The organism is Okeania sp. SIO3I5 (assembly GCF_010672085.1).
In the GTDB taxonomy this organism is placed as follows: Bacteria; Cyanobacteriota; Cyanobacteriia; order Cyanobacteriales; family Microcoleaceae; genus Trichodesmium.
Genome location: NZ_JAAHHT010000008.1, coordinates 23,488 through 81,158 on the forward strand (window position 1 = coordinate 23,488; position 57,671 = coordinate 81,158).

Below are 57,671 nucleotides of genomic sequence, written 5' to 3' on the forward strand. Positions count from 1 at the left end.
GAAAAACTACTGCTGAGTTTTTAGTTCTGAAGTTCTGACTTCATTAAGCTTGTTTCAACCACATCATAAAGCATCAAAAACTTCCGAGTCTAGTTGACTAAATAATTCTTAGACCTGAAAAACTACTGCTGAGTTTTTAGTTCTGAAGTTCTGACTTCATTAAGCTTGTTTCAACCACATCATAAAGCATCAAAAACTTCCGAGTCTAGTTGACTAAATAATTCTTAGACCTGAAAAACTACTTGTGAGTTCTGAGTTCTGAAGTTCTGACTTCATTAAGCTTGTTTCAACCACATCATAAAGAACCAAAAACTTCCGAGTTAAGTTGACTCAATAATTGTTAAAGCTGAAAAAAACACTTCTGAGTTCTGAGTTATGATTTCGTCAAGCTTGTTTAAACCACATCAAAATCATCAAAAACGTCTGAGACAAGTATACTCAATCATCATTTTCACTCAAATAATTAATAGAGCTGAAAAAAACAATTCTGACTTCTGAATTCCTTAAAAAGGAGGATCTACTAATTAGTAACTACTGACTGTTTATCTTCCAGTAAATAGTTGGAATTAATTCTTTCGATCACTCTATTTTCAACAGCTTCTTTTGCTGAACGAACTGCATTAGATATAGCTACTGCTTTAGAGGAACCATGACTAATAATACAAATTCCTCCCACTCCTAATAATAATGCCCCTCCATGTTCTACATGATCTATTCTTTGTTTCATCCTTTTTAAATTAGGTCGTAATATTGCAGTACCTATTTTCCCACTCAGACCAGGTGTCAATTCTTCCCTCATCATTTGCAGTACAGCATCACCCACTGCCTCCGCAAACTTTAATAATACATTACCTGCAAAACCATCACAAACTATCACATCAAATTCACCAGATAAAACATCACGCCCTTCTGCATTACCAATAAACTTGATTTGATTATTTTCTTGCAATATTTCGTGAGTTCTTACTGCTAAATCATTTCCTTTTGATGGCTCTTCCCCAATATTCAGTAGTCCCACTTTTGGCTCGGAAGTCCTCAAAACATATTCACTATAAATTGTCCCCATGACTGCAAATTGTTCTAAATATTTGGGGCGACAGTCCACATTTGCTCCCACATCAAGGATTAGGACTGGTTTTTTCGGAATAATAGTGGGTAAAATGGCCCCAATTGCCGGGCGATCAATTCCTGGGATTCGTCCCAAACGCAACAAAGCAGAGGCCATTGCAGCTCCTGAATGACCTGCGGAAACTACAGCATCTGCTTCTTTCTCCTTGACTAATTTCATAGCTACATTAATAGATGCCTTGGACTTGCGCCTAATGGCAGTCAAAGGTTCTTCGTGCATTTCTACCATGTCCTCGGCAGGAACTATTTCTGGCAAAGGTTGGCTTGATTTGTGATTTATACAGGCTTTAATTTTCTGAGGATCGCCAACTAGCAATACTTTGACACCATAAGCTTCTTGAGCTTTGAGTGCTCCTTCAACAATTTCAGATGGGGCATGGTCCCCACCCATAGCGTCTATTGCGATTCGTGTAGGTATTATTCCCATTTTTCAAAGTTAGAGAAATCTTTAAGATTTTATCAGTTAATTGATTATTTAGGGAATAGGGAAAAATTAGGCAGTAGGAAGAATAATTGATAATTTATTGATTATTTAGGGATTAGGAGTGAGGAAGAATAATTGATATTTATATAGATGAAGTTTGCTATAATAGAAAAATTTTGAAAATAGGGAATAGAGAATCGGGAGTAGGGAATCGGGAATCGGGCAAAATTAGGCAGTAGGAAGAATAATTGATATTTATACAGATGAAGTTTGCTATAATAGAAAAATTTTGAAAATAGGGAATAGGGAATCGGGAGTAGGGAATCGGGAATCGGGAATCGGGCAAAATTAGGCAGTAGGGAACAGGGAGATTGATTATTTAGGGAATAGGGAAAAATTAGGCAGTAGGAAGAATAATTGATAATTTATTGATTATTTAGGGATTCGGGGTTAGGAAGAATAATTGATATTTATACAGATGAAGTTTGCTATAATAGAAAAATTTTGAAAATAGGGAATAGGGAATCGGGAGTAGGGAATAGGGAATCGGGAAAAATTAGGGAGCAGGGAACAGGGAGATTGATTATTTAGGGATTAGGGGTTAGGAAGAATAATTGATATTTATAGAGATGAAGCTTGCTATAATAGAAAAATTTTGAAAATAGGGAATCGGGAAAAATTAGGGAGTAGGGAATAGGGAATCGGGAAAAATTAGGGAGTAGGGAACAGAGAGATTGATTATTTAGGGATTAGGGGTTAGGAAGAATAATTGATATTTATACAGATGAAGTTTGCTACAATAGAAAAATTTTGAAAATATTGAATTGATTTATGTGGGAATTATTCAGCTACGGAGTTATACATCTGTGGTTAGAAATGGCAGGGATAGAAAGTATTGGGCAGAATACTGTAGCGATACTTAAATGGCAAGCAGGTCTACCTGAATTAATTTCGCCGGAAAATTCAGATGAAATATTGACCTTAGAAGTAGATGAATATTTAGAGGGTTTGAAAACAAAAGGATTACTGACTGCTGATGTTCAGGGTATCTGGATACAGTCAGAATTAAGACCTCTTCATAGTCACGAAGGTACAATTCCTATTCCTAGTGCTTCTTTAACTAAAGTCGCTACATCTTTAGCTGCACTGGAAACTTGGGGACCAGAACATCAATTTGAAACTTTGATTAGTACCACAGGTCCCATTACTAATGGCATCTTGCGAGGAGATTTGGTTGTTAATGGTGGTAGTGACCCTTATTTTGTCTGGGAAGAGGCGATCGCTCTGGGCAATGCTATAGAAAAATTGGGCATTAATCAGGTGAGGGGTAATTTGGTTATAGTAGGTAATTTTTGGATGAACGAGAGGTATAACCCTGTAGTGGCTGGTCGATTCTTGCGAGAAGGTATAAATTCTGCAACTTGGTCTAGAAATGTGAGAAGTATCTACAACCGAATGCCCCCAGGAACGTCGATGCCGAAGGTAGCGATCGCTGGTTCTGTTATATCTAAAAAATCTGTATCTGGGAAAATTCCGATTATTAGACATAAGTCGTTACCCCTGGTGTATATTCTCAAAACGATGAATGCGGAAAGTAAGAATAATTTAGCTGAGAGATTGGCGGAAATTTTGGGAGGAGCAAAGGTTGTGCAACGAAAAGCTGCTTGGAGTGCTGGGGTGTCGGAGGCAGAAATACAATTAGTTAATGGTTCTGGGTTGGGGGTAGAAAATCAGATTTCTCCAAGAGCGGTAACTGCAATGTTGGTAGCTATTCAAAGGTATCTGCAAAATTCTGAGTGGGTTATTGCGGATCTGTTTCCGGTATCTGGGTACGACACGGGAACTTTAAGGGATCAATCACGGAATATTCCCCAGGGAGCGGCGGTTAAGACTGGTACTTTGAATGATGTTATTGCTTTAGCAGGGGTTTTTCCAACGCGGGAAGAGGGTTTGGTTTGGTTTACGATGGTTAACCGGAGTCCTTATTGGGAGGAAACACGAGTAGAGCAAGATAAATTTTTACAGGAATTAGTTAAGAGGTGGGGAGTAGTTACGTCACCTAGAGGTGTTAGTCCTAAGATAAATGGCGATCGTTTGGGTTTGGGAGATAGTCGAAGAAATTATATTATTTCGGGGGATTAATTTTGAGGAAAGTTTTGAGTGAAGAATGGCAAACAGATGATGATTATTTTTTCTGTTTGCTAATGATAAATATAAGATAAGTAATTACCTAAGATTGTGGGTATTTTGAATTATACCGCTACGGGTTAGGCAACAGGCAAATGTTAACTGCAATAGCTTTTCAGCTTGTATTAATGTCTTAACCTATTTGCCTGGTGCAATACTAAATAATTGCCTTGCTTTTCATGGAAAAATCTAATTTTTATTCTTTCACATTTGGTTTGTTATTCAAAAAAAATTCAGCTACTTCGGCATTTTTATCTTTGTAATTATCCATATATAACTGATAACAGGATGAAGTTTCTTTTAATTCTTTAGGTGGATGTGTTTCCAAGTTTTGCTGCCCAAAAATAAATGGTAAAAACATCAAAGTTTTCATTACAGTATCAGCTATTGATGATGTTATTTGATTAGCAAATATGAACGTACAAGAAAATTGACTGGATTGGATATTGAAGAATAAAAGTTGTCTTTTCATAGGATAAATTATCTTTTTTGATGTGTCTTTGTATTTATTATGAATACTGGTTGTTGTTAGTGTCTAGCAACAATGGTTGTGAAAACGCAATTTTATTTTTACAACAATAGTTGCTAGACTTTTTTATAAGTACCTTGTAGACTATACCTATAGAAACTCTATTTCAGTATTTGCTCAAGTTTTATTTAGCTGATTTAGTTTTCTATTATTAAAGTCAATCGTTAAAGTTATGACCTCATCATTAGAAAATTTTTGCCCTGTCTTGAGCAATAAAAAAAAATTGGAAAATCAAGAAAAATGCCTTGAATGTCTGGAGGTAGAAAAAGAGTGGGATGTAGATAGACTGTTACAAGATTTGAATACTTTAAAAGAATATGTTGAAGGTAAAAAGCTTACTGATAGAGAAATTTGTTGGTTACGTCTTTTGCTTAAAGAACAGGATACTGACGAAATATCCAATAAATTTTATCTATCTAAAAACACAGTGAAAAGTGACTTATCAAGAACTTTATATAAATATGTTAATGAACTTACTGGTAAAAAAATTAATCACCCCTTAACAGTTAGTAAACACCTTAAAGAAGTAGGGTATAGAAAAAATCCTAATAATCAAGATATTTACAATCAAGAAGAAAATTCCGTGTCCGTATTCCAGTCATTTTCTATGTATTTAGAGAAAGTTTTATGTTTCTTTGAATCGGGCGAACTGCAAAAACAAATTGTTGAATCAAGGGAACTAAAAGAAGAGTTTCTTAAATTTGCTGAAGCATATAAACAACTTGAGATTTATATTTTAAAGTTGCAGTCTATTTATCAATATAAACCCATATCTTTAGTCGAGCCATCCATAAATTTAACTCAATGGTTACAAAATAGATTTACTGAAGCAGAGCAAGCTTTATGGTTAACAGTTGAAGAAATTTTTCCCAAGAAATCTTTAGCTTTTAGGGAGGCTAGTGTTCAAAGAGCTAAACAAATTCAATTAGAAGATTTAAAAATTGCAATAACCCTAGATTTAGAGTTAACAGATGATAAAGAGATGAGAATATTATTAGGTTTATATCCTCTAGAAAGCCAAACAAAACTACCGAAAAATATCACTGCAATTGTAATTGATTTTAACCAAGAAACTCTAGTTGAAGTTTCTACAGAAAATTATCCAGATGGTTTTATTCAAGAATTATTCTTCGATCCAGAAGAAAGTTTTACGGTAGAAATTAATTACGATGATTTAAGTTACAGAGAAAATTTTGTTGCCTAAATTTACTAAAAGTTATAAATATGAAAAAATTACTCTTTATCAAAGTTATAACAGGAGATTTTTACCAAGGATTTGAGACAAATTTACGGATTAGTTATTCTGAAAAAGATTCTATTTTAGAAGTAGACGTTGATGGCTATTTACCTCCATATCCTGACATTCCCAAGCTCTATAAAAATTGGAATGAAAAATATAAATTACTAGGGCTAAATTTTAGAGGTAGGGTAGGAAGAATTGGTGACTTCAAAAAAACGCTTGATGACTGTCAAAATTCAGCCAAAGAATTAAGGTTAGGTATGCAAAAATGGCTGAATAATTCTCAAGATATTAAGTTCCAAAAACTGAGAGATAAAATAAATCAGAGATTAGAACCTTCAGATGAAATTATGGTCTTTCTGCAAACAGAAAATGAAATCTTAAAAAAACTTCCTTGGGATGAGTGGGATTTATTTGCTGATACTTTTACTAAAGCTGAAATTGCCCTCAGTCCACCAGAAATTGATGTTGTTACTCAAACAAATTTTCGCATTGGAAAAAATAAAGTTAGAATTTTATCTATATTGGGAGATAGTCAAGGAATAGATATTCAATTCGACCAACAATTAATTGCTAATTTACCTAATGCAGAACCCGAATTTTTAGTAGAACCAAATCGTCAAGAATTTAGCGATAAACTTTGGGAAAAAGATTGGGATATTCTTTTCTTTGCAGGTCATAGTTATAGCGATCGTGAAACAGGAATTATTTATATCAACCCCCAGGAACAACTACCAATTAGTGAATTAAAAAATAGTCTTAGAAAAGTTATTCAAAAAGGATTACAATTAGCTATTTTTAACTCTTGTGATGGTTTGAAATTAGCTGAATATTTGGCAGATTTACAAATTCCCCAGGTAATTGTGATGCGAGAACCTGTAGCAGACAAAGCAGCTCAAAAATTTCTGGATTATTTTCTCACTGCTTATGCTGATGGTGAATCCTTATATTTAGCAGTTAGAAATGCTCGGCAAAGATTAGAAGTTTTAGAATCTGAAATTCCTGGTACTACTTGGTTGCCAATAATTTATCAGAAGTCTTTAGAAATTCCTCCAACTTGGCAAGAAATAATTGATGGAAATAAACCTGAACCTTGGCAACTTTCAGCTACTCTTTCAAACAAATATTATTCTGAATTTCCTATAGAATTTATTCGCCCTACTGCTAGTTTTATGACAAATTTTTTGGAAAAATCTATTACAAAATACGGACTTAAAATAGCCTGTAGTCCGAATCCAAATCGCCAATATTTTGTCAGTGGTGGAAATGAAGTAATTAATGTTTGGGAAATCGGTACTTGGGAAAACAAACAAAGAATTTCTATGCCTGGGGTGTTTGATTTATGGTTTACTTCGGTTTCTATTAGTCCAGATGGTAAAACGATAGCAGCTTGCAAAAACGATCGAATTAATATTTGGCGTTTAGGTGAAGAAAAACCTATTTATAGTTACTCCAAAACTTTATCTTTGAATGGCTTTTTCGATGCGTTTGGTTTTGACTCTGTTACTTTCAGTCCGGACGGTAAAATTCTCGCAGCTAATGACAACCAAGAAATTAAATTATGGGATGTAGAAACAGGTGAAGAAATTGGTAAACTTATCGGACATTCAGATAAAGTAACTTGTGTTGCTTTTCTACCACAAAATAAGAAAATTCTCGCTAGTTGTAGTTATGACAAAACCATCAAACTATGGAATATAGAAACAGGTGCAGAAATTGGTAAACTTTCTGGTCACGATGATAGAGTTTATACCATTACTTTCAGTCCAGATGGAAAAACCTTGGCTAGCGGTGGCGAAGATCGTACGATTAAACTTTGGCCTCTTGAGACTGGTGAACCTCGTACTCTCCGAAAACATTCAGAAGCAGTAACTTGTCTTGCTTTTAACCCTAATGGCACAACATTGGTAAGTGGCAGTAGTGATGGGACAATTCAGGAATGGACTGTGACAGGAAAGCCATTATCAACCTTTCCTGAAAATTCCGAGCAACATTCTAGAGGCGTAACTTCTGTCGCTTTTAGTCCAGACGGAAAAACATTAATTAGTGGTGGAAGAGATCAAGCCATAAAAATTTGGCAGCGAAATTTTTGAGTATTGTAAAGTTTTGTTGATTTTATAGAAAAACATAAAAAAACAACTAAAAATCTCTTAGACTGGAATTAGTTAAATTCCCTTAATCTTGTTTATGAATGAAATTATCTGCAACACGCATGCATCTTGAAGATGAACTTGGAAAACAGAAGAGAGCGTTAAATGTTTACAAGGAGGGATAATGCAGTTAGTAGAACGTACTATTATTAAAAAAAACCATCCCAATTATAAATCACTCGATGCTCTAGCTTTCTTGTCGAAAAATCTCTACAACATGGCTAACTACATAGTTAGACAAGAGTTTATTAATAAAGGAAATTATCTAGACTATAACAAGGTTCAAAAGTTGTTACAGTCGGGAGCAGATTATAAAGCAATACCGGCGAAAGTTTCTCAGCAGGTTTTGATTCTTTTAGATCAAAATTGGCAAAGTTTTTTTCAAGCTATAAGAGCTTATAATCAATGTCCAAGTAAGTTCAAAAGCCCTCCTAAACTGCCAAAATATAAACATAAACAGAAAGGAAGGAATATTTTAGTTTATACGAAACAGGCTATTAGTAAACTTCAATTAGTAAAAAATAAAAAGATATTACTATCAAAAAGTCAGCTATTTTTTGACAGTAAAATAAATTATGATTCTCTGCAACAAGTGAGAATTATTCCCAAGCTTAATTACTATGTGATAGAAGTGGTTTACGAATCCGTTGAAGTTAAATTAGATTTGTCAGAATCTGATGTGGCTTCTGTAGATTTGGGAGTGAATAATTTGGCAACTGTAACATCAAATAAAAAAGGTTTTCAACCCTTTATTATTAACGGCAGACCAGTCAAATCAATTAATCAATTCTATAATTATAAGAAGGGTAAACTACAGTCAGAATTAAATCAGACTAAAAGTAGTAATAGAATCAAAAGATTATCGACAAAAAGAAATTTCAAGATTGACGATTATCTACATAAGACTAGCAGGTATATTATTAATCATCTGATCAGCTGGGAGATAGGAGTTTTAGTAATAGGAAATAATCCTAACTGGAAACAAAGCCTAAATCTTGGCAAAAAAAACAATCAAAATTTTGTTCAAATTCCTTTTTTTAAGTTAATTGAACAACTAAAATACAAAGCCAAATTAGTGGGAATCAAAGTAATAATTAATGAAGAAAGTTATACATCAAAAGCTAGTTTTTTAGACTGGGACGACTTACCAGTTTACCAAAAGGGTGTCAAACATAGATTTAGTGGTAAACGAGTGAAAAGAGGACTTTATAAAGCTTCAAATGGAGTCAAATACAATGCTGATGTCAATGGAAGTTTAAACATACTACGAAAAGCAGTCCCAAACGCTTTTAGCAATGGGATAGAGGGTGTTGTAGTTCACCCCGTTAAGGTAACACTTAATTAAAACACTTGTCTAGGAATATTTTTCTATAGATTTAGTAACTATAGCCATCAAAATAATGGATGCGGATATTTCTAAATTCTCAAACTCACTCAAAAATTCCTTCCGACTTCTAAAAAGCAATGCTTTTTTCGTCAAAAATAAACTAGGATTAAACCACCATTAACATCAAAAAAAATCTTACCTCAGTGAAACCTATCCAAATATCAATGGAAATACCTGCATCAGTTCTGGAAGCAACCAACGCAGATGCAACAACATTTGCAGGAGAATTACGGATATTAGCAGCAGTTAAATTCTATGAAATGGCTCGTTTATCCTCTAGTAAAGCAGCCGAACTAGCAGGAATGTCAAGGGTAGAATTTCTACTCAATTTAGGGAAATATCAAGTATTTCCCTTAGCTCAAGAATTGCAAGAATTGGAAGTAGAAAATGTCAGTAGCTATAAAAATTAAATTATTGGTTTTTTTCATTATGCCTCCCAAGCAAGAAATAAATATTAGGACTTGCGCACTACAAAGTCTTTTCCTCATTGCAACCGACAAGTAGCAATCTCAAATCCTAGTTTTCCTTACCTCATGCGTAAGTCCTGATTATATTAATAACCTGAGAAAAGTTTTAATTAATTACTTCTGAAAAATTCTTGGATCTTTAACCATTACTCTAATAAGCGTTTGTTGCAATAAATTTAAAAAGTTAACAGTAAAAGCTGCATTTTTCATTGTTTCTTTCAAAGCTTTTACTTCTTCTGATTGGGGATTTGGATGATTTGCTATCCAATACAAATAAGGAGATATTTATGAATACATAGCAGGCAGTTTTTCTAGGTTATTTCCTTCTCTTGTTTCTATCATTTGTACCATTGAGTTCAAATTTGAAATACACTTTTGATAACCTTCCCACAATTTTTCTTTTTCCCAAGTCTTGGCATCTTTAGTTAATTGGTAGCTATTGTTTAAGACAGTGACAAATATCGCGATGCCTCCACCAACTAACGAGCTAACAACATATTTCCAACCATCAGGAATATCTGGAATAATCATTGGTTTTATTTTCCTCAATTCATACACGCAGCAATTAAATTATCAAAAATGTATTTGTTTATAGAAGCAATTTGGAATATTACCAAAGGTGTAGGTTTTTGGTAAAGAAGTTAGAAGGTTGAGAAATGAAATACAGGAAAAAGGTAGAAAAATGCCCCCATATTCGCAATTTACACATTTCCGCCTCTATTTTTTAAGAAATCCAAAATGGCTTCTATAACATCATTTAACCCAAGGTTGCTCCCAAGACTCTCCACCAACTTCTAACCCACATAAATCGCTTCGCGCCTCCAAAATCAACTTTGAATAACCATCCCTAACTTCCCTTAACTTCAAAGTTAAATTTCCCCGCATAGTATCTTGACACAAAAATATTAATCCCTGTTCTGACGGCGCCCGTAAAGGTGTACCGGAACAGTTAGTAGTCGCAGTTAACTCTACCTCAAATAAATCATTTTTGGCCTGCATTTGCCATTCTCCCCAAGGCTGAATTTGCCAATGTACCTCCGAATTCCACGGTACAAACTCATAAAATTTGCCTTGGTAATGAATACCTACCAATGCCACCTCTTCCATCCACCACAATACTCCTCGCTTACCACCACCAGCAGTTAAAGCTAAATCTGATTTGTCATAGAAACTATTACAGTTCAACCAAAACCATTTTTTCGGAAAAGCACCACCCCAATTTTTCTCACTGTAAGCTGGCGCATCAGTAAACTTGTAGATATTCCCATTCCATTCTATCCAACCAGTAGCCAAACCATGAGCCATTAATATTTGCCATCCAGGCTCAAAAATTGGTAAAAATGACAGCCAACCAGCAGTTGACTGTTGTTCTACATCTGGATTTCCCCAACCATATATAGGTTGTGTTTCATATTGCCAACAACAATAATTATTTGTTCCTGGGTCGGAAAGAACTCCTTGATGCCAAGTAGCAGTAGCTTGATACCCTTGTTCGATTCGCTCCTCAAATACTTGTGGCTCTAAATACCCAACTGAACCTGTTAAATTTGTTCGTCCCCAATGGCCTAATTCTAGAACCTCCGGAGTTGCCCAAAATTTTTTCACATCTGGGAAAGTCCGACAGAGATATTCATCATTTGGGCCAAGAATTTGTGCCCCACCACCACTATAAGGTTTACCGCCAATAGGATCTTCTATAGAATACATAAAGGCGAAAGTTTGTTTTTCTTCTGGTAGGGTGACTCGATAATACCAACCTTCAAAAAAACGGCGATCGCTACCATCCCAGTGATAGCCACTATGGGGAGTTTGTAGGGGATATGTTCTCACAACTTGTTTCCTATATCACAATAACTACAAAAAATTAACATCTACTGAAAATGCCCTTGGGTTATTTTATTTATCAGTTATTAGTTATCAGTATCTCCAGTAATAGGGAGGGGAAGAAAATCCGAAATTTTCTTTCTCTTTATTGATTGGATATGGCTAGTTCAATAATTAATAATTAATAATTAACAATTAATAATTAGCTCTTCTTAAAAATAAGAGGATTGGTTAAAAGGAAATTTTTTCTTCTCTTGGTTGATTGGATATGGCGAGGAAACCTCGCCATCCCTCGACCGCTTTTTTCTCCTTTCAAGGAGAGGTTTTAAACCTTTTTTTTCCGTAAATCATCCATCTCTCGCCCCCTTTTCATCCACTTTACTGGGGAATTTATTAATCTTATTTCTTGGTAAATAAGGAAGTTATAATATCAAATCCGGTAGTATCGGTATAAAAAAGCAGATAAATCAGGTTTATTAAATACTCCACCATACTAACATCTACCTCCTATAAACTCGGTTTCTTACAATACTCTTAAAAAGCAGAGAAACCCGGTTTATTAAATACTCCACCATACCAACATCTACCTCCTATAAACTCGGTTTCTTACAATACTCTTAAAAAGCAGAGAAACCCGGTTTATTAAATACTCCACCATACCAACATCTACCTCCTATAAACCCGGTTTCTTATAACACTCCAAACCAAGCAGGTTTGACATAACTTACCTATAATTTATGTAGATTTATCTAAAAGAACAATTTTTTAGAGATTTCATTCTGCTTGTAGTTTATTCCCACACTTCCCACACCTCCCACACCTCCCACACTTCCCACACTCCCCACACTTCCCACACTCCTCAAACTTCCCACACTTCCCACACTTCCCACACCCCCTACTCAATACTCTGAGGAATAATTTCTGTTACAACATTACTATTACCACCTTGAATAATAACTGTCTCATTTTTGAGTTGCCCCACTGCCCTAGGACCTCTTACATTAAATGGTGGATCGACTTGACGATAAAATACATTACCTTCCGCTTCAAAAGTTTGATTTTGTAAATACCAAGTTAGGCGATCGCTATTTAATTGAGCTTGATTTTCTTGCCCAACACCAACGACATCTCCTGATAGAACAAAAGTATTTTTCTGAAAATTTCCTTGACCTTTATTTGCTTGTAAAATTACTTTTTCTCCTTGCTCTAATACTGTTATAGCTCCTGGTGAATCTATCAAATTTTGTGGTATATTCCAAATCATCAAATCGCTACTTATTTGTAATTTTGGATTAGTTCGGATCACCTGTACATTTTTCTTTAGAGTAGCGATTTGACTTTCTAAATTAAATTCTGACTCGTCACCATAAGCACTACCAATAACTTTTTTATCTTGTAACTCTTCTATTTTTATTGGTTGATTAGCAGTCAATTTTTTTTGATCTATCTGCCAAAATAATTGCTCTGTTTGGATTTTCATTACAGGTTCTTTGAACATAGCAACTACTTGACCATAAAACTCTATTCTTTTTTCTAGACTAATAACTTTTGCCGTTTGAGCTGATGCTTGTATTTGTTCATTACTACCTGTTATATTGTTGCGAACAATAATAATTCCTGGTTCAGTTAACCATTCTAATTGTTCTCCTCTAATAGTTATTTGATTTTGGATGTCATATACTTCTATTTCTTCTATAAGTAAAATTTTGTTTCCGTCTTGATATACTTCTCCTTGCAATGCAGTAATTTTATAAGCTAATTTTCCATCTCTAAATAATTCACCTTCAGGTTTAGTAACTCTAATTAATTCTTGATTTTTTACATACGAAGCTTGTTTAGATTTTACCCGCCACAACATTTCACCTACTTCAGATGCTTCTTCAAGAGTAACGTCATTTAAAGTTAAATCACTTTCTGGATTTTGATTAAGAATAGGTTGTTCTGAGATATTTTCTTGACTTTGATTTTGTTGATTACAAGCGGTTATTCCTAGCAGTAAAGTTACTAAGATTAATAGAGGCATTGATGAATTTTGGAAATCATAAAAATAATTATTTAGTGTTTTCATAAAAAGCCTAATTATAATCAGATAATTTTTATTAAAAAATTTCTTACATAATACCAAGCTCGATAAATTTTTACTACAAATACTTCGATTATTTATATTAATCACCAGTCAACTATTAGCTATTAATTCATTGCCTAATCGGCAGGAATTAGTATTGATAGATTTAAGGAGAATTAAAAGTATTAGAAAAAAAATTTACCTTGACCACTATAATTGTATATTTATTATTGTATTTATCAAAATTAATTGTTTCAGGCATAAGACTCTTGGTTTGCCTAGTTAACTGTTGATCCGAATATCATTACTGGTACATCAATACCTCATTGTTTTACCCTGAAACAATTTTATTTGAGGAAATATACATCTGACTTTAACTATTTTAGTTGACTAAATCATTCGTAACATTCTTTTTTTACGCTTGGTATTATGCTATTTTAATAAAAAAAATGCTACAAAAAGGAAAACTATAGCAATCCTACATAGGTTTTGACAAATCTAAAATTTAGATAAAAAACTGAAATTACAACCTGTTCCCAGTTAAGTGTTCCTTGTTCCCTAAAAGCCGTAAGATTTTTATACACAAATAAAATAGGATTACTATATCAATCTCTGGCTAGCTAAAAACAAAGAACAATTTTTTCTTTTAGTGAATCCTCTTCTTTTTCAGAAAAGTTAATTGTTAATTTAAAAACTTTTTTGCTTCAATAATTTACCAAATAATGATGTCTAAAGCCTCCCCTTTTTAAGGGAAAAAAAATATTGAATTCATTATTTCAAGCCTCTAATTTTAGTCGTAGGTTCACTAATAACTGATAAATTAAATGACAGGAATTACCTAGTTGATGAAGTCTGTATGTTGATGGTTTGAGGGAATAGGAAGTAGGGAGTTGGGATAGGGAACAAGCAAAAAATATTTACCCCATCAATTGTACCATATTAATGTACCATATTAATCATCAAATCTGTTGTATTTCTTCTCCCAACTTCAGTCTTCCTTCTTCAGACCTGATACTATTTTGAACAATCTTTTTTCCACATGATATTACTAAACTTCTAGAAGTTTAGTATATTCAAACAATACTCAAGGAAAGTTTTTCACTATAAGCACAAATTTTTCCATATTTTTAGATAGATGATGCTCAGTTTTTTAAACTTTCCTTTGAGTAAGTAATATTTAATTTTTGCTCTAACATACCTCTCAAATTTATAGAACAATATATTATAGGTATTAATCCACTAATTTCTAGAAAAATTAACACCATTTTTACCGAATAATTAATAATTAAATAATTCAGGTTTATTAGCCTCCCTTTATTAAGGGGAAAAAAATAAATTTTTTCCTTCTTGGTCTTACCTCTCCCTTTTAAGGGAGAGGTAATTATCCATTATCCATTATCCATTATCCATTATCCATTATCCATTAATGAAATTGATTCTTATTCTAAAACTTGTCAATTTTCCTCAGTTAAATTATAACTAAAATCATCCTTAATCATGTTCATCCATGAAACCTATAGCTGATAGAGGACGATAGGTATAGCAAGGAGATTTAGAAGTTTTTTGAATGTCTTCTTTAATTTGTTCCAGGTCTATATAACGATCAGAAACATTAATTAAACTATCGCTAGTCATAGCTCTAAGACTAACCACTTCAACCCTAACACCTCTATAACTAACAGCATCTACAGCATAAGCTAAATCTCCATCTCCACTAACTAATACAGCAGTATCATAAGAGCCAACTAAAGCCATCATATCAACAGCAATTTCTACATCAAGATTAGCTTTTTTAGAACCATCTGGTAACTGTACTAAGTCTTTAGAAATGACGCGATAACCATTACGACGCATCCACAACAAAAACCCTTGCTGTTTTTCATTAGTACGATCTACTCCAGTGTAGAAAAAGGAACGTAGGAGACGAGAACCTCCTGTAAGACGTGAAAGAAGTTTCGTATAATCTATCTCAATTCCTAGCTGTAAAGCAGCATAAAATAAGTTAGATCCATCTATAAAAATAGCTACTTTGCCACGATTTTCTAGAAGTTGTTCTGGTGTAAATATTTCATTACACTCTATTTGTATTTGTTGATGATTCAACATGGTTTTTAACCTCGGTTTTTTTATGAAATTAAAGAAATTTAATTCTTAATCAGAAATAATTTGTCAGAGAAAAACAGGCTATTTAATTTTAAAAAAACAAGATTAGGATTAGCTTTTTAAGCAACAGTTTCTGTCAATTCTAGTCTTTGAAAAACAGGTTGAGGTTTCCCCAGAATTTGATTTTCTGGGAGAGTCCCCCAACTTACTTGTTTGACAAAATTTTCTGAACTATGAATTACTGATTTATTGTTAAAATCATTTGAGAAACCTAGTTGCTGATAAATAGCATTACTAATATTTGGAATTATCGGCGATAAAAGATAAGATGCTAATCTAACAGACTCCAACACAGAATATAAAACTTCTGTTACAGTATCTAACTCACCCTGTTTATATAAACTCCATGGAGCAGTTTCGTCTATATATTTATCGCACGCTCTAGCCAAAACTAATACCGCTTCACAAACTTTACTAAAAGCCAAAGAAGCATAAGCTTGAGTAACTTCTTCCCCCAAACTAATACCTATTTTTTTAAGTGGATGAGAAACCTCTATTTTCTCACCATTAATATTAGGAATTTGACCATTAAAGTATTTATGAGCCATTTTCAGGGTACGATTTAGTAAATTGCCTAAACCATTTGCTAAGTCAGAATTTAGGACATTGATAAATCGGATTTCACTAAAATCACCATCAACTCCAAATTCGATTTCTTTGAGAAAATAATAACGAACTGCATCAGAGCCGTACTTTTGAATTAATTCAAAAGGATTTAAAGTATTACCCAAGGATTTACCCATCTTCTTGCCGTCTTTGGTCAAAAATCCATGTCCAAATACACCCCCAGGCAGAGGTAAATCTGCGGACATTAACATAGCTGGCCAATAAACAGCATGGAAACGTAATATATCTTTCCCAATTAAGTGCAAATTAATCGGCCACCATTTTGATAAAGCATTCTCTAGGGTAGGCTCATTATCAGGATCTAGGAGGGCCGTAACATAACCTAATAGAGCATCAAACCAAACGTATATAGTATGGTTAGGATCTATAGGTAGTTGAAAGCCCCAATCCACATTAACTCTAGAGATAGAAAAATCTTGTAATCCCTGATTAACAAAGCTTAAGACTTCATTCCGACGGCTGTCGGGTTGAATAAATTCTGGCCTTTCTTGGTAAAAAGCTTGTAGTTGTTCCTGATACCTGGAGAGACGAAAGAAGTAGTTTTGCTCATCGCGCCATTCTACTTTTTGGTTAGTATGAATAGCACAATATTTATCTTCTAGAAGTTCGCGCTCTTCTTTAAATTCTTCACAAGATACGCAATACCATCCTTGTTGCTGACTTAAGTAGATGTCACCTCGATCCCAAACTCTTTGGAAAAATTCTTTGACAATTTTTTCGTGGTTAGATGCAGTAGTACGACTAAAACGGTCATACTGAATATTTAGTTGTTGCCAAAGAGATTCAAATCCTGTAACTATTGAGTCACAGTGTTCTTTAGGGGATCTTCCTTTGCTTTGAGCTGTTCTTTGAATTTTCTGGCCATGCTCATCTGTACCAGTAATCATCAACACCGATCTACCTTGTAGTCTTTGAAAACGAGCTACCGTATCGGCAGCAATAGTTGTATAAGCACTACCTATATGTGGTAAATCATTAACGTAGTAAAGGGGAGTTGTAATTGCAAAGGTATTTTTATTTGTATATGTGTTTTTCATGGAAAATCAGACTTAAATACTTTTGATTTGAACTGGCAATGGTGATAATCATTCTGGAGTTTAGTAGTACCGACCTATTTTATTTACTACTTGGATTAATTGCTTTTTCTGTGACCTAAGTAATTTCATTATGATTCGCTTGGAAGCAAATAATATCCCCTACCGTAACAGTAATGCTGTTATATTGTTTTGATAGAATTTCTCAAAGAAATTTTAACTTTTGGAATTTTGATGTTATTATCCTTAGAAGGTATCTGTAAAATAAATCTAAATAAACGCCTCAAATATCTATACTTGCTAGGTTACAGCGGTTCGATAAATCTCCAGAGTGATTTTGTGAGATTATTGTCGCCTAACCCAACCTACATCAAGGCTTAATTTTTTATTTAATAGATACCCTCTTACAGTCTATATATTTATTCACAGTCTAAGATTGAATCTCTAGTTAGAAGTAAAATGGGAAGCCAAGCAAATAACATACCCTTAATTTCCCATTTATTCTTAACTACTATTGGTAGTAGAACTTTTTATTGATTATGGAGACCGAATTCCTTCTGAAGGAGGCGTGCTACTTGTAAGTAACTATTGTAGTTTTATGGACCTTTTGTTACTCACAGTGGCCGTTAATCGTCCAATCCGATTTGTCTGCTATCACTATATGAGCGAAGTACCTGTGTTATGGGAATTAGTAACTGGTTTAGGAGGTTTTCCTTTAGATAATCCTACTTATAGAAAAAAGCATTTTTTCTAACAGGCAATACAACTACTACAAGCTCACGAAATATTGGAAGTATTTCTAGAAAGTTCTGCGCATAAGGTAAAATTTACTCCTCCTAATTTTATTGGTGATTTTCAAAGAGGATTTGCTCAGAATTACTGTGGCAAGCACCAGTATCAAATCTGGCAATATTACCAGTAGCGCTTGCTGCACCTGATGAGCAGTTAATTTCTCCCTGAATACCTTGGAAATTATTAAGTTTTTTTGACGCTTCAGAACCTTTGTTTAATTAACCTGGATAGCATCCTGCAATAGTTTATCAACCCTCTAACATCATGTTTAGTCTTCCATTTTGGATGATAACTTTACATAATCGGCAATATCTAGAACAATTAGCTCAACATTTAATTAATGATATATATAGCAATCCTATTTGAGTTGTGTACAAAATTTTAATGGCTTTTAGGGAACAAGGAACACTTAACTGGGAACAGGTAAGAGTTTCAGTTTTTTATTTACTTTTGAATTTGTCACAACCTATTTAGGATTGCTATATAACTAATCATGTTAGCCAAGAAATTACTAATTTACTAACAAAAGACTGTGTTTAATCCCTATATTTTTTTATTTTAATAAATAACACAAAAAATCACTCTTACTCCTGTACAAATTTAAGAATTAAATAACTTGATTGTTTAGTTAGTCATGTTAAGTGAAAAATTGCTAATTATAATCACTAATTATTGCTCTGCTGATTAATTATCAAAAAGTTTACAGATAAAGGTTTCCACCTTTTTAAGTTCTTAAAAAATGCAAGCTTTTCGGTTTAAAGAGCTGCATAAAGTTAGGCTTTTGTGCAAGAGTTGGCGGGAATTTTTAAGGGACAACGCTGACTCCTACCGACTCTATAATTCCCATTTCTCCAGACTCCAGACTCCAGACTCCTTCCCCTATCACTCATACTTTCCTTATGCAAACCCTAATTATTAAGTAATAATTAGGTAAATTACAAAAAAATAAAAATCTATTCTTCTAGAGTATAAGCTGAATAATAACTTGCTCTGATATATCAACTATCAGTTATTAATTTATCAATCATTACTAATTTCTATCTGTATTCAATCATGCAAGTGGCAAGTAGTAAAATTAGCTTTTTAAGGCCAACTGCCTCTAAACCCGAATTACCTCTGTTTATTTTTCTACCTGCCATGGACGGTACAGGTAAATTGTTGCGATCGCAGCTCTCCAGCTTATCAACTGCCTTCGATATTCGGTGTCTCAGTATCCCAGCAAATGATTTATCAAGTTGGGATCAGTTATCGGAGAGAACAATAAACTTAATTGAAATTGAACAGGAAGCAGCACCTAAAAGACCTGTTTATTTATGTGGAGAATCCTTCGGAGGATGTTTAGCACTAAAAATTGCCTTCAATGCTCCTGAATTATTGGACAAACTAATTTTAGTTAATTCTGCTACTTCATTTAGTCAACAACCTATAGTAAAATACGGCTCATATCTCACCCAGTATCTACCAACCTATTTATATCAATTATCTGTAAAAGCAACTTTGCCCTTTTTAGGAGCTTTGGGTAGGATGGAACTACAGGAGTGTCAAGCACTACTTAAAGCTATGCAGTCAGTTTCTCAGGAGACTGCTATCTGGCGATTTGAGTTAATGCGTTCATTCCAGGTAAGTAAAAATCAACTAAAAAATTTCCCAAAGTCTACATTAATCATTGTTAGCGCGGCAGACCGACTTTTACCCTCAATATCACAAGGTAAGTTTTTAGTCAAGTATTTGCCCAAAGCTCAGATGGTTATTCTCCCCAATAGTGGCCACTCCTGCTTACTAGAAGTAGATGTAGATCTTTATGAAATTATTCGAGGCCAATGAGTATTGTAAAGTTTTATTGATTTTATAGAAGAACTTATGAAAACAACTAAAAATATCTTAGACTGAGAAAGGATTGCAGAACAGCTCGTTAAATGTTTACAGGAGGGATAATGCAATTAGTAGAACGTACTATTATTAAAAAAAATCATCCCAATTATAAATCACAGTCGTGCTCTAGCTTTCTTGTCGAAAAATCTTTACAATATAGCTAACTACGTAGTTAGACAAGAGTTTATTAATAACGGAAATTATCTAAATTATAAAAAGGTTCATGCATATTATAAAATCGGGAGTAGATTATCAAGCAATACCGGCCAAAGTTACGAGCGCAGGTTTTGATTCTTTTAGATAAAAATTGGCAAAGTTTTTTTCAAGCTATAAGAGCTTATAATCAATGTCCAAGTAAATTTAAAAGCCGTCCTCAACTGCCAAAATATAAACATAAACAGAAAGGAAGGAATATTCTAGTTTATACATGCGCAAGCGATTAGTAAACCTCAATTAGTCAAAAATCAGAAGATATTACTATCAAAAAGTGAGCTATTTTTTGACAGTAAAATAAATTATGATTCTCTGCAACAAGTGAGAATAATTCCTAAGCTTAATTACTATGTGATAGAAGTGGTTTACGAATCCGTTGAAGTTAAATTAGATTTGTCTAAATATCATGTGGCTTCTGTAGATTTGGGAGTAAATAATTTGGCGACTGTAACATCAAATAAAAAAGGTTTTCAACCCTTTATTATTAACGGCAGACCAGTCAAATCAATTAATCAATTCTATAATTATAAGAAGGGGAAACTACAGTCAGAATTAAATCAGACTAAAAGTAGTAATAGAATCAAAAGATTATCGACAAAAAGAAATTTTAAGATTGATGATTATCTGCATGCATACTAGCAGGTATATTATTAATCATCTGATCAAAAATCAGATAGGAGTTTTAGTAATAGGAAATAATCCAAGGCAGGAAACAAGGCATAAATCTTGGCAAAAAAAATAATCAAAATTTTGTTCAAATTTAAAGTTTTATTAATTTTATAGAAAAACATAGGAAAACAACTAAAAATATCTTAGACTGAGAAAGGATTGCAGAACAGCTCGTTAAATGTTTACAGGAGGGATAATACAGTTAGTAGAACGTACTATTATTAAAAAAAATCATCTGGTGTCAAATACAATCAGTCATGTCAATGTTCGTTTAAATACCGATAATAAAAGTAGTCCCAAACGCTTTTAGCAATGGGATAGAGGGTGTTGTAGTTCACCCCGTTAAGGTAACACTTAATTAAAACTAAGTCAAGGAATATTTTTCTATAGATTTAGTAACTATTCAGAATACCTTAAATAAATGACTAGCAAAAAAATATCATCTATACATTATAGTCATTAATTTATTGAAGGAAGTTTATAAGTTTTAATCATATTAACTTTCTCCTTGAGGCTCTATACGTTCCATAGTTGCTTCCATAGCACTAACCAAAGAAGGTCCTATTAAAACCCCACTACTACAGTAATATCGCTCTTCACCTAAGCGGAGTAATGTTTCAAAACCACCACGACGTTGTGGATCATTTCCCAGTACCCAATAACGCTGAATAATTGAATCAAGACCAAGCCATCCTTCTCCTTCCACCTTTCCTAACTCGCTATGTTGAAGAAGAAAAGTATAACGCCGTTCGTCACTGTCGAGACGTCCTTTATACTGTAAAATAATATCCTCACGGTCTTGACTGGGAAATATCAGTTTTGTTACCATCGTAAACCAATCCGTACGATCCCATGTCACGATAGTTTTACCCTTGACAGTAATTAACATTCCGTTACGTTGTAGCCAATTTCCCGCAATCATCCATTGGCCTGATTCTAATATAAAAGTATGAGCCACAGTGGTATTCCTATGCTGCTAATGCTAGCTTGATCAAATTTACAGCTTGGAGACCCCGCCATTACCACTAGATTAGGTGGGTATGAAAACTGACCTCCAAAATGGTAGGTTTACAATGCACCCCATCATCTCTAGCCAACTAAAAGGATAAAGACTTGGGAGCATCCGTACCGTTGTTCGACCTGCCACAGTTTATAGACTCAGGTTACTTTGTCCCTAGAGACTACACAACTGTTTAGTCTTACTTAACTCACTTGGAGATGGTCTGAGCAAAGCTACAATTAAAATATTAGGGACTTCCCAATCAAAAAAGATCCCTTTACATTGAACCTAGGGAGCATGGATAGGACAGTAAGGGTAGTTGACCGATACAGTAATCTAGTAGGTTGGCAAAAACCATGTTTTGTGAACCTAAGATACTACTCCATGAGAAGTTCAAATAATTGTAGTAAAAGTCCAACCTCCTCAACCCTTAGCTGGAAAAGTTAGGCAGATTGACTTAGCAAGTTTAGTGCTAGCACTATCTGTGTATTTTAGACTATCTAGATAACTTGTGTGCAAAAATTAGGAATAGGAAAAATGCCTAGGAATATTCTCTGGTAAATATTCTTCTATCAAAAATGTAAATATTTAGTTGCTCTAAACCATTTTTTTGATTAGTCAAACCTCCCAAGGCCCATATAGTTACTTTTGTGCCAGACTAAGGCCAACTACAACGGCTCCTAATTTTTCTGTATATGTAAACCAAAGGGTGAACATAAACGATACCAGGGGACATAATATTATCAATAAGTAAGGTAAGAGTTAGGAGTCATAATTCAGGAGAGAAGAAAAGGGGGAAATAAGGTATTAAGGAGAGAAAAGTTCTGTGATAGCTAATCATTAACTCCTGAATAATTTTCCAGATTGACTGAGATGTTATATCAAGTCTCATTAATTAGGGTTTGCTGAAAAAGTCTTATGGGTGAAGGTAGGAGACAGGAGACAGGAGGAATGGGGAGTGAGTGAGGAGGCAGGAGTCAGAATTATCCCTTGATTTTTCTACCTTATGTAACCCAAAATCCTAACTTTTTGAGCTACTTCATGCTCACGCACAAGGTATTTCTGACGATAAAAAAGGCTAAAACCATGATTAAAGTCAATGCTTTTAGATTTAATCAGCAAGTCCTAATTAGTCATAATAAAAATATTCCTCTCTCTTAAGAGAATATTTTTCAAATTTTCCGAGGTTATATCAAATCCGGTAGTATCGGTAGAATTCCAGACAGTAGGGGTTTGGTCTCCAAACCCTCGAAAACTAGGAGTTTTCAGCAATACTGATAGTAGAATTATATCACTCCGAAGCCAGCGGATTTGATATTACCTATTCCCTACTCCCTAAATTTTTTATTGTGCTTATTCAAACAGACATAATATGAAAGTATCTGTCAGCTTGAAAACCACATTCTTCATATTCATAAATTCTCAAGTCTAATAGCATTTTTTCTGAAGGCTTACTAATTCTCGCTGTTCATAACTGCATCCAACAATAAATCAGCACCAAAACGCACAGGATCGGTGCAAGGCAAACCAGTTTCTATTTCTACTTGAGCGATCGCTTTTTTAGCAGCAACTTCATCTAAATGAAAAGTATTCATCGCAATACCTCTAACTCGCGCTGCTTGAAAAGCACTACCTACACCAGACACCATCTCATACAACTGAATCACTATTTGTAACGGCGGAATCAAGAACTCGGGATGATTGCGGATATGAGTTTGATTAGCACGATGTACCAAGATTAAATCAGTAGGTTGGGTACCGCGCAATAGTGGCAGGGTGGCAGTAGAGCCTGGATGCAATAGGGAACCTTGCCCTTCAACAATAAGTAAATCGTAGGTATTGCCAAACTGCATAATCATTTGTTCGACTGCCCCAGCAGCAAAATCAACTCGCACTGCATCCAAGGCAATACCATCGCCAGCAATCATCAAACCCCCTTGCCCTGTAGCCAGAAACTTAGAATTGATACCTCGGCGTTGAGCAGTTGCATTTAGTTCTAAACTGGTAGACATTTTGCCGATCGCCATGTCTGTACCAACTGTTAATATCCGCCGACAAGAAAGTGTTCTAGCTTTCCCACTAGCAACAGTTAATCCTTGAGGTTCTTGACGCACATCCCATATCCATTGGGACTTCCGCAAAAATGGTATAATTTCAGGATTATTGGCGAGTGGGGTATGCAAACCATTGACAACTGATAAACCAGAGGCAACTGCTGCTTTTATTTCTTCAAACCATTTGTCAGGCAAAGCACCACCAGAAGGAGCAATACCAATGACTAATATTTCTGGTTGAAAGGCGATCGCCTCAGAAACGGAAGCAACTATGGGAATATCGCGGGGAATTTTAGTAAGTTCTGGCAATGATTTTCCAGCAGATTCGCGATCTATGACGGCAACGATTTCTGCTTGACTGTAACGCAATAGTGATAACCCGGTTTTTCCGTGTGAACCTTGGATGCCATCGTGTAGCAAAATTGCTATTTTACCATTTTGGATTTTTGATTGTGGATTTTCTGTAGTCATAATTTTCTCAAAGAAAAATTCTATTTTGTTATAAATAACTTGCAACTGCTCATAATTCTTCTATTTTTACTATAATTTTCTTATTAATAACGCCACAATAGCAAAAAATCGATCCTACTCCTAGTAAAATCTAATAAAATTTTTTTTATTCCTCAACCTGATATCCTAACTCAGCTAACTGCATCCGAGACTGTCGCCATTTGGGCTGAACTTTAACAAATAGTTCCAAATACACCTTACCTGCAATCAACTTTTGAATTTGTTGACGTGCTGCACTACCAATAGCTTTTAACATATTCCCACCTTTGCCAATCAGAATTCCTTTTTGAGATGAGCGTTCAACATTGATAGTCGCAAGAATACGAGTAATAGTTGGTTCTTCATCTACTCTGTCAATAGCGATCGCTACTGAGTGGGGAACTTCTTCACGAGTCAACAATAAGATTTGCTCCCGGATCAGTTCTCCCATAATAAAGCGTTCTGGTTGATCTGTTACTAAGTCAGGAGAATAATAATAAGGTCCTATTTCTAAGTGTTCGATCAATAAATTTTGTAGTGTTTCTACTCCTTCTCCTGTAAGAGCAGAAAATTTAATTATTTGCCAGGGGTGAGAATCAAGCAATTGATAATAACTAGCCTCTATTTCCTCAGCATTTTGAGGTTGTAAGTCTAATTTATTCATACCTAAAATTACAGGAGTCTGGGTTTTATGTAGTAAATCTATAATGTAGCGATCGCCACCACCTGCTATTAGCGATCCATCCACTACCAGCAAGACTACATCCACAGATTGAATTGCAATTTTAGCATTTTGAACTAATACTTTTCCTAGTTGGTGGTGAGGTTTATGAATACCTGGAGTATCAACAAAAATCATCTGCGCTGCTTCTGTAGTCAAAATACCTCGTAGACGATTACGAGTAGTTTGAGCAACTGGGGAAGTAATAGCAATTTTTTGCCCCACCAGTTGATTCATTAAAGTAGATTTTCCAACATTAGGTCGTCCTATTATACCAACAAATCCCGATCTAAATCCAGCAGGTGCTACGGGAATAATTATACTTGTAGACAATTCCATGTTTATATTTTTTAACTTTTATTTCCAAAATAACAGCCGATCAACTCAAAATTTTTTACTAGGAAAGTGCTCACTACTGAAGTTAAATAAAAAGCAAGAAGACAGCTAATTTAATATAGATCGAGGTTTGAAACTCTTGAGAAAACTTTTAATAGTAGTTGGCCTATAATCACGATAATTTACAAGTCCATTAACCTTAAATCTCCCGAAAATAGTGGAATAAAGTAGCCAAGTTTTCAAATCTATTTAATAGATTTTAGTATGTGGGGTTCCCACTAATTTTAAGCCTGTGGAGAAGATAAGTTGTAGACTCCATTCAGGGATCTTCAGATAAGCGGGAACTGAGCTGCTAAAACTCAAAGTAATTTTGAGTAGTAGTTTATATAAGTTTAGGAGAACAAAAAACAGAAGTATAACAAAGCAAGAGTTTCAATTGATAGATACTATACATTTTTTTGATAGTTCTCATAATATTATCAAAATACAAGTAAAGCAGATAGTATTGTCTGATTCTGAAGTGATTCGTCTATGAGTAGCATATAAACTCTACTCCTTACATTAAGGAAATTAGTGTAGGACAAAGCTGGATAATTAACAGATGGTTAATAATATATAGTCTAATTTTACAGCATTGTGTGGAGTATGATAATTACGCTTTGCTTTGTTTGAGTTTGTCACCAGTTACTTTTTTGTTTTCACTAAATTAATTTAGGTGATAAAAATTATCAAAGGCAGAAAGTTTAGAAACTTCAATAGGTTTCTAAACTAACTAATTAGTTGAAATCTGATCGAATTAAGCTAGGAGAAGAAAATGAAGAAATTTTCTACATTATTAGGAAGTTTGTGTGCGCTGGTAGTTGCAAATCTACCTCTACCAGCTTTGGCAATACCATCTGATTTCGACTATAAGTCTGGCCCAGAAGCATATCAGCCATTACCAGACCTTTCTATTCCTTACAGAACTTTACCCAGAAAATTTGATTTTCCAATTATTACTGAAATTGATGTTAATAACAGCGTCCGTACTGATAGCCCGATAACTGATGCTTTTGTTAACAACTTACCTTCTATTCCCACTGGAATTACTCTAGATGAGCTGTTGCGCTACAGAGGGGAGTATACTGCTGCCATAGAAGCTTGGGGAGAAGAAGTTACAGAGTGTCTAAATAGAAAACCACGGCTAATTAGAGTTAGCACAGGCAACCCAGTTATTATTAATGGAGTAGAAGGTACAATAGTGCTTAATGCAAATAATCGCGCTGTCTGTAGATAAATCATTCATTATCTAACCCAAGGAATTGAATTAAGCAAGGGTTTTTTAATTTTAAAGCAAACAAAAAAGATTGTTTCAATATTCCTAGAAACAATCTTTCTTCTATTGTTATTTTATTATTTCTTTTCTTCATTTAAATCTGCACTATATTAATAGTAAACAATAGTACATATATATTACTATAGTAATTTGCTAATTACAATATTTAAAAGGATAAATCAATAGAAATTACTATTTTTTTAATAAGAAACAAAGAAGGCTGCATAGTTGTGAAGTCAAAGATTGAAATGGAGGTCAAGCCCTCGGTCTGTTAGTGTGTCTTAGCTCCATACATTACTGCACTTCCACTTAACACCTATCAACGGGTGGTCTCCCCGTGACCTTACCTACCTAACGTAGTGAGAGCACTCATCTTGAGGTGGGCTTCCCACTTAGATGCTTTCAGCGGTTATCCGCTCCGCACNGGGGGAGGATGGGGAGGATGGGGAGGATGGGGAGGATGGGGAGGATGGGGAGGATGGGGAGGAGGGGGAGGATGGGGAGGATGGGGAGGAAGAATTCTGTCTACATTCATAAAAAAGTGTATTGAAAAATACTCTTTTCTCCTGAAAAAGCCGATTCAAGACTTAAACATAACTCCTCTATGTTGTCAAGTTTTATGTTAAGAAAGATGTTTATAAAGCATAGCTTGGAAAGGGGGGAGGGGGAGCGTCGGGATGAAAGCCTGGGCCTGGATTCGGATACCTTCATAAGCTAAACGTTCATATGCCCAAGACACAAGCTAGGAGCATTTTGTTATTATCAATGTCAACACAGGGGGAGGAATGTCAAGAAATTATCTTATAGCTCATGGGTAAATCAGAAGCTATAATTATAGGTATCTAGGTACTTTAGCTCCAGAAATTTATTCCGTCCAATCTTCAATAACTAGACCTGGAATTAGGGAGAAATCTCGCTTGTTACGAGTTACCATTACCCCATTCACCGAAATGGCAATTGCAGCAATTCGTAAGTCTTTCTGGAGCCTTTTTTTATTAAGTTGCTTGTTTTCTTTCAGCAAACCCTCATAACAATTGTAAGCCTCAGCATCAAAATTCAGTATCCTAATATCCTTAAAATATTCCAAATTTGTCCATAATTTGGTGTAAAGTCTCACTAATTCTGTAGATTCAGAAGCACTGTTAATTTTAACAATCCATCCGTTAAAAATTTCCTGAACTGTAACAACGGTAATAGCTAAGTTTGGCAAGACTCAATTTACCCTAGAACTGACTACCTTGTTTCCTTCGAGTAGGTGGGAAACATGATTGGTATCAAGTATCCAAACTGTCATTATTTCTCTGATTATTAATAGACATCTCCAGAAAAGAGGGAACAGGGAACAGGGAACAGGGAACAGGGAAGAAAAATTGATAATTTATGGATAAGAATTGATTTTAATTTTTATTTTTGGAGATGTCTAATAGTTATCTAACTAAACTTCTGGAATTTCATCATCGTTAGCTAAACGTTCTTTTCTAAGACTTTCTGCAATCTCAGCAAAGTCAGGATCATCCTGAAAAACTCCGGCAAATTTTACCCAAGGATTCTCCGGTTGTTTAGAAGGTTGCCATTCAATTTCTACTGGAATAATCTCTAGTTTTTCCAAATGAGTATGTAAGATTTCGTTCAATTTTTCTATAGCTTCTTCTTGTGTTGAAGCTTCTACTTGGCAGTTAGGAAGTTCCAGAAAAGATGCACTTATTTTTGTTTCATTAGAGCGATCGAGCAAAATATGAAACTTCAGGGGAACTGACTGAGATATTTTTCCTGTTGACACTTTGCTCACCATAAATTCTTCATTAACTCAAATTTTATTCAATTATAAAGGATAATTTTATTTTACACAAATTCCAGGATTTTCTAACTATTTGACTTCCTCTTGACACACTTTTAATTTCTCTTTTTCTTGGGGGTGGGTGGTTAAATATTCTTGCAACCAATCGCATCCTGTTGCTAATAGTTCGTTTAAGTGTTTATTCTGCCAAATAAACACTTTGCTTCGACCTGTTGCTATATATTTACCATCGGGGGAAAATACAATTTGATCTTGGCGTTCTTCGGGAATTGTATATTTAGCAATTTGTTGTCCGTCAAGAGTCCAGATGGTTAATTCATTGGGATAACCTAAAACTGCAATTTGCTGACTATCAGGACTAAAAGCTATACCATTAGGAATTTGTTGCAGTTTAATTTGATTAATTAATTTTCCAGAAAAATCCCATATTTTGATTGAATGCTCTATACTTATTGTCGCCAAGAGTCTATTATCCGGGCTAAAAAAGACATCCATAATCTTGTCTTGATCGTCAATTTTAACTATTTTTCTAGTGTTTATATTTCTCAAAGACACATTTTTTCCACCTATATCCCATGTTACCAAATACTGACTATCAGGGCTAAATTTTGCATTATCTTCCATAAAAAGCCATTCCAAATTTTTCACATTGACGAAAAATTTTTCTCGAATTATTGTTTTTTCTGTTCCATAAACGTCATGTAAATTCCTGACTTTGATTTTAACAGTGGTACCAGGTTCTTCCATGAGCAGTTTGTATATTTCATTCACATTTTTTATGTCAGAAATTTCCTGATCATCTATTTCTACAATTCTGTCATCACTCCTTAAACCCGCTTTCATTGCTGTAGAATTTTCTAGAACCATAATTATTTTCACCTCGTCATCATTGGCACCTTTAGGAGCTAATAAAACACTTGGTATTGAAAATATCTTCTCTTTCTTATTTGAAGAATCTTCAGTGCTTGCATCTAATGGATTAAGTAAGTTTCCAGAAACACCCCATAGCTTAGATATTCCATCGGTTGAAATTGCCAAAATGTATTTACCGTTTGGACTAACTAACACTCGACGCAAAGTAACAAGGGAATTATCTTTAAATTCCTTGACTTCCTGGGTAGATAAATCCCAGAAGCGTAGGCGGTCTAGATCAGAGAATTTAGCTTCAATTGTAGCTACCTTGCTGCCATCTAAATTTGAACTATAATATCGATGAGCTACATAGTTAGTTGCACTTGTCCAAGTAGTTAATACTTCTTCATAAGGGCTAACACTTGTTTCTAGTTGAGAAATTAAATCGCCTTCTAAATCAAATTTTTTGATGCCGTCTTTAATAACAAATACTATAAATTTGCCATCTGGAGTTATGCTTGCAACATTAGAAATTGTACTGGAATTAGTCCAATATTTCGATTTCATTAAACTTTCTCCTACATCAATTCTTCTTTTTTTTCTCCGTTGCCAATCCCAAATATCTACATAATTATAATTACCATCGTAATGTTTGCTAATTACAATAAGTTTTTTACCATCTGAACTATACCTTAAGTCAATAAAGCCTTTTTGTCTGAACTGGTTAATTTCCCTTTCATAATTAATTGGCAACTCCATAAAATTAAAATTAGGTTTGGCTTTATTAAACAACTTAATTCCACTTCCTCCAGAAATAGCAATTTTTTTACTATCCAGACTGTAGCTTAAATTAAAACCATGAAAACCATCCATTGTTAATTTATCGATGAGTTTTCCTGATACAGTATCATAAAACTTTACCACTCTTTTATCAAGGATTACTATGGCTATTTCTTTGCCGTCGGGGCTAAAACTAACATCACCAGAAAGTTGCCCCATATTCCCATAAAAACCCAGATCTACCACTTTTTTACCTGATAAATCCCAAAGTTTTGGCGCAAGACCAACAATTTTATCTGAACTAATATCTGTCCCCAAAGTTAATATTCGCTTTCCATCAGGACTAATGGCTATTTTAATAATTTCGTTAGTGTTAGCTTTAAATTCTCTAGTTTTTTCCAAAGTTTTTAAGTTCCAAAATTCTACTGAACCGTCTGTGTGTCCTATGGCAATCTGTTCACCATTACGGGTCAATTCTAAACTAGATATAGCTGACTTTGTGTCTATTTTTAGGTATGTAGTTTGATTATTTAGTATATCAAAAAAATTTATCTTGTTAACCGGAAAAGGTGCTATACCAAAAACATACTTGCTATCTGGACTGAATTTGATTTTACTTCCAGTAAATAGTGATGGAAAAAATCCCTCCGTTATTTTTTTTCCAGAAAAATCCCAGATTCCAAGGTTAAAAGTTCCCCCATAAGTAGTAGCAATATATTTACCATTAGGACTAACTACTAAATCGTTTATCTTTTGGTTGTTAGGCATCTTCCATTCAGCCAGTTTTTCACCTGCTAAATTCAAAATTATTACTTTACTGTAAATATAAGAAACAATTTGCTTACCATCAGGAGTAAAAAAAACTCGCGAAATGGCACTATCACTCTGAAACTCATTTTTCTCTCGAATATTGCTAGTAATAGTCTGCAACGCTAACAAAGGTTGAGTAGTCGGATAATTCCCCAACTTTTCATCATCTTTTACCAATTTTTTCAACTTTTGCCCTGCATCCATCGCTGTCATTAAAGCACTAATTCCACCTTCCCCAGACTGAAATTGATTCAATGCTAAATTACTCAAACTATCTACTTCATTAATCAAACTTTGTCTTTCCGCACTTTGCCACTGCCACACCATCCCCACGGCAAATAATGACACGATCGCCAAACCACCAGTCAACCCAGAAATAAGTTTTTGCCGCTCTCTCTCTCGTCTTTTCCTACTTTTCTCAACATACCTCCTCTCTTTCTCAGGAATTTTTTGCTCTCCTTTTTCCAACCAACTTTCTGCCTCTTTTAACAAACCTCCTTGCAACAAAAAGTCATCCTTCTTTTCCTGTTCCCACTGACTCAAATTATCCCTTAATTTCTCTTGCCAACGTCGAAATTCCCAATCTTGCTCTATCCAATTTTTCAACCGACTCCAAGCACTAATTAAAACTTCGTGAATTAACTCTACAGAAGCAACATCTTTTTCTTTATTTGTCACTACCAAACGCTCGTCCGCAAACTTAATTACCAACTGCCAATTTTCTTTCCCAATATCTGCAAAAGTGGCAATTTTCCGAGTCGCAATCTGACGAACTTCCCCAGATTTTTCCTGACTTATAGGTTGTACTAATTGAGTGAAAATATATCGCGCCTCCTCTTTTGACTCCTGACTTAACTGACAATAAATCTTTTCGGCATAATCCCCTAAAACTTGAGTCAAACCCCCAATCTTTTCATAACTATCCAGAGAAATTACTCCATATTTTTGCTTTTTCCATAACTCCTCTAAAGCAAATTGCAGCATGGGTAAATGACCAGAATTTTGCCGATAATCTTGAATCATTCTGTTAGTCAACTCATCGGCAAATTCCACTTCAAACTTTTGAGCAGGGAGAGCGATCGCCTCCTTCAACTCCTGATCATTCATAGGAGTAATTAACTTATCCCGTTCATCAAAAATCTTACCCAAATCTTCATCCAAAACTAGAGATAAAAAATCTGCCCGTAAAGTCAAAACAATTTTCCAACTCTCTTGCCGAACCGCCTCAACTAAACCTGCTAAAAATGACCGACGTTTCTCCTCAGAACATAAAGTATAAAGTTCTTCAAATTGGTCAATTACCAACAAAATTTGACAACCTTTCTTTTCTTGCACAATGGCAGTTAAACATTTAGCTAACTCCCCAGAATTAGCCTCCAAATTTACCACCAATTCCAAAAAAGCCAAATTATTTGCAATTAAATTCGGTGAAATTTTCCCCAATTCCTCAGCCAAATTTTCCCAAGGATTCGGACGAGGAAAACCAGGACGAATTTTCACCACAAAACGAGGTAAAAATTCCGTAGCTTGAGCCAACCATTCAGGTATTAAACCAGCAGCAACCAAAGAAGATTTCCCACTACCCGAAGCACCAATAACAGCAACTAAATTTTGCCTTTCCAGCTTTGACAATAAAGAATTAGTCAACACTTTCCTGCCAAAAAATATCTCTGTATCATTTTCAGTAAAAGCACTCAATCCTTTATAGGGAGAACTCTGATTTTTTCCTCCTAACTCCCACCAACGAGGAGGAATTTCCGCAGGATTTTGACATAAAACAGGCAACCAACTCACACAAGGAAAATCTTTTTCTAATATTTGTAACCTTTGCCGACTCTCTCGCAAAGAACTATATAAAGATAAACCTTGAGTATAATTTTCCAGAAAATATTGGAGAAACTTCGGAGCAATAACTACAGGTAAATTTTCCCGCATCACAATAATTTGCGGTAAATGTAAATCCTCACCTTCTGCCAATTGATAAGCCAAACCCAAACCATCACAACTATTAAAAATCGCCAACTTTAAACCAGACTTAACAGCTTGTAAAAGATGATTTTTTATTTCAGAAATAGTCAAAACATCTTGAGCATTAATTTGAATCGTACCAATACTGCCATTATCTTTAGTTTTGCCATGACCAGCAAAAAATAAAATATCCCAAGATTTTTGCCACAAAGGTTCATCTAATTCGGAACGTTGAGGTTCTATTAACCAACAAATTTCTGCATCAGGAATTAATTCCCGAATCACCTTTTCATCAGCATCAGTTCCGGCATTATCTCCCAAAATAACTAAAATTTTTATCTTGTCTTTTTTGTCTAATTTCTTAGTCGTATCAACTCGCTGAAAATTAGGAGAAGCGATGGAAATTTCAGCCTTCGGAAAATCCTTTAAAAAATCCCATTCATGCCAAGGCAAACGTCGTAAACCATAATTTTCAGTTGCTAATAAAATTCTCGTACTTTCCGACTTATCTAAATTATTCCGAAGCAAAACTTCTATCGGTTGAAAATCAGAGTCACCCAACCAAGCATTGAAAGTTTCAGATAATAAATTAGCAGCATTTTTACAAGCGGCAAAAGCTCCATTTTTATCATTATCAGAAATATTAGTAAAACCAGCTTTAGATTTTAAACGGTTAGAAAAAAAGACATCTAAATTTGTATATAAACTTTGCCAATGACGATACTGCTCTAAAATTTCAGAATGTGGAGGTAAATGTGCTGACTTGCTAGCGATCGCTAATAATGGTTCATTTTTTATCGAATCTACATCCTGGCAAATTTCACCCCGCACCCAAAAACCCTGGTGAAATCCGCCATCAATATTAAGAGTAACTAACTTTCCCATAACTGCTCCTAAATTTATCAGAATCATGTACAAGCTAAATAGTAAAAATCTTGTGGCGCAGGCATCTTGCCCGCGATGGCATCCACGATGGCTGTACTTCCTAACATTCGTATTCGTCAACTTGAATTATAGTGCTACAAGCAAGTCAGGAATTTCTACCTGCTCCTACCCTTCAATTTTTAGATACTATCAGAACAAATTTGTCAATAGTTATAATTGCTTAAGCAGCGACACCTGTTCAAAATTAGTTTTTTTGAGATTTATTCAACCGTAGAAAAGGTATAAATTTTTGCACCCTATATTAACGAAAAATAGAAGGTTGTAGCTTTTTCAAGGGAAAATTTCTTATTTTTAAATACAAGATGAGCACAATAAACTATGTATCTAGATGATACCAAATCGCTGAAATAACGCAAGTACGTGAAATATTTTGTAACAATTAGCCGAAATCAGAGATTTTTTTGATAAGCAGAAAAAATAATAATAGTTGATTATATTTTTTTTACTTATACTTTTGCGTTCTTGCGGGAAACTGTTTTTTAATTTTGGTCAGAGAAGAAAGCGATCGCAACTTCTGTAAGAAAGTGAAGATTTTCAGTAGGGAATCAACAGAATAAGTAATTAATGCCGGCATAAGCACTTAAATGGTTAGAAATAAAAGCTTATGACAGTTATAGCGCTAGGGAACAGGGAACAGGGAACAGGGAACAGCCGACTTTCAAAGGCTTTTCCGTTTGTCATGCTGCGCAAACAGGATTTAGAAATGTCAAACACCTTAATGCGTAGTGCTATATATGAGTTTTTTTAGTGCAGTAGAAAATCCATACGAAAAACTTTGGCACAGAATAGGTAATTAATGCAGGCATAAGCACTTAAAGTAAAAATTTTTAATTAACAGCAAAATCATAAAATTGTCGCACAAAAGGCGAACGAAAAGCCAAAACAATATCAGATTTTGGCACACCTAAATCTAATAATTGTTGAGCAATTCCTTGCTCAGTAAAATCTTGCTGAATCCATATCTTCCCATCTTTAATATCAACATGAATAGAACAACCATAATCCCGTTGTTCATTTTGCCAACGCCAAGAAATTAAGAGGTAATGATTTCTTTCCGAATCCAAAATCAGTTGTGTTTCATATTGTGAATCTTGAGTATGATATTGATAGTGTTCTTTAACTATTTGCATGACAATTTCTGAATAATTTAATCGCTCCATAAAACAATTACCTCTTCTAAAGGATCGAAAATTAGTAATTTAACTTGATAGGTACTTACAGAATAATTAATAATTAATAATTAATAATTAAATATAGCAATGTGCGCTGGCAGATTTACACATTTGGTGAAATTGAAAAAAAACTTTTAATTTCTACTGGTATTGTTTGACCAAAAAATAAGGTCTCAAGCCTCCCTTTTTAAGGGGATGAAAAAAAATTAAGTTCAATATTTCAAGCCTTTGACTTTCCTAGGTCATGCTGCGCAAACAGGCAAAGGTACTGATAACTGATAACTGATAACTGAAATGACCATCTTTTTGTGCACCAATAGCTCGTTCCCCACCTATATCAATGTATAAAGATATTTTAGTGCTAGGCTTAATAAATAGAGGATCGTCCGTAATTTTCCAACCATCTTTGATTAAAGCTGATTTCAATAATTAATAATTAACAATTAATAATTACAGCAATGTATGAGGATGGTGAGGTACACTTAATCTATTTGCAGTTCAGCCTTCTTATCTTTAACAACCTGGAAGGTTGAACTGCCAAAATTACCAAATAAAATTTTGTACCTCACGCGCCTCCGAAATTGCTGTAATTATTACCTCTTATTTTTAATAAGAGGATTGGTTAAAAGGATTTTTTTTCTTTTTTTATCCTTGAAAGGAGAGGCTTTAAACCTGATTTTTTTCGGTAACAACATGATGAAAAAAGTCTTGAGCTGGCATAACTTTAAAATCAATCTAATTTAATTAAATAACAAAATCCTCCGTCAGCGTAATTACAGCTTCATCTAACACTAATTGTACCGTAAATTCTTCCCCTATTTCTCCTAAAAATTGACATTGAATAATCCTATCTTCACTTCTAGCTGTAATTTCTTTAAAAACTTCATTTTTACTTAAAACAATCAGTTTCAAATTAGGAGGAAGATAAACATCATCCCCAGTCGAATAAACCCGTAAAGTTATTTCTACTTCAGGAGAATCATTATTTTCTCGTACTAAATTCACCAATAAAACTACAGCATGAATTAATAGATCGGCTCGTAAATCAATAAGTTTTGCCCCTTTAATTCCGATAGTTCTAACTAACTCCAATTGTGAGGGAGTTAACAATTCATTTGCTGCTTGCCATCCAGTTGTAAAAATATTATCAAACCATTGAGTTAAATTTGTCTGAATTTGTAAATCTGAAACAGTCAAACCTAACAATTCACTTAACTCTCCATTCAGATAACTACTTCTAACTTTTAGATAGGATTCACTACTACTTTCCAAACCTAAAATAATAGAACCCTTTTTAGCATACTTAACAATAATCATTCCTTCACCAACATTTTCCAGTTGAGCCATAATATCCGGTAAAATATTTTCCTTAAATTCCGATAAATCATTAGTTGTTACTTCAAGATTTAAACTCCAAGACTGAACTTGATTCATAGGTAAATTATTTCCTGTAGACGATTTTTTATCTCTCCATTCTTGAAAAAACTCTTGAATTTCTTTTTTCTCAGTTTCAAGATTAGTTTTATTTCTATCGGCAAAAGCTTTTGCCAATTTTTCAATAGTTTTTTCAGTAGGATTTAATATAGGATTTCTCATTATTTTAGTGAGATGATATGCTTCAAGTTCGCTCTCTTTAGCTAGTGCATAAGCAGACTTAAAGTTTTTTTTCTTGTAGAAATCTTTGAAAGCTTGAGCAAAATTAGACATATTCATTAATGGATAATGGATAATGGATAATTACCTCTCTCATTTAGGGAGAGGATTGATTCAAAGGAAAAAATTTATTTCTCTTGGTTGATTGGATCTGGCGCCGGTAACCCATCCATCCCTCAACCGCTTTTTATCCTTGAAAGGAGAAGCTTTAAACCTAAATTTTTCGGTAATAAAACTCCTGAATTTATCGTTTGTTTTAGGAGTAAACTGCCGTTTGCCCCTACAATATTGACTATTATTTTTAAATGCTGAATTATACCAATGCTACCAGATTGTATCTTCACTCTGAAGCACCAGTTAAGATTAAACATTGACTTTTTGAAGACACACTCCATTAGGACTTACGCATAGAAACCGGGTTTTTAGGATATCGTTGTTTTTAACAATTAACATTGACGAAAAAACCCGGTTTCTGGGTTCGCATGGCCTTAGTCCTGTCCATAGCACCTGAATACTTAAACCGTCATAGCTAATTCGCGATCGCGCAGTACAACATATTTACCTGAGTAATACTCTTCAGCAGCATCCAAAAGTCCGCTCACTAACCACCAGTTAACTCCTCCAGAAACAACACCAGCAATTAAAGGTATCCAACCCGCACCAGTTTTTGCCATCAATTTAGCCACCAACTTAGTAGTAGCTTTGGATACAGCTTTCGATGCCAACTTAGCACCCAGTTTAGAACCTCCTTTGAAAGCTACTTGAGAAACCACAACTCCAGCTACCTTGCCAGTAATTTTGGGTGTTGCTTTACCACAAACTTTAATTCCCACTTTTCCCACAGGAACAACATTACTTGCTTCTGCTAACCCAGTCCAAATAGCCATAATTAGATTCATGTCTACATCGTAGTCTAGCTCAACATCCTTGATATAACCAATTCCAAAGCAACCTAATGCACCCACTTGTCCACACCAAGCAAGTTCAGGAAGTATTGCTGCCAAACCGACAGTTCCTCCGATAGCACCTGAAACCGCTCCCGACGTTATCACCATTGCCAGACGTTCTCTTTTCCACTCATTAATAGTGTAACCTTTAACCTGTTTTTTCAGTTTTTCTCGTTTCATACTGGTGTCAAGATTTGCTAAATCTTTAAACATTTGAGCAATTTCATCATTAATACTCATATTGATTTACCATTAGATTAACAAACATCTATAGCTTAATCAGTCACTTCTTAGTTTGTTAATTGAATTCATAGTAGAAAGTAGCAAAAAAACTGTAATTTTGATGAATTAATAACTTGATGCGAACAGTTATTGCTGTAGGTATTCAATTGATTCAATAGTTGAATTAAGAAAATAATCAAAACCTTTCATTGGCGTAAAACTCTAGAAGTTGTAAGCAGCGTGCCAAATCACCTGTGATATCATGTCCGGTAGCATCGGTATTGTATAGAGAAGTTCAATAATTAATAATTAATAATTGAAGCCTATCTTCCTCCAAAAATAAAAGCCCCTTGGCCAATATTGACTAAGGGACAAATAACTATCAGGGTGCATCTACATATTTATAGTATAACCCCAATAGGGGGTATAACCCATCAAACAATTGTAAAAAAATATAACTTTAAATTAAAAAAGCGGTCAGCAGTCAGCAGTAAACGTTTAGAAGGGGACTATTACCCCTCCGCGCACCTTCCGGTTTATAGAACCCATTTGGGATCTATGATTGGTCTGTGTGGTCTGTGTGGTCCGTTTGGTCCGTGTGGTCTGTACAGGACTCAAAAAATGTAGGGTTGTAAATATTCTAGCTCAGACAATGAATGAGCAATGCCTACACAAGCGCTCCCCTACTCCCCTACTCCCCCCTCACAGGGGTAGGTTTTTTACTTTCGGGTTGGGACAAGACTTGGAGGACAAGGAAGACAAGGAGACAAGGGAGGAAAACAGTACAAAATTCTGTTCGGTTGTCAAAAATTAAAGATGCTGAAAAGCCCAGTTTTTCCTAAAAAATCTTCCTTGTCTACTGGTCTACTTTCCTCCCTTGTCTTATCTTCACCGAAATATTAAAAACCTACCCTTGTGAGCCTACTTCCCCAGGGTCAATTTATTGTCACGCCTAGAAAAAGGTAGGAGAGGGTGGGGAAGTGTGGTCCGTGTGGCAGGTGTCGTCCGTGTGGGAGAAAAGTCCGCTTTTATTCATACAGCTTGCTCCTGCCCATCCTGCCCATCCTGCCCATCCTGCCCATCCTGCCCATCCTGCCCATCCTGCCCATTCTCCCCATCCTGCCCATCCTGCCCATCCTGCCCATCCTGCCCATCCTGCCCATCCTGCCCATTCTCCCCATCCTGCCCATCCTGCCCATCCTGCCCATTCTCCCCATCCTCTCCCTAAATATTCTCTGGCGACAAAGAATGAGCAATGCCCTACTCCCCTACTCCCTTTTTGGGTTCACTATGGCCAAAAAATCACTCTGATAATTCTTCCTCCTGCCTTCTCGCTCCGATACCCATTCCTCCTGTACGGGCGTTAACGATAGTTATGCGAAGCAAACGGCCGGAAATCCCCTATGACTCCTGACTCCCGCCCTCACCCATAAGACTTTTTCAGCAAACCCTAGATAAAAAAAAGCCCCTCAACCAAAATTGGCTAAAGGACTATGACTATCAGGGTGCATCTACTAAACGTAGTGTAACACCAATGAGGGGTATTACCCCTTATTTTTAGTTTAAACTATCAAATGTTACTTATAAATATAAATTATATTTTGCGAAGATTTTTACTGTATTTGATTTATAAATTGAAAGTTAAAGAGTTTAATCATAATCATTTGTAGCTAAAACTTAAAGACAAACAGAAAATTTGCCAGTTAAGGCGATCGCTAACTTTAACAAGGACTAAAGAGATTTGTCGTAATTTAGTTCTGTATTAGACCGTAAAATAAAAATCTTTGTTATCGTAAAACCATACTATGGGGTAATTACATCGAAGATAAGACAATGAAAAGCATCTACCAAAAATTAGTCCTTGCTAGTAGTTGAGTAGCTATCAGCTTAAGTTCCTTAACAGTAGCTATGCCTGCTCAAGCAGTATTAATGAGATATGATTTTCCTGTCACAAATATTGACGGAGGTATTCACGATAGTACGACTGGATCGGGGTATTTTACTTTTGATTCTGAGGGTGAAGAACTTGATATTGACTCTGGCGAAGTAATTAAACAAGTATTGGATTTTGAGTTTAATTGGTTAGGGCAAACCTTTGGAGTAGAAACATTAGACTTTGAGGATGATGGAGATGGTGTTTTATTTGCAAATGGAAAATTTCAAGGTTTAGATTGGACTTTGGATGATGCAAATTTGTCTTGGGACTTATTTGAGAATGAGTTTGAATATACAGATTTGAGTGGTTTTCCCAATGTTTCAGGTTATGGTGAAGTTAGTTATGAGAAACAAATATCTGATGTTCCTGAACCAGGGGTGGTTATGGGTTTAGGTTTAGTAGGTTTGGGATTTTGCCTGAATAAAAAGAAATTATCCCATCTTTAAAATTTAGTAAGAAAAATATTTGACCATTTTTTGAATTCAAAATTAAAAATTCAAAGTTCAAAATTTTTGGTTCATTCCTTAATTTGAATAATTGTTTAATTAAGAATTCAAGCCTCCTTCTTCTTTTTGAATTCAAAATTAAAAATTCAAAGTTCAAAATTTTTGGTTCATTCCTTAATTTGAATAATTGTTTAATTAAGGATTCAAGCGACGTTCTTCAAAGAGTGAAAAAATCAAAAATATTTTCCTGATTTCCAGTCTCTGACTTTCCTGCTGAATGCGGAGCAAACAGGCAGAGGTTATAATGAGCGAATTAATAATTTTTAATGCGTGAATTGATTTGACTATCAAGTTTCTAGAAATGCATAACAATAATAATTAGGGTGGGCATCTTGCTCACCTTTTTTCATCAAAAAAGTTGATCTGAAGCCTCCACATTTAGATATGTCCCATTAATTGATATGCTAAAAAGCAAGAGTTAAACTATTCAAACTATGCCTGTCGTTAACCCTCCCACTATCATCAACTTTCCCCTAGCTGCCGTAGTTGGACAAGAAGCAATAAAAATGGCCTTATTGTTAGCAGCGGTCGATCCAGGATTAGGAGGAGTGGCCATTGCTGGCCGTCGTGGGACTGCTAAATCTGTAATGGCCAGAGCTATACATTCCCTTTTACCTCCGATTGAAATTGTCAAAGGTTCTATTAGCAACTGTAATCCTAACTATCCTGAAGAATGGGATGAAGAACTTTTGGAACAGCATTCTAACGCCACAACAGAAGAAATACCTACAGAAGTGATACCTGCACCTTTTATTCAAGTTCCCCTGGGAGTAACAGAAGATAGACTCTTGGGTTCAGTGGATGTAGAAAAGTCAGTCAAACAGGGAGAAACGGTATTTCAACCAGGATTATTAGCTTCTGCTCACCGAGGGGTATTATATGTAGATGAAATTAATCTGCTTGATGATAATATTGCTAATCTATTACTGACGGTTTTGACAGAAGGGAAAAATCAGATAGAGCGGGAGGGTATTAGTTTTCAACATCCTTGTAAACCTCTATTTATTGCAACCTATAATCCTGAAGAGGGGCCGTTACGAGAACATTTGCTCGATAGGATAGCGATCGCTCTGTCAGCAGATATGGTTTTAGGTTTAGATCAACGAGTAGAAGCAGTGGAACAAGCTTTAGGTTATGCTAATTCTCCTCAAGCTTTTCTGGAAAGGTACACTGAAGATATTGATAATCTCAAAACTCAGATTTTGTTGGCGAGGGAATGGGTAAAAGATGTGGTTATTACCCACGAACAAATAGTCTATTTAGTAGAAGAAGCAGTTCGTGGAGGAGTGCAAGGACATCGGGCAGAACTTTTTGCGGTGCGAGTTGCTAGAGCATCAGCAGCACTAGACGGACGCACAACTGTTAATGCTGATGACTTGCGTCGAGCAGTGGAGTTAGTTATTGTACCGCGAGCAACAATAGTGCAAACTCCCCCCGAAGAGGAACAACAACCGCCACCACCACCGCCTCCTCCTCCAGAAGATCAGTCGGAACAGGAACAAGAGGAAGAGGAAGATCAGGAAAACCCGGAACCTCCAGAGGAGGAAGAGGCAAGTATTCCTGAAGAATTTTTGTTCGATCCGGAGGGAGTGGTATTAGATGATAGTGTGCTGATGTTTGCTCAAACGGCAAACCGTCAGGGTAAATCTGGTAGTAGGAGTATGATTTTTTCTGAAGATCGGGGGCGTTATGTGAAACCAATGTTGCCTAAAGGTAAGGTGCGACGTATTGCTGTGGATGCGACTTTGCGATCTGCTGCTCCTTATCAAAAGTCTAGAAGAGAACGTCAACCGAACCGCAAAGTTATTGTGGAACCGAGTGATATGCGGGCGAAACGGTTGGCAAGAAAGGCGGGTGCTTTGGTGGTGTTTGTGGTTGATGCTTCAGGTTCGATGGCGTTGAACCGGATGCAGTCGGCAAAGGGTGCGGTGATGCAGTTGTTGACGGAGGCGTATCAGAGTCGCGATCAGGTTTCGTTAATTCCGTTTCGGGGAGAACAAGCGGAGGTGTTGTTACCGCCGACTCGTTCTATAACTTCTGCCAGACGACGTTTGGAAAAAATGCCTTGTGGTGGAGGTTCGCCTTTAGCTCATGGTTTGACTCAAGCTGTGAGAGTTGGTGTGAATGCCAAGCAGTCTGGTGATGTGGGGCAAGTGGTTATTGTGGCTATTACTGATGGGCGGGGGAATATTCCGTTGGCGCGTTCGTTGGGTGAACCGATGTTGGATGATGAGAAACCGAATATTAAGGAGGAGTTGTTGGAAATAGCTGGTAAAATTCGGGGTTTGGGTATTCAGTTGTTGATGATAGATACTGAGAATAAGTTTGTTTCGACTGGGTTTGCGAAGGAGTTGGCGAAGCAGTCGGGTGGGAAGTATTATCATTTACCGAAGGCGACAGATCAAGCGATCGCTGCTATGACTCAGAATGCGTTGAAGGATGCTATTGGGTAATTTCAGTTATCAGTTATCAGTTATCAGTTATCAGTGACAGCTTGAAAATTTGATGATTATACTGAGAAACTAATGCAATATTGCTGCCGGAGATGCAGGAGCAGAATAGGAGTCAGGAGTCAGGAGGTAAGAATTTATTAGGACTGATATCATGTCAGGATAATCAGTGATAAAAAAACCTTTTCCCTTTTAACCTTTTTTTTCCTTCTGCCTTACCTCCTCCAAAGTGTAAGTATTCAACCAGACATGATATAATATCAAATCCGGTAGCATCGGTGTTATTCAGCATTTAAAGATAAGAATCTATATTGTAGGGGCGAATGGCATTCGCCCTTAACCATTCTATGACGACGACAGAATTATATTACTCCAAAGCCAACGGATTTGATATAAAATATAAAAAATCAGAGGAAATAACTAATGAAAATTGGATTTTTAGGTACAGGTTTAATGGGTTTACCAATGGCTCAAAAACTGTTAGAAGCTAATCATATTGTAACTGCTTATAATCGGACTCAATCTAAATTAGAACCTTTACAAAAAGCAGGTGCAAAAATAGCTAATTCTCCCTTAGAAGCTATTCAAAATTCAGAATGTTTAATCTTGATGTTGACTAATGCTGAAGCGATTCAAAATGTACTTTTATCTGACAGTTCAAAAGCAGAATTATCTGGTCGTACAGTAATTCAAATGGGAACTATTTCTCCTACAGAAAGTAAGGAAATTAGAGATGAAGTTGTGGCTTGTGGTGGAGAATATTTAGAAGCTCCTGTTTTAGGCAGTATTCCACAGGTAAAGTCTGGAAGTTTAATTGTTATGGTGGGAGCTTCGCCAGAACAATATGAAAAATGGTCTGGTTTATTAAAAATATTTAGTTCCGAACCGTTACATATTGGTACAGTGGGTAAAGGTGCTGCAATTAAGTTAGCAATGAATCAATTAATTGGCTCTTTAACAACAGCTTTTGCACTGAGTTTAGGATTAATAATTCGGGAAGGAATAGATGTAGAAATGTTTATGCAAATTGTTCGAGATAGTGCTTTATATGCTCCAACATTTGATAAAAAATTACAACGGATGTTGGATAAAAATTACGAAAATCCTAATTTCCCAGCCAAGCATTTATTAAAAGATACAAATATATTTATTAATGCAGCAGAATCGGTAGGACTTGATGTAAGTCTTCAAGAAGGAGTGCGTCAAGTTTTAGAGAAAACTATTGAATTAGGTTTATCAGATTTAGATTATTCTGCTTTATTTTCAGCGGTTATATCGTCTGCAGTTGAAGAGTGATAATTAGAGCTTCGTAGGCGTAGGTTGGGTTGAGGTGCTCACACGGATTATGCCACGGATATACGGATTAAGAGGTATAACGGAGCTTGCTTTGCGTAAGAGTAACCCAACAATAGTAAGCTTTTGTTGGGTTTCACTGTCGTTCAACCCAACCTACATTTTGAGCTACAAACAAACACGCAAAAAGTTACGAAAACTCCAATGATACAGACTATAACAGATTTCTCCCCCAATTTCTTGCCAATGTAAAAATTCTAGCCAAGTTTCCAGAACTTCTTCTACATCATATTCGTCGGTATCTATGGATTCGGCGATCGCTTCCACAGATACTTCTTCTTGCTCGACTAATACTCTCAGCACACCTAACTCAATTTCTGACAAACCATCACCAACCATTTTTTGCCACAAACCCTGATAATATTCCTCTAAACCAGAAGGAATATCCCGCCATTTCCGATCCCCCCCTTCCAAAGGGGGGTTAGGGGGGATTCCACCCAAAACCCGACTCAAATACATAAAATTATTCCCACTCTCAGCTACCAACTCCCGACAAAATTCTGCTTCACTCTGATAATTTTCAGCAACCCAGGATTTAATATTTGCTCCCACTTCGGGAATTGCCAAATAATGCTGAATGTATGCTCGTGCATCTGCCTGGTTTTGTTCTGGGAATTGTTCTAAGTTCAGGGTTTCCGCAGGAGTTTCAATTAATAAACCAGATTTTGCTCTCAAAAATGGTCTGCGCGCGAGGAGGAAATAGACTTGTTTCGGCAAATATCTCGGCAAGTAGAATATATTGGAGTCTCGTGGTTGACTTTGGCGATCGAGGTTGTCGCATCCATCCACAACTACGATCAATTTTTCCTCTGCTGTGAGGTTGTCGCTAATTTTCTGGAGCAATAGAGATAGATACCAACTGCCTTCGGTAACGTTGTCGGGAAGGGTGGGGTTTTGGTGGTCTATTTTTTGGATGAGTTGGGTGCATAAGGTGATGAGAAATTCGTCAGCGCGGTTTTTGCCCTCAACTTCCGCAGTGTAATAAACAGTTTGGGGGTTTTGGATGGTGTAGTTGGCGAGGATGGCACTTTTACCGCTACCGGGGGAACCGATGAGGGTAAAGTAACCGTGGTTGTGGTTTTGGAGGAAATTGTTGATGGTGGTAGAGATGAGGGAGCGATCGACATAATTCTCGGTTTTTTGTCGAATGTATTGTTGAAATATTGTTGGGTAGGGGGTGGTTGGAGTTAGAAGTTGAGGTTGGTTGTTCATGGTTGTGTCTCCATTCCTTCGAGGCGGAGGAAATGTAAGTTTCCTGAGCGTTCCCCTGCAACAATAGTCATCCCATCTGGTGTAACAGCACAGCAATTTACATTACTATCTCCTGTCAAACTGGCAATTTCTGTCCTTGTTTCGAGACACCAGACTTTGATAGTATTGTCATTTGAACCAGAAATCACTCGCTTACCATCAGGGGTGACTGCTAACGCTCTTACCGAGCTGATATGGCCAGTAAGGGTATGAATTTCGACCCCAGTTTCCAGACACCAGACTTTGATAGTATTGTCAGATGAAGCATAAATTAATTGCTTGCCATCAGGGGTTACTGCTACAGCATTTACCCCATTGCCATCTGTGAGGTTCTGAGCTTCAGATCCTGTTTCCAGAAGACCACTCTTTAAAGCCAAACCTAGCAACCTTTTCACAAGAGTTTTTAAATTAGCGTAAATTAATTGCTTGCCATCAAGGGTTACTGCTACAGCATTTACCCCATTGCCATCTGTGAGGGTCTGAGCTTCAGCTCCTGTTTCCAGAAGACCACTCTTTAAAGCCAAACTTAGCAACCTTTTCACAAGAGTTTTAGGTGAATTATTAGACATCTCCAAAATATCTAGACTCCAGACTTTGATAGTATTGTCTCTTGAACCAGAAATCACTTGTTTGCTATCAGGGGTTACTGCTACAGCATATACATAGTCTCTATGACCTTTAAAAGTATGAATTTTGCTTCCAGTTTCGATGTCCCAGACTTTGATAGTATCGTCTCTTGAACCAGAAATCACTTGTTTGCCATCAGGAGTTACTGCTACAGCATCTACATAGTGTATATGATTTTTAAGAGTATGAATTTCGGTTCCAGTTTCGATATCCCACACTTTGATAGTATTGTCCCATGAACCGGAAATCACTCGCTTGCCATCGGGGGTTACTGCTATAGCCATTACATAGCTGCTATGACCTTTAAAAGTATGAATTTCGGTTCTAGTTTCGATGTCCCACACTTTGATAGTATTTTCAGATGAACCGGAAACCAATTGCTTACCATCAGGGGTGACTGCTACAGCATATACAGAGTCTCTATCACCTTTAAGAGTTTGAATTTCGGTTCTAGTTTCGATGCTCCAGACTTTGATAGTTTCGTTCATTGAAGCAGAAATCACTTGCTTGCCATCAAGGGTTACTGCCATAGCTATTATCCCTTCGTTATGACCTTTAAGAGTTTGAATTTCGGTTCTAGTTTCGATGTTCCAGACCTTGATAGTATTGTCATATGAAGCGGAAATTACTTCCTTGCCATCAGGAGTGATTGCTACAGCTCCTACGATATGGCTATGACCTTTGAGGGTAAAAATTTCTGCTCCAGTTTTAATGTTCCAGACCTTGATAGTATTGTCAGATGAACCGGAAATTACTTGCTTGCTATCGGGGGTGACTGCTACAGCATTTACCTTCTTCCTATGACCTTTTAAAGTATGAATTTTTGCCCCAGTTTTGAGACTCCAGACTTTGATAGTTTTGTCAGATGAACCAGAAATCACTTGCTTGCCATCGGGGGTGACTGCTATAGCCATTACATAGCTGCTATGACCAGGAAAGGTATGAATTTCAGCCCCAGTTTCCAGACTCCAAACTTTGATGGTATTGTCAAATAATGAACCGGAAATTACTTGCTTGCCATCGGGGGTGACTGCTACAGCATATGCATAGTTGCGATGACCAGTAAAGGTATGAATTTTTGCCCCAGTTTCCAGACTCCAAACTTTGATGGTTCTGTCAGATGAACTGGAAATCACTTGCTTACCATCAGGGGTAACTGCTACAGCTATTACTGAGTCTCTATGACCTTTTAAAGTATGAATTTCAGCCCCAGTTTCCAGACTCCAAACTTTGATGGTTCTGTCAGATGAACTGGAAATCACTTGCTTACCATCAGGGGTAACTGCTACAGCTATTACTGAGTCTCTATGACCTTTGAGGGTACGGATTAACGGCCCACCTGGAGGCGTTAAGCTTGTTGTCAAAGGTCGCAACCAAATACTTTGTTTATTCTGTTTTGCTTCTAATAGTAATTCCTGAATTTCTGGTTTGCGAAAATGCTGCATCCGCCCCCATAACTGTTCTGCCAGTTGGTCTCCATTTTTTTCCAAAATATGTGCCGACAATCGCAACGCTCCTTGAATTAATTTCAAAGTTTTAACTTTCTCATTGTCACCCTCAATCAGATCGTAATCTTCAATTAACGCTTGCACCCCAAATTCAGGATGTTGCACCTTTGCTGCCAGGAAATCAAAATTAGTCAGGAGTTTGTAATACTTTTCTAATTCACCTGACTTTACCAGAGTCTGAATATTACCAAGAAAACTACGCTTCTTAGCAGGCGATCGTGATGCCAAAATTTCAGCAATTTTTCCCACAATATTACTCCTTTCTAAATATCTGAATAATCACTCGCCATCCGTTCATTCACTTCCTCAAACAACCTACGGGTACTATCCAACTTCCTTTTTCCCTTAAGAAAATCAAGAAAACTTGCATGATAGATGCTGTAGCAAATTTCCCCCTCAACTTCCTGCTTACTCAAAAATTCCACCCACTCCTTTAGAACATCTTCCACATCAGACTCATCCTGTTGCGCAAATTCAGCAATCATTTCCAAACTAGGCAAAGTACGACTTTCCACCAAAATAAACAAAACAATAACCTTATTTTCCAGAGGTTTATCCTCCATTCCCATCCGCACCCAATGTTGTTGATAATAATCTTGCAAACCATCAGGCAACTCCCTCAAACTCAAATCTGAATAAAAACCCTTAGCAATATCCGGTAACACATAACGCAGATACATGAAATTATTTTCACTCTTGTCTGCCACCTGCTCAACAAAATCTACCTTTTGAATATCCCGCTCCTGCACCCAGTTTTGCAACTCAACCCCATCGTCTGAGTCTGCATTCAACATAAAACCGATATATCTTTTCACATCATTCCGACTCAAATCCTGATTTTCCTTCACCCTCAAATCTAATTCCCTCATTCCCACCCCAGGAGAAACATTCAAACGTTTATTCTCACGTTCATAAGGTCGCCTAGTCAAGAAAAAATAAACGCCATCGGGCAACGTCGTCGGAAAATCCAGAATATTACCGCCTCCAGTTTGCTCCACCTCATCCAAAGCATCAACCACAATCACCAACTTTTGCCCCCCAAGATTTTCACTAACCTTTTGCAGCAAAGCAGACAAATTATCCTGATTAGGATTTTGCAACTCGTAGCGCTTCATCAATTGTTTGCTGATACTCTTGAGAAAAAAGTCTGGTTTATTACGACCATCAGCACGAACATTAAAATGACAAGGAAACTTATGGTCATAAACATATTTAGCAGCAATAGCAGTTTTGCCCATCCCCGCATCCCCAACCACAGTAAAATAACCATTAGGGTTGCCTTTGATAAAATTCCCAAATTCCTCAAACACAAATTCCCGACCACAAAAAGCCTTAATTTTTTCCATAATTAAAGACTTAAATTCCGCCGGATATTCATCAAAATTCCAATCTGGATATTCGTCTAAATTCAATTCTGGATAAAGCTTAAACTTTGAAGATTTAGTCCGCTTCGCCACACGAATAAAAGCTCGACCAAACTCTTCTAATTCCGACTGAATATCAATCTTTGATTCTTTTATTTCATTCCCCAAAGTATTCCAGTCCTTAAGTTCCCAGTTCAGAAATTTATTAACTTCATTCAAGAAACTAATAGGAGAATTATTAGTATAAGCACTCCAAAAAGCATTTTTTATTTCCTTCTCCCGAAAAAGTTTAAGAATTGGCTCATCCTTACCCACGCCATATTCCACCAAAGCATAAACATAAACCTGATCAACATTGTCAGAAGGTTGTGGGGGATCAAGTTTTAATTCCTTTAAAATTTTGACAACAATTTCTTGTCGTTGAGCTAAATTGACTGCTTGAGGAACAGCAGATTTACTAACATTAATAATCGTTTTAACAACATTATCTAACATAAATTAGACCTCAATAAAAATTTTTCCTATGACTCACCAAGAATTGAAATGCTTGGCTAAAAGCTTAAGTCATCTTTAGATGAATAAATTATCTATACCGTCTTTTTGTATTGTAGCTAATTAATCAACCCGATCTAAATCCTATTTGTGTTTAAGTATATTGATTTTCAGGTAGGTGGAATAGGTGGAATAACACTCACATAAGAATAGTTAAGTATTTTCTGATCTACCGTCACTATAGAACAATTAGATAATCTTGCCGTTGCGACAATTATTCTATCTGCTGAATCTTTGTGAAAATTACCAGGCAGTGATTGAGCATCAACCACAATTTCAGGAGTAATAGAAATAAGAATAATTCCTTCTTATGCTAATGCAATTTTAAACCATTCTTGAATGGGTAAAGGAAGAATTATTCTTCCTACTTTAACAAGTCTTGCTATTTCAATAAGACTGATAGTAGAAATTCCTAATCCATCTGGTCTTTCTCTCTTAATTATCTCACGATGGTAACTGGTTAGTTTAGGATCATTCTGATTCCACCAAACAAAAATATGAGTGTCTAGAACAATCATAAAACCTCTTAATAATAACTTTCCATATCCCAGTCTTCTAGAGGAATAGCTAGTTCTTGAGGATCGGCATAGTATAAATATGGCTGCTTATTTGCCAATGGATTAGGAGGATATTCCTTTTTATTTTCACTAATATTAACAACTTCAGCAAGCTTATTTTGAACAGCTTCATTTAATATTTCCGAAGCAAGTTCTTCTACAGAAACTTGTTTTTTAGCCGCTGCTTTTATCAAAAGCTCTTGAGCTTCCGGGGTAATATTAACATTCGTTTTAATCATAATCTTTTCCTCACATATAGATATAGATTAATTAATCTATTCGTAGCTTTTTCCTTGGTGGAATCCGCTATATCGTCTTTTTCTATTATTGATTAACTAACCAGTTTTCCAAATCTACTATAGTTGCTAAATCAAAAATTTCTTCCCCTAAAATATCTAATTTTTCCAGAGATAACTGCTCTATCTGAATTTGAACTTCTGGAGCTATTTCTCCAAACTTTCGGCGAATTTGACGTAAGATTTGTTTGGCTACTTGCTCTCTTCCTTCTTCCCTTCCTTCTTCCAGTCCTTCTTCCCGTCCTTCTTCCCGTCCTTCTTCCCGTCCTTCTTCCCGTCCTTCCCTTTTGGCGAAATTAATTTGTCCTTTATAATCTCTAATCAACCTTTCCTGTGTCTCTAATTCTTCTAATTCTTGATTGTTTAAATTCGCTTTATTCGCCATATTTAATGCCGCTTTTATTTCTGGTACTTCTTCTAATGAAGAGGGTATTACTTCTAATTTTGGAGCCGAACTAATAAAATATGTCCATTTATCGCTTAAAGTTTCTAATCTTGATAATTCTTTAGTGAATTTAGGTAACTCTAAAAACATTAAAGTAAATTCATCTTGGTAATTAAAAAATTCCGTATCTTCTTTCAATTTAAACTTAGTAATAATTTTCTCCGTATCCTCAAATAAAACAAAATCCACAATATTTAAAGCCAAAAAAGGAGTCAAGTTCATATAACCTTCACCAACATCACGATCTAATTGATTTCCATAAGCTTTAGCTAGGTTATAAATTACTCGTTTTTCAAAACCTTCTACATTCAATACTTGCATTTCAATAATGACTGTAGAATCATTATCTAAAACTGCTTTTATATCTAAATAAGTATCCTTGAGATTGTTAGTAACTCCAGGATTATAAGGGTTCATTATTGTTAGGTATTTAATAACATTTTGATTGTTATAAACTATGGCATTGAGAAAACTAATTAGAATGTTTTTACTGTGAATCGAACCAAATATTTTTTTAAAAGCAAAATCGGTTTTAGGACTGATAAATTTCATAATTATAGGGAGTAGGGAATAGGGATTCAAGAATTAATAATTAATAATGAATAATTAATAATTACCTCTCCTTGAAAAGAAGAGGATTGACTCAAAGGAAAGTTTTTATTTATTATCCCCTATCCAAGGGGAGGCTTTAAACCAAAATTTTTCGGTAAGGAGTAGGGAAGAGAAGGAAGGAATTAGGTTGATTGATAGCTTAAATTACCAATATTTTTGAGAGCTGCTAAAACTTGCTCCAAATCATTTTCTCTATCAATAGACAAAGCATAAGAACGACTATATATAGGAACATCTGCTTTTTGAAGTTTAACAAAAACAAACTCTCTACCATTCAGCAAAAAACCAAACTTTGGGCGATCATGTTGGGAGTTTTTCAACATATAAACTAGAGTTTGAGGTAGAGCTGCCGTAACATCAAATTTAGTCTTTTTAGATTCAATAATCAATATCCAAAATCTCTGTTGTAGAACTAAAATATCTATTCTACCTCTAACAATTAAATCATTATCTTCAGCAGAAATTTCCACAGAAGTTTCAGTTGTTATGGAAAAGGGAGATTGAAAAAATCCAGCTAAATCTAGTAAAGGAGATAAAATCACCAATTTGACTCCCTCTTCCAATAAAGGGCGACGATTAACTAAATTAAAATAGTTACTTCTAACTCTTTCTAAACTGCGTTTTTCTTCATCAGTTAAAGAAGGTAAATTGTCTTGCCATTCTCGGAAAAATTGACTATCAGTTGTTAGTTGAAGTCCGAAGTTTTCTTGTAATTCTTCTAAAGTAATATCCTGAGCTTGAATATTTTGAACCATAATATATAGCAGTTCTCATAATGGTGAGGTACAAAATTCTAGCTTTGAGAGAACAGGGAACAGGGAACAGGGAATAGGGAATAGGGAATAGGGAGTAATGAAAAGATAAAAAGATAACTGTACTTCGCTAGCTTGGGAAACGCTATAGCAATCCTAAATAGGTTGTAATATTTTATTGTAGGGGTTTGGTCTCCAAACCCTAGCCAAAGTGGGATTTGGAAACCAAACCCCTACGGTTTTTTTCACAAATCATTCCTTTGACGAAAAATGCTATTCTGACTCCTGACTCTTTTCTTCTGAGTATAGCTGTCGCGGGCAAGATGCCCGCACTACAGAGGTTTTATGATTCTCCCGACTCCTGAATTCTAAATTCTAAATTCTAAATTCAGTGAGGTATAGCTGTCGCGGGCAAGATGCCCGCACTACAGAGGTTTTATGATTCTCCCGACTCCTGAATTCTAAATTCTAAATTCTAAATTCTAAATTTTAAATTCTTAACTACAAAACACCCTTAGAACTAGGAATTTCCCCAACTCGCCTGGGGTCAATTTCTGTAGCCATCCGTAGAGAACGAGCAAAAGCCTTAAACCCTGCCTCAATAATATGATGAGAATTAATCCCCGCCAACTGCCGAATATGCAAAGTCATCAAACTATTATTAGCCAAAGCCACAAAAAATTCCCGCACCAACTGAGTATCATAAGTACCAACCCGTTGAGTCGGAATTTCCAAACCATAAGTCAAATGTGGACGACCAGAAAAATCTAAGGCCACCTGAACCAAAGCCTCATCCAAAGGAGCCAAAAAATGACCAAAACGTACAATACCCTTGCGATCGCCCAACGCCTGCCTTAAAGCCTGGCCCAAAGTAATCCCCACATCCTCATTAGTATGATGGTCATCAATTTCAATATCCCCTACCGCTTGGACTTCCAGATCGATCAGTCCATGAGAAGAAATTTGATGCAACATATGGTCTAAAAAAGGAATGCCAGTATTCGCCTTGCAATTACCCACGCCATCAAGATTAAGAGTAACTGTTACATCAGTTTCCCCAGTTGTCCGTTTCACCGAGGCAACTCTGGCAGGAAAATTAAAATTTGCTGGAGTAGATGAAGAAGGGCGATCGCTTATCTGCATAATAAAAATATAAATATAAATTTTGAACTTTAATTTTTCAGATGAAAGTAAGGGAGCAGGGAGTAGAATGTAGGGAAGAAGTTGAAAAAGTCAGAGAGTCGGGAGTAGCTAGTAATGATAGAGTAAAAAAATCGGGATAATTTATTTTCTGCTATTCCCTAACCTCAACCTACCAAACCAAACCTTAACTCGATCTGGAAACTCTACTACCCACCCACCATCTAATTACTTTCTTCACTTTTGAATTTTGAATTTTGAATTTTTACTTAATAGTAGGTTGGGTTGAGGAACAAAACCCAACAGCAACCTACCAAACCCAACCTTAACTTAACTCCATCGGGAAACTGTACTATCTAGCTACTGTCTAAATTAATTTCTTCACTTTTGAATTTTGAATTTTGAATTTTTACTTAATAGTAGGTTGGGTTGAGGAACGAAACCCAACAGCAACCTACCAAACCCAACCTTAACTTAACTCCATCGGGAAACTGTACTGTCTAGCTACTGTCTAAATTAATTTCTTCACTTTTGAATTTTGAATTTTGAATTTTGAATTCTATCTACATTCCCATAATTTCATAACCAGCATCCACATAGATAACCTGACCAGTAATTCCACTCGCCAGATCGCTACATAAAAAAGCAGCAGTATTACCAACCTCAATTTGAGTCACAGTCCGACGCAAGGGAGCTACTTCTTCCAGATGATGAATCATATCCTTAATACCACCCACTGCCGAAGAAGCCAAAGTTTTAATTGGACCAGCAGAAATAGCATTTACCCGAATATTTTTCTGGCCAAGTTCTGCTGCCAAATAACGAACATTCATTTCCAAAGCAGACTTAGCAATTCCCATCACATTATAATTAGGAATAACTCGCACGCCCCCCAAGTAAGTCAGAGTTACAATACTCCCTCCTTCAGTCATCAGTTCCTTAGCCTTTGAACTCAAATCTATTAGAGAATAAGAACTAATCTCCAAAGCACGAGTAAATCCTTCACGAGTAGTATTACTAAAATCTCCAGACAATTCCTCTTTACCAGCAAAAGCCAAACAATGAATCAAAATATCCAACTTACCCCATTTTTCGCCTATTTGGGCAAAAGTAGCCTCAACCTGTTCATCATCCTGAACATTACACGGTAAATAAAAAGAAGGACTCAAAGGTTCTGCCAATTCCCTAACCTTTTTTTCAAATCTACCTTTATCATCTGGTAGAAAGGTAACCCCTAAATTTGCCCCAGCTTGCTGAAGTTGTTGAGCAATACCCCAAGCAATAGAACGATTATTAGCAATCCCTGTCACCAGAGCATTTTTTCCGGTTAAATCTAACATAATACCTTGATTTATTGACAAAATGTAGTAAAGTAAAATTTCTGCTCAAATTAAAATTCTAAAATTTAATTTATGATGACGCTATAATACATTAAATCTTTGTCATCAAGCAAAATATCAAGATATAGCACTAATGGCCATAATTTCCAACTAAATTTCTCGGTTTCATTGTGCTAATCTATCTCAAGTATTAACAAGTAAGGTAAATCCTAAAATAGATAATAATACATTGCAACTTAATAGTATAGCCTTTGTTCAGGCTTTGAGCTATTAAAGTTAAAAGATATAAATATTTTTATATAGAGAGTGTAAGGAAATTGGTCGTGACGCATGATAGACCACTAGCATCTGTTTTCCGTAATATATCTGGTGGGTCATATCCACCAGTTGTAGAAAGTTTTGAACGGGGCAAGACAATATTTTTTCCAGGAGATCCTGCCGAGCGTGTCTACGTCTTAATTAAAGGCGCAGTTAAGCTATCCAGGGTTTATGAAGCAGGAGACGAAATTACAGTAGCTCTACTTCGGGAAAATAGTGTATTTGGGGTACTGTCTCTAATTACAGGCCATAAGTCTGACCGTTTCTACCATGCAGTGGCATTTACCCCAGTAGAATTAATATCAGTGCCAATTGACCAGGTAGAAAAAGCTCTGAGAGAAGATCCAGAACTGTCAGTCGTTTTATTGCGTGGACTATCATCTCGAATCTTACAAACAGAGATGATGATTGAGACACTGGCACACCGAGATATGGGTTCTAGACTGGTTAGTTTTTTGTTAATCCTTTGTCGAGATTTTGGAGTCCCCAGTAAAGATGGGATTACGATTGACCTAAAATTATCTCACCAAGCAATTGCAGAAGCAATTGGGTCAACAAGGGTGACAGTCACTCGTCTACTCGGAGACCTTCGGCAAGATGGAATGATATCTATTCATAAGAAGAAAATTACAGTACATAACCCAGTGGCTTTAAGTCAGCAATTTACTTGATTTTCAATTGTCAATCAATAGTTGATAAAAATATAGTCAAATATGACATATTCTTAACTTTGCAAGTTTTACCTTAACTGTGTGAACTACAACACCACGCCAGTTGCGTGATTGTCGGGACGCCCAACGCACTGGCTCCTCTAACCCATGACTAAGACGAAAGGGAACTGCTTTTTATATTCCTCTTTATTTAATTATCTCCCTGATTCAATTTCTACTTGGTCATTCTGACTGAGGCTTGGAGATATGTTCTTATATATCTAGAGGTAGCGTGTCAGTCGGTGGAATTTCACCCTATTGAACTTAGTGAATTGACTCTTAAGGCTATTTTATCTTCTATGGTTACAGACATTGTTAGATTATGTCAATATTCGCCCAAATTTCTGGAGACTATATGACTATATTTAACTACATAAAACTATATTTGTGTTTTATCTTTATGATACCAATTTCTACTGGTAAAGTAGAAAATTTCCTTGTTTTAAGGAACATTGAATAAGGAATAGGAAATAGGAAATAGAATACAAATTCAAGATAGGTGTACCTCACAATTGCTCAGAAACCCTATAAAAATTAAATAGAATATAATATAATTTTAGTAAAACAAATAAATTACTGCCTATATCTGATACTGGCTAATGGCCTAAAACAACGATCAGAAGGTAACTTCAAAATTAAACTATTACCAGCAGGCATTAATGACCGCCGGTGTTATCCTAGTATTAGCAATTTTGCTTTTAGGTGGTGTAATCGCTACTATTAGCGATCGCCTAGGTACAAAAGTAGGCAAAGCAAGACTAAGAATATTTAACCTTAGACCCCGCGATACTGCTGCATTAGTCACTATGCTCACTGGCAGTATTCTTTCAGCTTTAACCTTAGCGACTTTATTTGCAACTAGCAAACCATTAAGAAAAGGTGTTTTTAGGATAGATGAAATCCAAATCAAGCTTAATGAAACTCGCAAGGAACTGACAAAAGCTGAATTAGAAACAATTAAAATCAAGAATGAATTACAAAGATTAAAAGATGAGTTAGGGTTAGCTCTAACCCAATTAAATCAAGTTAATCAATCTTTAAAGAAAACCTTAGACCAAAAAGCTAAAACAGAAACTCAACTAACAATAATCCAAGACCAATTAAATCAAGTTGAAGCAGTAAAAGTCGATACACAAGAAGAACTAAAGCAAGTTCAAGCAGCAAAAGCTAGAACTGAAGCAGAACTTAATTTAACTCAAAATCAATTGAGCAAAATCATAGAACAAAAAGAAACACTCAGACAAGAAATTGAGCAGTTACAAATAGAGCGTCAAAAAATCTTAAAAGACTAAGTGGATAATAGTATTTTTCATTGATGTAAGTTTTAATTTAATTTAAAAATTAAATTAAATTTATAGTTAGAGATTGAATGTATCAGGAAATATAAAAAGGAGATAGGGAACACTTAACTCTTAACTGGGAATAAGGAATAGGGAATAAGGGGAAAATAATCAAGACAAATATTTGTCTGAAAAAGTCTCGGAACATAAGTATTGAATACTTCTCTATCTACCAAATTTCAATACCTTGAAGTATTACCGCTTTGAGATTTTAGCCACAAGTGATGCTCTCTTAATATTTATTTGACAAACAGTCTCTTATAGTTTTATTTGTTTCCTTTTGCCTTTTTTATCAAATCCCAAACTTTTTATCTGAGTATAATTTTCACTTTATTCACTAGCAGAAAATTCGCTCTTTTTTAATTCCTTTGTTTTCTTGATTTTCTCCTGTTTTTTGTTCTCTATTTTGATTAATTTATTTTGATTTTATGGCAGAATATTTCAGACCAATTAGGTAAAGTTTAATCTTAATCCCTGTTGTCTGTTGTCTATTAGCTACTGCTCCAAAATTCTTTCCTCCATCAAGTTGCTAACTAATATCAAATCCGCCTAATTGTACATATATCCAATTACGTCGCCATGAGTATTTGAGCATATTGATTGTGAGGTTGTTTAACCGGATTTGATATAATATAATGTAAATATTCAGTCCGACATTATGTTATATTCTCGAACCGAAAGACTGTTTGTAAAACTAAGTATTAAGGAACTTGTTTGACAACTAAATCTTAAAACTTGAATCAACTCAGGCATTGAAACCAGTCTACAGTTAGGGTGTCTA

At 35.6% G+C, this 57,671-nt stretch carries 43 protein-coding genes and 1 other annotated feature; of the genes, 15 read left to right on the forward strand and 28 right to left on the reverse strand.

What is annotated here, in order from left to right:
- Positions 1-520: 520 nt before the first annotated feature.
- Positions 521-1,555, reverse strand: coding sequence for a phosphate acyltransferase PlsX (gene plsX, locus F6K40_RS03210; RefSeq protein ID WP_293131298.1), 1,035 nt, complete (start codon positions 1,553-1,555; stop codon positions 521-523).
- An 828-nt stretch (positions 1,556-2,383) separates the two neighbouring features.
- On the opposite strand from plsX, the gene F6K40_RS03215 reads away from it, so the two are divergent.
- Positions 2,384-3,694, forward strand: coding sequence for a D-alanyl-D-alanine carboxypeptidase (locus F6K40_RS03215; RefSeq protein WP_293131301.1), 1,311 nt, complete (start codon positions 2,384-2,386; stop codon positions 3,692-3,694).
- Between the two features lie 241 nt (positions 3,695-3,935).
- On the opposite strand, the gene F6K40_RS03220 is transcribed toward F6K40_RS03215, so the two are convergent.
- On the reverse strand, positions 3,936-4,211 hold the full coding sequence (locus tag F6K40_RS03220; RefSeq protein WP_293131304.1) for a hypothetical protein: 276 nt from the start codon (positions 4,209-4,211) through the stop codon (positions 3,936-3,938).
- A gap of 229 nt (positions 4,212-4,440) precedes the next feature.
- Between F6K40_RS03220 and F6K40_RS03225 the strand changes: the two genes are divergently transcribed.
- From F6K40_RS03225 to F6K40_RS03240, 4 genes are all read left to right on the forward strand, one after another.
- On the forward strand, positions 4,441-5,472 hold the full coding sequence (locus tag F6K40_RS03225) for a DUF1822 family protein (RefSeq protein ID WP_293131307.1): 1,032 nt from the start codon (positions 4,441-4,443) through the stop codon (positions 5,470-5,472).
- Between the two features lie 20 nt (positions 5,473-5,492).
- Positions 5,493-7,601, forward strand: coding sequence for a CHAT domain-containing protein (locus F6K40_RS03230; protein WP_293131310.1), 2,109 nt, complete (start codon positions 5,493-5,495; stop codon positions 7,599-7,601).
- Between the two features lie 181 nt (positions 7,602-7,782).
- Positions 7,783-9,003, forward strand: a complete 1,221-nt coding sequence (locus F6K40_RS03235) for an RNA-guided endonuclease InsQ/TnpB family protein (RefSeq protein ID WP_293131313.1) — start codon at positions 7,783-7,785, stop codon at positions 9,001-9,003.
- 185 nt (positions 9,004-9,188) lie between these two features.
- Complete coding sequence (locus tag F6K40_RS03240) at positions 9,189-9,455, forward strand: UPF0175 family protein (RefSeq protein ID WP_293131316.1); 267 nt, start codon at positions 9,189-9,191, stop codon at positions 9,453-9,455.
- 342 nt (positions 9,456-9,797) lie between these two features.
- Here F6K40_RS03240 and F6K40_RS03245 read toward each other — a convergent pair whose 3' ends face one another.
- The 6 genes from F6K40_RS03245 to metG all read right to left on the reverse strand — a co-directional run bounded on the left by F6K40_RS03245 (position 9,798) and on the right by metG (position 17,228).
- Positions 9,798-10,043 carry a hypothetical protein gene (locus tag F6K40_RS03245; protein WP_293131318.1) on the reverse strand — a complete coding sequence of 82 codons (246 nt, stop codon included), beginning with the start codon at positions 10,041-10,043 and terminating at the stop codon, positions 9,798-9,800.
- Between the two features lie 222 nt (positions 10,044-10,265).
- Complete coding sequence (locus tag F6K40_RS03250; protein WP_293131321.1) at positions 10,266-11,342, reverse strand: tocopherol cyclase family protein; 1,077 nt, start codon at positions 11,340-11,342, stop codon at positions 10,266-10,268.
- A gap of 743 nt (positions 11,343-12,085) precedes the next feature.
- Entirely contained in the window at positions 12,086-12,226 is a 141-nt protein-coding gene (locus tag F6K40_RS03255; protein ID WP_293131324.1) for a hypothetical protein, read from the reverse strand.
- A 5-nt stretch (positions 12,227-12,231) separates the two neighbouring features.
- On the reverse strand, positions 12,232-13,404 hold the full coding sequence (gene lptC, locus F6K40_RS03260) for an LPS export ABC transporter periplasmic protein LptC (protein ID WP_293131327.1): 1,173 nt from the start codon (positions 13,402-13,404) through the stop codon (positions 12,232-12,234).
- Between the two features lie 1,488 nt (positions 13,405-14,892).
- On the reverse strand, positions 14,893-15,507 hold the full coding sequence (locus tag F6K40_RS03265) for a LabA-like NYN domain-containing protein (RefSeq protein WP_293131330.1): 615 nt from the start codon (positions 15,505-15,507) through the stop codon (positions 14,893-14,895).
- Between the two features lie 116 nt (positions 15,508-15,623).
- A complete protein-coding gene (metG, locus tag F6K40_RS03270) occupies positions 15,624-17,228 on the reverse strand; it encodes a methionine--tRNA ligase (RefSeq protein ID WP_293131333.1) in 1,605 nt (534 codons plus the stop codon).
- A gap of 511 nt (positions 17,229-17,739) precedes the next feature.
- On the opposite strand from metG, the gene F6K40_RS03275 reads away from it, so the two are divergent.
- The 3 genes from F6K40_RS03275 to F6K40_RS03285 all read left to right on the forward strand — a co-directional run bounded on the left by F6K40_RS03275 (position 17,740) and on the right by F6K40_RS03285 (position 20,741).
- Positions 17,740-17,979 (forward strand): 1-acyl-sn-glycerol-3-phosphate acyltransferase, encoded by a 240-nt coding sequence (locus tag F6K40_RS03275; RefSeq protein WP_293131336.1) that lies wholly within the window; start codon positions 17,740-17,742, stop codon positions 17,977-17,979.
- A 1,091-nt stretch (positions 17,980-19,070) separates the two neighbouring features.
- Positions 19,071-19,841, forward strand: coding sequence for an alpha/beta fold hydrolase (locus tag F6K40_RS03280; protein WP_293131339.1), 771 nt, complete (start codon positions 19,071-19,073; stop codon positions 19,839-19,841).
- Between the two features lie 621 nt (positions 19,842-20,462).
- Complete coding sequence (locus F6K40_RS03285) at positions 20,463-20,741, forward strand: transposase (RefSeq protein WP_293131342.1); 279 nt, start codon at positions 20,463-20,465, stop codon at positions 20,739-20,741.
- 526 nt (positions 20,742-21,267) lie between these two features.
- Here F6K40_RS03285 and F6K40_RS03290 read toward each other — a convergent pair.
- The 3 genes from F6K40_RS03290 to era all read right to left on the reverse strand — a co-directional run bounded on the left by F6K40_RS03290 (position 21,268) and on the right by era (position 25,374).
- Complete coding sequence (locus F6K40_RS03290) at positions 21,268-21,729, reverse strand: hypothetical protein (RefSeq protein WP_293131345.1); 462 nt, start codon at positions 21,727-21,729, stop codon at positions 21,268-21,270.
- A gap of 1,496 nt (positions 21,730-23,225) precedes the next feature.
- Positions 23,226-24,296 carry an N-acetyltransferase DgcN family protein gene (locus F6K40_RS03295; RefSeq protein WP_293131348.1) on the reverse strand — a complete coding sequence of 357 codons (1,071 nt, stop codon included), beginning with the start codon at positions 24,294-24,296 and terminating at the stop codon, positions 23,226-23,228.
- 145 nt (positions 24,297-24,441) lie between these two features.
- Positions 24,442-25,374 (reverse strand): GTPase Era, encoded by a 933-nt coding sequence (era, locus tag F6K40_RS03300; RefSeq protein ID WP_293131351.1) that lies wholly within the window; start codon positions 25,372-25,374, stop codon positions 24,442-24,444.
- A gap of 811 nt (positions 25,375-26,185) precedes the next feature.
- Between era and F6K40_RS03305 the strand changes: the two genes are divergently transcribed.
- Positions 26,186-26,647, forward strand: a complete 462-nt coding sequence (locus F6K40_RS03305) for a hypothetical protein (RefSeq protein ID WP_293131354.1) — start codon at positions 26,186-26,188, stop codon at positions 26,645-26,647.
- A 302-nt stretch (positions 26,648-26,949) separates the two neighbouring features.
- Positions 26,950-27,048 (reverse strand) — a sequence feature (23S ribosomal RNA rRNA prediction is too short).
- Positions 27,049-27,551: 503 nt separating this feature from the next.
- On the opposite strand, the gene F6K40_RS03310 is transcribed toward F6K40_RS03305, so the two are convergent.
- The 7 genes from F6K40_RS03310 to F6K40_RS03340 form a co-directional block, all read right to left on the reverse strand.
- Positions 27,552-27,896 (reverse strand): type II toxin-antitoxin system VapC family toxin, encoded by a 345-nt coding sequence (locus tag F6K40_RS03310; protein ID WP_293131357.1) that lies wholly within the window; start codon positions 27,894-27,896, stop codon positions 27,552-27,554.
- 225 nt (positions 27,897-28,121) lie between these two features.
- Positions 28,122-28,478, reverse strand: coding sequence for a type II toxin-antitoxin system HicB family antitoxin (locus F6K40_RS03315; protein ID WP_293131360.1), 357 nt, complete (start codon positions 28,476-28,478; stop codon positions 28,122-28,124).
- A gap of 75 nt (positions 28,479-28,553) precedes the next feature.
- Complete coding sequence (locus F6K40_RS03320) at positions 28,554-33,899, reverse strand: nSTAND1 domain-containing NTPase (protein ID WP_293131363.1); 5,346 nt, start codon at positions 33,897-33,899, stop codon at positions 28,554-28,556.
- Between the two features lie 767 nt (positions 33,900-34,666).
- Positions 34,667-34,999, reverse strand: coding sequence for a XisI protein (locus F6K40_RS03325; RefSeq protein ID WP_293131366.1), 333 nt, complete (start codon positions 34,997-34,999; stop codon positions 34,667-34,669).
- Positions 35,000-35,248: 249 nt separating this feature from the next.
- Positions 35,249-35,437, reverse strand: a complete 189-nt coding sequence (locus F6K40_RS03330) for an element excision factor XisH family protein (protein WP_293131369.1) — start codon at positions 35,435-35,437, stop codon at positions 35,249-35,251.
- A 318-nt stretch (positions 35,438-35,755) separates the two neighbouring features.
- Entirely contained in the window at positions 35,756-36,724 is a 969-nt protein-coding gene (locus F6K40_RS03335; RefSeq protein WP_293131371.1) for a DUF1822 family protein, read from the reverse strand.
- A 455-nt stretch (positions 36,725-37,179) separates the two neighbouring features.
- Positions 37,180-37,851: a hypothetical protein gene (locus F6K40_RS03340; protein WP_293131374.1), complete on the reverse strand. Its 672-nt coding sequence runs from the start codon at positions 37,849-37,851 to the stop codon at positions 37,180-37,182.
- Positions 37,852-38,813: 962 nt separating this feature from the next.
- On the opposite strand from F6K40_RS03340, the gene F6K40_RS03345 reads away from it, so the two are divergent.
- From F6K40_RS03345 to F6K40_RS03360, 4 genes are all read left to right on the forward strand, one after another.
- On the forward strand, positions 38,814-39,200 hold the full coding sequence (locus F6K40_RS03345; RefSeq protein ID WP_293131376.1) for a hypothetical protein: 387 nt from the start codon (positions 38,814-38,816) through the stop codon (positions 39,198-39,200).
- A 541-nt stretch (positions 39,201-39,741) separates the two neighbouring features.
- The gene (locus F6K40_RS03350; RefSeq protein WP_293131378.1) at positions 39,742-40,215 is read left to right on the forward strand and encodes a PEP-CTERM sorting domain-containing protein; all 474 of its coding nucleotides are present in this window, start codon (positions 39,742-39,744) and stop codon (positions 40,213-40,215) included.
- Positions 40,216-40,709: 494 nt separating this feature from the next.
- Positions 40,710-42,728, forward strand: coding sequence for a magnesium chelatase ATPase subunit D (bchD, locus tag F6K40_RS03355; protein WP_293131381.1), 2,019 nt, complete (start codon positions 40,710-40,712; stop codon positions 42,726-42,728).
- 420 nt (positions 42,729-43,148) lie between these two features.
- Positions 43,149-44,021, forward strand: a complete 873-nt coding sequence (locus F6K40_RS03360; RefSeq protein WP_293131384.1) for an NAD(P)-dependent oxidoreductase — start codon at positions 43,149-43,151, stop codon at positions 44,019-44,021.
- Positions 44,022-44,186: 165 nt separating this feature from the next.
- Here the strand turns inward: F6K40_RS03360 and F6K40_RS03365 are convergent, their stop codons facing one another.
- The 10 genes from F6K40_RS03365 to fabI form a co-directional block, all read right to left on the reverse strand.
- Positions 44,187-45,290 (reverse strand): AAA family ATPase, encoded by a 1,104-nt coding sequence (locus F6K40_RS03365; protein ID WP_293131387.1) that lies wholly within the window; start codon positions 45,288-45,290, stop codon positions 44,187-44,189.
- The gene (locus F6K40_RS03370) at positions 45,287-47,713 is read right to left on the reverse strand and encodes a hypothetical protein (protein ID WP_293131390.1); all 2,427 of its coding nucleotides are present in this window, start codon (positions 47,711-47,713) and stop codon (positions 45,287-45,289) included. The genes F6K40_RS03365 and F6K40_RS03370 overlap by 4 nt, the downstream gene beginning before the upstream one ends.
- 14 nt (positions 47,714-47,727) lie before the next feature.
- The gene (locus F6K40_RS03375; protein ID WP_293131393.1) at positions 47,728-49,323 is read right to left on the reverse strand and encodes an NACHT domain-containing protein; all 1,596 of its coding nucleotides are present in this window, start codon (positions 49,321-49,323) and stop codon (positions 47,728-47,730) included.
- Between the two features lie 167 nt (positions 49,324-49,490).
- Positions 49,491-49,682, reverse strand: a complete 192-nt coding sequence (locus F6K40_RS03380) for a PIN domain-containing protein (RefSeq protein ID WP_365669993.1) — start codon at positions 49,680-49,682, stop codon at positions 49,491-49,493.
- A gap of 6 nt (positions 49,683-49,688) precedes the next feature.
- Positions 49,689-49,898, reverse strand: coding sequence for a PIN domain-containing protein (locus F6K40_RS03385; RefSeq protein ID WP_293131396.1), 210 nt, complete (start codon positions 49,896-49,898; stop codon positions 49,689-49,691).
- A gap of 8 nt (positions 49,899-49,906) precedes the next feature.
- Positions 49,907-50,176 (reverse strand): hypothetical protein, encoded by a 270-nt coding sequence (locus F6K40_RS03390; RefSeq protein ID WP_293131399.1) that lies wholly within the window; start codon positions 50,174-50,176, stop codon positions 49,907-49,909.
- An 85-nt stretch (positions 50,177-50,261) separates the two neighbouring features.
- A complete protein-coding gene (locus F6K40_RS03395) occupies positions 50,262-51,230 on the reverse strand; it encodes an Rpn family recombination-promoting nuclease/putative transposase (RefSeq protein WP_293131402.1) in 969 nt (322 codons plus the stop codon).
- Positions 51,231-51,412: 182 nt separating this feature from the next.
- Positions 51,413-52,045, reverse strand: coding sequence for a type I restriction endonuclease (locus F6K40_RS03400; RefSeq protein WP_293131405.1), 633 nt, complete (start codon positions 52,043-52,045; stop codon positions 51,413-51,415).
- A gap of 498 nt (positions 52,046-52,543) precedes the next feature.
- A complete protein-coding gene (hisB, locus tag F6K40_RS03405) occupies positions 52,544-53,185 on the reverse strand; it encodes an imidazoleglycerol-phosphate dehydratase HisB (RefSeq protein ID WP_293131408.1) in 642 nt (213 codons plus the stop codon).
- A gap of 560 nt (positions 53,186-53,745) precedes the next feature.
- Entirely contained in the window at positions 53,746-54,522 is a 777-nt protein-coding gene (fabI, locus tag F6K40_RS03410; protein WP_293131466.1) for an enoyl-ACP reductase FabI, read from the reverse strand.
- A 323-nt stretch (positions 54,523-54,845) separates the two neighbouring features.
- Here fabI and ntcA point away from each other — a divergent pair, with 323 nt between their 5' ends.
- Together ntcA and F6K40_RS03420 are read left to right on the forward strand one after the other, a co-directional pair.
- Positions 54,846-55,511 carry a global nitrogen regulator NtcA gene (ntcA, locus tag F6K40_RS03415; protein WP_483143761.1) on the forward strand — a complete coding sequence of 222 codons (666 nt, stop codon included), beginning with the start codon at positions 54,846-54,848 and terminating at the stop codon, positions 55,509-55,511.
- Positions 55,512-56,209: 698 nt separating this feature from the next.
- Positions 56,210-56,842, forward strand: a complete 633-nt coding sequence (locus F6K40_RS03420) for a DUF3084 domain-containing protein (RefSeq protein WP_293131410.1) — start codon at positions 56,210-56,212, stop codon at positions 56,840-56,842.
- The last annotated feature ends 829 nt before the right edge of the window (positions 56,843-57,671 follow it).

Excerpts from the sequence above, each read along its gene's own strand:
- plsX (WP_293131298.1), bottom strand. The coding sequence starts at position 1,555 with ATGGGAATAATACCTACACGAATCGCAATAGACGCTATGGGTGGGGAC.
- F6K40_RS03215 (WP_293131301.1), top strand. The coding sequence starts at position 2,384 with ATGTGGGAATTATTCAGCTACGGAGTTATACATCTGTGGTTAGAAATG.
- F6K40_RS03220 (WP_293131304.1), bottom strand. The coding sequence starts at position 4,211 with ATGAAAAGACAACTTTTATTCTTCAATATCCAATCCAGTCAATTTTCT.
- F6K40_RS03225 (WP_293131307.1), top strand. The coding sequence starts at position 4,441 with ATGACCTCATCATTAGAAAATTTTTGCCCTGTCTTGAGCAATAAAAAA.
- F6K40_RS03230 (WP_293131310.1), top strand. The coding sequence starts at position 5,493 with ATGAAAAAATTACTCTTTATCAAAGTTATAACAGGAGATTTTTACCAA.
- F6K40_RS03235 (WP_293131313.1), top strand. The coding sequence starts at position 7,783 with ATGCAGTTAGTAGAACGTACTATTATTAAAAAAAACCATCCCAATTAT.
- F6K40_RS03245 (WP_293131318.1), bottom strand. The coding sequence starts at position 10,043 with ATGATTATTCCAGATATTCCTGATGGTTGGAAATATGTTGTTAGCTCG.
- lptC (WP_293131327.1), bottom strand. The coding sequence starts at position 13,404 with ATGAAAACACTAAATAATTATTTTTATGATTTCCAAAATTCATCAATG.
- F6K40_RS03265 (WP_293131330.1), bottom strand. The coding sequence starts at position 15,507 with ATGTTGAATCATCAACAAATACAAATAGAGTGTAATGAAATATTTACA.
- metG (WP_293131333.1), bottom strand. The coding sequence starts at position 17,228 with ATGAAAAACACATATACAAATAAAAATACCTTTGCAATTACAACTCCC.
- F6K40_RS03280 (WP_293131339.1), top strand. The coding sequence starts at position 19,071 with ATGCAAGTGGCAAGTAGTAAAATTAGCTTTTTAAGGCCAACTGCCTCT.
- F6K40_RS03295 (WP_293131348.1), bottom strand. The coding sequence starts at position 24,296 with ATGACTACAGAAAATCCACAATCAAAAATCCAAAATGGTAAAATAGCA.
- era (WP_293131351.1), bottom strand. The coding sequence starts at position 25,374 with ATGGAATTGTCTACAAGTATAATTATTCCCGTAGCACCTGCTGGATTT.
- F6K40_RS03305 (WP_293131354.1), top strand. The coding sequence starts at position 26,186 with ATGAAGAAATTTTCTACATTATTAGGAAGTTTGTGTGCGCTGGTAGTT.
- F6K40_RS03315 (WP_293131360.1), bottom strand. The coding sequence starts at position 28,478 with ATGGTGAGCAAAGTGTCAACAGGAAAAATATCTCAGTCAGTTCCCCTG.
- F6K40_RS03325 (WP_293131366.1), bottom strand. The coding sequence starts at position 34,999 with ATGGAGCGATTAAATTATTCAGAAATTGTCATGCAAATAGTTAAAGAA.
- F6K40_RS03335 (WP_293131371.1), bottom strand. The coding sequence starts at position 36,724 with ATGAATATGTCTAATTTTGCTCAAGCTTTCAAAGATTTCTACAAGAAA.
- F6K40_RS03340 (WP_293131374.1), bottom strand. The coding sequence starts at position 37,851 with ATGAGTATTAATGATGAAATTGCTCAAATGTTTAAAGATTTAGCAAAT.
- F6K40_RS03350 (WP_293131378.1), top strand. The coding sequence starts at position 39,742 with ATGCCTGCTCAAGCAGTATTAATGAGATATGATTTTCCTGTCACAAAT.
- bchD (WP_293131381.1), top strand. The coding sequence starts at position 40,710 with ATGCCTGTCGTTAACCCTCCCACTATCATCAACTTTCCCCTAGCTGCC.
- F6K40_RS03360 (WP_293131384.1), top strand. The coding sequence starts at position 43,149 with ATGAAAATTGGATTTTTAGGTACAGGTTTAATGGGTTTACCAATGGCT.
- F6K40_RS03365 (WP_293131387.1), bottom strand. The coding sequence starts at position 45,290 with ATGAACAACCAACCTCAACTTCTAACTCCAACCACCCCCTACCCAACA.
- F6K40_RS03375 (WP_293131393.1), bottom strand. The coding sequence starts at position 49,323 with ATGTTAGATAATGTTGTTAAAACGATTATTAATGTTAGTAAATCTGCT.
- F6K40_RS03385 (WP_293131396.1), bottom strand. The coding sequence starts at position 49,898 with ATGATTGTTCTAGACACTCATATTTTTGTTTGGTGGAATCAGAATGAT.
- F6K40_RS03390 (WP_293131399.1), bottom strand. The coding sequence starts at position 50,176 with ATGATTAAAACGAATGTTAATATTACCCCGGAAGCTCAAGAGCTTTTG.
- F6K40_RS03395 (WP_293131402.1), bottom strand. The coding sequence starts at position 51,230 with ATGAAATTTATCAGTCCTAAAACCGATTTTGCTTTTAAAAAAATATTT.
- F6K40_RS03400 (WP_293131405.1), bottom strand. The coding sequence starts at position 52,045 with ATGGTTCAAAATATTCAAGCTCAGGATATTACTTTAGAAGAATTACAA.
- hisB (WP_293131408.1), bottom strand. The coding sequence starts at position 53,185 with ATGCAGATAAGCGATCGCCCTTCTTCATCTACTCCAGCAAATTTTAAT.
- fabI (WP_293131466.1), bottom strand. The coding sequence starts at position 54,522 with ATGTTAGATTTAACCGGAAAAAATGCTCTGGTGACAGGGATTGCTAAT.
- F6K40_RS03420 (WP_293131410.1), top strand. The coding sequence starts at position 56,210 with ATGACCGCCGGTGTTATCCTAGTATTAGCAATTTTGCTTTTAGGTGGT.